This is a genomic window from Collinsella sp. AF23-2 (assembly GCF_003459245.1).
In the GTDB taxonomy this organism is placed as follows: domain Bacteria; phylum Actinomycetota; class Coriobacteriia; order Coriobacteriales; family Coriobacteriaceae; genus Collinsella.
In genome coordinates, this window is sequence record NZ_QRVG01000002.1 from 1 (window position 1) to 57,384 (window position 57,384).

At 59.9% G+C, this 57,384-nt stretch carries 54 protein-coding genes and 2 tRNA genes; 50 read left to right on the forward strand and 6 right to left on the reverse strand.

Annotated features, from left to right (window positions below):
* The first annotated feature begins 134 nt into the window (after positions 1-134).
* The 16 genes from DWY03_RS01570 to ffh all read left to right on the forward strand — a co-directional run bounded on the left by DWY03_RS01570 (position 135) and on the right by ffh (position 15,406).
* Positions 135-209 (forward strand) — tRNA-Asn (locus tag DWY03_RS01570).
* Between the two features lie 34 nt (positions 210-243).
* A tRNA-Asn gene (locus DWY03_RS01575) sits at positions 244-318 on the forward strand.
* A 161-nt stretch (positions 319-479) separates the two neighbouring features.
* Positions 480-869: an Asp23/Gls24 family envelope stress response protein gene (locus DWY03_RS01580; protein ID WP_187361832.1), complete on the forward strand. Its 390-nt coding sequence runs from the start codon at positions 480-482 to the stop codon at positions 867-869.
* 27 nt (positions 870-896) lie between these two features.
* The gene (locus DWY03_RS01585) at positions 897-2,558 is read left to right on the forward strand and encodes a DAK2 domain-containing protein (protein ID WP_117839765.1); all 1,662 of its coding nucleotides are present in this window, start codon (positions 897-899) and stop codon (positions 2,556-2,558) included.
* Between the two features lie 10 nt (positions 2,559-2,568).
* Positions 2,569-4,746, forward strand: coding sequence for an ATP-dependent DNA helicase RecG (recG, locus tag DWY03_RS01590; protein ID WP_117839766.1), 2,178 nt, complete (start codon positions 2,569-2,571; stop codon positions 4,744-4,746).
* Complete coding sequence (rsmD, locus tag DWY03_RS01595) at positions 4,743-5,399, forward strand: 16S rRNA (guanine(966)-N(2))-methyltransferase RsmD (protein ID WP_117839767.1); 657 nt, start codon at positions 4,743-4,745, stop codon at positions 5,397-5,399. The genes recG and rsmD overlap by 4 nt, the downstream gene beginning before the upstream one ends.
* Complete coding sequence (coaD, locus tag DWY03_RS01600; RefSeq protein ID WP_117564151.1) at positions 5,392-5,889, forward strand: pantetheine-phosphate adenylyltransferase; 498 nt, start codon at positions 5,392-5,394, stop codon at positions 5,887-5,889. Before rsmD ends, coaD begins: the two co-directional genes overlap by 8 nt.
* Before the next feature lie 68 nt (positions 5,890-5,957).
* On the forward strand, positions 5,958-6,455 hold the full coding sequence (locus DWY03_RS01605) for an ATPase (protein WP_040358176.1): 498 nt from the start codon (positions 5,958-5,960) through the stop codon (positions 6,453-6,455).
* Positions 6,455-7,009, forward strand: a complete 555-nt coding sequence (locus DWY03_RS01610) for a DUF177 domain-containing protein (protein ID WP_055309521.1) — start codon at positions 6,455-6,457, stop codon at positions 7,007-7,009. The genes DWY03_RS01605 and DWY03_RS01610 overlap by 1 nt, the downstream gene beginning before the upstream one ends.
* 64 nt (positions 7,010-7,073) lie before the next feature.
* Complete coding sequence (rpmF, locus tag DWY03_RS01615; RefSeq protein ID WP_022094017.1) at positions 7,074-7,253, forward strand: 50S ribosomal protein L32; 180 nt, start codon at positions 7,074-7,076, stop codon at positions 7,251-7,253.
* An 87-nt stretch (positions 7,254-7,340) separates the two neighbouring features.
* Positions 7,341-8,360 (forward strand): phosphate acyltransferase PlsX, encoded by a 1,020-nt coding sequence (gene plsX, locus DWY03_RS01620; protein WP_117820275.1) that lies wholly within the window; start codon positions 7,341-7,343, stop codon positions 8,358-8,360.
* Between the two features lie 124 nt (positions 8,361-8,484).
* The gene (locus DWY03_RS01625; protein ID WP_055309519.1) at positions 8,485-8,727 is read left to right on the forward strand and encodes an acyl carrier protein; all 243 of its coding nucleotides are present in this window, start codon (positions 8,485-8,487) and stop codon (positions 8,725-8,727) included.
* A gap of 3 nt (positions 8,728-8,730) precedes the next feature.
* Entirely contained in the window at positions 8,731-9,456 is a 726-nt protein-coding gene (gene rnc, locus DWY03_RS01630; RefSeq protein WP_117820274.1) for a ribonuclease III, read from the forward strand.
* Between the two features lie 10 nt (positions 9,457-9,466).
* On the forward strand, positions 9,467-13,003 hold the full coding sequence (smc, locus tag DWY03_RS01635) for a chromosome segregation protein SMC (RefSeq protein WP_117820273.1): 3,537 nt from the start codon (positions 9,467-9,469) through the stop codon (positions 13,001-13,003).
* Positions 13,003-13,920 carry a signal recognition particle-docking protein FtsY gene (ftsY, locus tag DWY03_RS01640; RefSeq protein WP_117820272.1) on the forward strand — a complete coding sequence of 306 codons (918 nt, stop codon included), beginning with the start codon at positions 13,003-13,005 and terminating at the stop codon, positions 13,918-13,920. The genes smc and ftsY overlap by 1 nt, the downstream gene beginning before the upstream one ends.
* 10 nt (positions 13,921-13,930) lie before the next feature.
* Complete coding sequence (gene ffh / locus DWY03_RS01645) at positions 13,931-15,406, forward strand: signal recognition particle protein (RefSeq protein ID WP_117629292.1); 1,476 nt, start codon at positions 13,931-13,933, stop codon at positions 15,404-15,406.
* 120 nt (positions 15,407-15,526) lie between these two features.
* Here ffh and DWY03_RS01650 read toward each other — a convergent pair whose 3' ends face one another.
* A complete protein-coding gene (locus DWY03_RS01650; protein ID WP_117820271.1) occupies positions 15,527-16,291 on the reverse strand; it encodes a NifB/NifX family molybdenum-iron cluster-binding protein in 765 nt (254 codons plus the stop codon).
* A gap of 166 nt (positions 16,292-16,457) precedes the next feature.
* Here DWY03_RS01650 and thyA point away from each other — a divergent pair, with 166 nt between their 5' ends.
* The 5 genes from thyA (at position 16,458) to DWY03_RS01675 (ending at position 21,413) form a co-directional block, all read left to right on the forward strand.
* Entirely contained in the window at positions 16,458-17,306 is an 849-nt protein-coding gene (gene thyA / locus DWY03_RS01655; protein ID WP_117629294.1) for a thymidylate synthase, read from the forward strand.
* Between the two features lie 9 nt (positions 17,307-17,315).
* Positions 17,316-17,834, forward strand: coding sequence for a dihydrofolate reductase (locus DWY03_RS01660; protein WP_117820270.1), 519 nt, complete (start codon positions 17,316-17,318; stop codon positions 17,832-17,834).
* Between the two features lie 109 nt (positions 17,835-17,943).
* Positions 17,944-18,858, forward strand: coding sequence for an RNA methyltransferase (locus DWY03_RS01665; RefSeq protein ID WP_117798127.1), 915 nt, complete (start codon positions 17,944-17,946; stop codon positions 18,856-18,858).
* Between the two features lie 125 nt (positions 18,859-18,983).
* A complete protein-coding gene (locus DWY03_RS01670) occupies positions 18,984-20,333 on the forward strand; it encodes an MATE family efflux transporter (RefSeq protein ID WP_117820269.1) in 1,350 nt (449 codons plus the stop codon).
* A gap of 309 nt (positions 20,334-20,642) precedes the next feature.
* A complete protein-coding gene (locus tag DWY03_RS01675; protein WP_117820268.1) occupies positions 20,643-21,413 on the forward strand; it encodes a transposase in 771 nt (256 codons plus the stop codon).
* A 71-nt stretch (positions 21,414-21,484) separates the two neighbouring features.
* Here the strand turns inward: DWY03_RS01675 and DWY03_RS01680 are convergent, their stop codons facing one another.
* A complete protein-coding gene (locus DWY03_RS01680) occupies positions 21,485-21,970 on the reverse strand; it encodes a cob(I)yrinic acid a,c-diamide adenosyltransferase (RefSeq protein WP_117757590.1) in 486 nt (161 codons plus the stop codon).
* A gap of 92 nt (positions 21,971-22,062) precedes the next feature.
* On the opposite strand from DWY03_RS01680, the gene ftsH reads away from it, so the two are divergent.
* The 3 genes from ftsH to DWY03_RS01700 all read left to right on the forward strand — a co-directional run bounded on the left by ftsH (position 22,063) and on the right by DWY03_RS01700 (position 24,927).
* Complete coding sequence (ftsH, locus tag DWY03_RS01685; protein ID WP_187361833.1) at positions 22,063-23,955, forward strand: ATP-dependent zinc metalloprotease FtsH; 1,893 nt, start codon at positions 22,063-22,065, stop codon at positions 23,953-23,955.
* Positions 23,956-24,031: 76 nt separating this feature from the next.
* A complete protein-coding gene (locus DWY03_RS01690; RefSeq protein WP_117820267.1) occupies positions 24,032-24,493 on the forward strand; it encodes a DUF523 domain-containing protein in 462 nt (153 codons plus the stop codon).
* A gap of 245 nt (positions 24,494-24,738) precedes the next feature.
* The gene (locus DWY03_RS01700; protein ID WP_099431656.1) at positions 24,739-24,927 is read left to right on the forward strand and encodes an IS3 family transposase; all 189 of its coding nucleotides are present in this window, start codon (positions 24,739-24,741) and stop codon (positions 24,925-24,927) included.
* Between the two features lie 115 nt (positions 24,928-25,042).
* Here DWY03_RS01700 and DWY03_RS01705 read toward each other — a convergent pair whose 3' ends face one another.
* Positions 25,043-25,645, reverse strand: coding sequence for a Type 1 glutamine amidotransferase-like domain-containing protein (locus DWY03_RS01705; protein ID WP_117820266.1), 603 nt, complete (start codon positions 25,643-25,645; stop codon positions 25,043-25,045).
* 512 nt (positions 25,646-26,157) lie between these two features.
* A complete protein-coding gene (locus DWY03_RS01710) occupies positions 26,158-27,240 on the reverse strand; it encodes an iron-containing alcohol dehydrogenase family protein (RefSeq protein ID WP_117820265.1) in 1,083 nt (360 codons plus the stop codon).
* A gap of 511 nt (positions 27,241-27,751) precedes the next feature.
* On the opposite strand from DWY03_RS01710, the gene ileS reads away from it, so the two are divergent.
* The 11 genes from ileS (at position 27,752) to DWY03_RS01765 (ending at position 40,187) form a co-directional block, all read left to right on the forward strand.
* Complete coding sequence (gene ileS, locus DWY03_RS01715) at positions 27,752-30,529, forward strand: isoleucine--tRNA ligase (RefSeq protein ID WP_370446051.1); 2,778 nt, start codon at positions 27,752-27,754, stop codon at positions 30,527-30,529.
* A gap of 237 nt (positions 30,530-30,766) precedes the next feature.
* Complete coding sequence (gene lspA, locus DWY03_RS01720; protein ID WP_117820397.1) at positions 30,767-31,348, forward strand: signal peptidase II; 582 nt, start codon at positions 30,767-30,769, stop codon at positions 31,346-31,348.
* The gene (locus tag DWY03_RS01725; RefSeq protein WP_117820263.1) at positions 31,348-32,361 is read left to right on the forward strand and encodes an RluA family pseudouridine synthase; all 1,014 of its coding nucleotides are present in this window, start codon (positions 31,348-31,350) and stop codon (positions 32,359-32,361) included. The genes lspA and DWY03_RS01725 overlap by 1 nt, the downstream gene beginning before the upstream one ends.
* An 82-nt stretch (positions 32,362-32,443) precedes the next feature.
* On the forward strand, positions 32,444-33,739 hold the full coding sequence (locus DWY03_RS01730; protein ID WP_117820262.1) for a glycosyltransferase family 2 protein: 1,296 nt from the start codon (positions 32,444-32,446) through the stop codon (positions 33,737-33,739).
* Between the two features lie 81 nt (positions 33,740-33,820).
* On the forward strand, positions 33,821-34,243 hold the full coding sequence (locus tag DWY03_RS01735) for a prepilin peptidase (RefSeq protein WP_117820261.1): 423 nt from the start codon (positions 33,821-33,823) through the stop codon (positions 34,241-34,243).
* A gap of 31 nt (positions 34,244-34,274) precedes the next feature.
* Positions 34,275-35,522, forward strand: coding sequence for a deoxyguanosinetriphosphate triphosphohydrolase family protein (locus DWY03_RS01740; RefSeq protein WP_117820260.1), 1,248 nt, complete (start codon positions 34,275-34,277; stop codon positions 35,520-35,522).
* 60 nt (positions 35,523-35,582) lie between these two features.
* Positions 35,583-36,932, forward strand: a complete 1,350-nt coding sequence (locus DWY03_RS01745; RefSeq protein WP_197032814.1) for a replication-associated recombination protein A — start codon at positions 35,583-35,585, stop codon at positions 36,930-36,932.
* A gap of 95 nt (positions 36,933-37,027) precedes the next feature.
* The gene (locus DWY03_RS01750) at positions 37,028-37,615 is read left to right on the forward strand and encodes a hypothetical protein (RefSeq protein ID WP_117820258.1); all 588 of its coding nucleotides are present in this window, start codon (positions 37,028-37,030) and stop codon (positions 37,613-37,615) included.
* Entirely contained in the window at positions 37,608-37,985 is a 378-nt protein-coding gene (locus tag DWY03_RS01755) for an ATP-binding protein (RefSeq protein WP_089571730.1), read from the forward strand. Before DWY03_RS01750 ends, DWY03_RS01755 begins: the two co-directional genes overlap by 8 nt.
* A 1-nt stretch (position 37,986) precedes the next feature.
* The gene (locus DWY03_RS01760) at positions 37,987-38,778 is read left to right on the forward strand and encodes an RNA polymerase sigma factor SigF (protein ID WP_022094589.1); all 792 of its coding nucleotides are present in this window, start codon (positions 37,987-37,989) and stop codon (positions 38,776-38,778) included.
* Positions 38,775-40,187 carry an AI-2E family transporter gene (locus DWY03_RS01765; protein ID WP_117820257.1) on the forward strand — a complete coding sequence of 471 codons (1,413 nt, stop codon included), beginning with the start codon at positions 38,775-38,777 and terminating at the stop codon, positions 40,185-40,187. The genes DWY03_RS01760 and DWY03_RS01765 overlap by 4 nt, the downstream gene beginning before the upstream one ends.
* 6 nt (positions 40,188-40,193) lie before the next feature.
* On the opposite strand, the gene DWY03_RS01770 is transcribed toward DWY03_RS01765, so the two are convergent.
* Positions 40,194-40,433, reverse strand: a complete 240-nt coding sequence (locus tag DWY03_RS01770; protein ID WP_117736302.1) for a hypothetical protein — start codon at positions 40,431-40,433, stop codon at positions 40,194-40,196.
* Between the two features lie 194 nt (positions 40,434-40,627).
* Here DWY03_RS01770 and alaS point away from each other — a divergent pair, with 194 nt between their 5' ends.
* The 14 genes from alaS (at position 40,628) to DWY03_RS01840 (ending at position 53,819) form a co-directional block, all read left to right on the forward strand.
* Positions 40,628-43,285, forward strand: coding sequence for an alanine--tRNA ligase (gene alaS / locus DWY03_RS01775; protein ID WP_117820256.1), 2,658 nt, complete (start codon positions 40,628-40,630; stop codon positions 43,283-43,285).
* Between the two features lie 17 nt (positions 43,286-43,302).
* Positions 43,303-43,731: a Holliday junction resolvase RuvX gene (gene ruvX / locus DWY03_RS01780; protein ID WP_035138185.1), complete on the forward strand. Its 429-nt coding sequence runs from the start codon at positions 43,303-43,305 to the stop codon at positions 43,729-43,731.
* The gene (mltG, locus tag DWY03_RS01785) at positions 43,724-45,157 is read left to right on the forward strand and encodes an endolytic transglycosylase MltG (protein ID WP_231500808.1); all 1,434 of its coding nucleotides are present in this window, start codon (positions 43,724-43,726) and stop codon (positions 45,155-45,157) included. The genes ruvX and mltG overlap by 8 nt, the downstream gene beginning before the upstream one ends.
* A gap of 1 nt (position 45,158) precedes the next feature.
* Positions 45,159-45,656 carry a YqeG family HAD IIIA-type phosphatase gene (locus DWY03_RS01790; protein ID WP_099431674.1) on the forward strand — a complete coding sequence of 166 codons (498 nt, stop codon included), beginning with the start codon at positions 45,159-45,161 and terminating at the stop codon, positions 45,654-45,656.
* 8 nt (positions 45,657-45,664) lie between these two features.
* Positions 45,665-46,198 (forward strand): shikimate kinase, encoded by a 534-nt coding sequence (locus tag DWY03_RS01795; RefSeq protein ID WP_117736305.1) that lies wholly within the window; start codon positions 45,665-45,667, stop codon positions 46,196-46,198.
* Complete coding sequence (locus DWY03_RS01800; protein ID WP_117820255.1) at positions 46,195-47,304, forward strand: 3-dehydroquinate synthase; 1,110 nt, start codon at positions 46,195-46,197, stop codon at positions 47,302-47,304. Before DWY03_RS01795 ends, DWY03_RS01800 begins: the two co-directional genes overlap by 4 nt.
* Positions 47,305-47,435: 131 nt before the next feature.
* Positions 47,436-48,566 (forward strand): Xaa-Pro peptidase family protein, encoded by a 1,131-nt coding sequence (locus tag DWY03_RS01805; protein WP_117820254.1) that lies wholly within the window; start codon positions 47,436-47,438, stop codon positions 48,564-48,566.
* 159 nt (positions 48,567-48,725) lie between these two features.
* Positions 48,726-49,289: an elongation factor P gene (gene efp / locus DWY03_RS01810; protein WP_006233983.1), complete on the forward strand. Its 564-nt coding sequence runs from the start codon at positions 48,726-48,728 to the stop codon at positions 49,287-49,289.
* 24 nt (positions 49,290-49,313) lie between these two features.
* Positions 49,314-49,676 carry an Asp23/Gls24 family envelope stress response protein gene (locus DWY03_RS01815; protein ID WP_006233982.1) on the forward strand — a complete coding sequence of 121 codons (363 nt, stop codon included), beginning with the start codon at positions 49,314-49,316 and terminating at the stop codon, positions 49,674-49,676.
* Between the two features lie 3 nt (positions 49,677-49,679).
* Positions 49,680-50,264, forward strand: coding sequence for a transcription antitermination factor NusB (nusB, locus tag DWY03_RS01820; protein WP_117820253.1), 585 nt, complete (start codon positions 49,680-49,682; stop codon positions 50,262-50,264).
* Positions 50,265-50,266: 2 nt separating this feature from the next.
* The gene (locus tag DWY03_RS01825; protein ID WP_117820252.1) at positions 50,267-50,506 is read left to right on the forward strand and encodes an exodeoxyribonuclease VII small subunit; all 240 of its coding nucleotides are present in this window, start codon (positions 50,267-50,269) and stop codon (positions 50,504-50,506) included.
* A gap of 34 nt (positions 50,507-50,540) precedes the next feature.
* Complete coding sequence (locus DWY03_RS01830) at positions 50,541-51,344, forward strand: TlyA family RNA methyltransferase (protein ID WP_117820396.1); 804 nt, start codon at positions 50,541-50,543, stop codon at positions 51,342-51,344.
* Positions 51,341-52,201 carry an NAD(+)/NADH kinase gene (locus tag DWY03_RS01835; RefSeq protein WP_117820251.1) on the forward strand — a complete coding sequence of 287 codons (861 nt, stop codon included), beginning with the start codon at positions 51,341-51,343 and terminating at the stop codon, positions 52,199-52,201. Before DWY03_RS01830 ends, DWY03_RS01835 begins: the two co-directional genes overlap by 4 nt.
* A complete protein-coding gene (locus DWY03_RS01840; protein WP_117820250.1) occupies positions 52,191-53,819 on the forward strand; it encodes a DNA repair protein RecN in 1,629 nt (542 codons plus the stop codon). The genes DWY03_RS01835 and DWY03_RS01840 overlap by 11 nt, the downstream gene beginning before the upstream one ends.
* Positions 53,820-54,152: 333 nt before the next feature.
* Here DWY03_RS01840 and DWY03_RS01845 read toward each other — a convergent pair whose 3' ends face one another.
* Positions 54,153-55,010, reverse strand: a complete 858-nt coding sequence (locus tag DWY03_RS01845; protein WP_231500809.1) for a MurR/RpiR family transcriptional regulator — start codon at positions 55,008-55,010, stop codon at positions 54,153-54,155.
* Between the two features lie 272 nt (positions 55,011-55,282).
* On the opposite strand from DWY03_RS01845, the gene DWY03_RS01850 reads away from it, so the two are divergent.
* A complete protein-coding gene (locus tag DWY03_RS01850) occupies positions 55,283-57,286 on the forward strand; it encodes a fructose-specific PTS transporter subunit EIIC (RefSeq protein ID WP_117837197.1) in 2,004 nt (667 codons plus the stop codon).
* The last annotated feature ends 98 nt before the right edge of the window (positions 57,287-57,384 follow it).

Below are 57,384 nucleotides of genomic sequence, written 5' to 3' on the forward strand. Positions count from 1 at the left end.
ATGAATGTGGGAGGTGTTCGAATGAAGTCGATAATCAAGGCCAATGACTAGGTCGGAAAAATTCTTAAAAAAGTTCTTGCCCTGAGCTGATTCGTCCGTATAATAAACTTCGTTGCTTGAGAGCACGCACCTATTCCTCGGTAGCTCAATGGTAGAGCACGCGGCTGTTAACCGCGCTGTTGTAGGTTCGAGTCCTACCCGGGGAGCCAGAATTTCTCAGCCCATTCCGCTGGGCTTTTAAATTCCTCGGTAGCTCAATGGTAGAGCACGCGGCTGTTAACCGCGCTGTTGTAGGTTCGAGTCCTACCCGGGGAGCCAGGTTGTAAAACCCGTCGCTTATGCGGCGGGTTTTTTCATGCCGCGACCACTTGACTCGAACGTTGCCATATCAACATTTCGTGTCGAGGATGTAATCCCGCGACCCACCACCTCAACATGGCGCGGTCGTTGTAGAATATTGCAATGATTGCTCCCACGACATGGTGCCGCGAGCACCAGATAAGGAGATTCTTGTGTCTGAGACCATTAACGGCAGCCTGAGCGTCTCGAACGACGTTATTGCCGATATTGCCGGTTATGCCGCGATGACGTGCTATGGCGTCGTCGGTATGGCTGAGCAGCTCCAAGGCGCCGAGAGCGTGCGCCTGCTTGCCGGTCAGCGCCTCCGCAAGGGCGTGCTTGTCTCCGCCGACGAGAACGGCCTTACGGTCGATCTTCACGTCGTGCTCGAGAACGGCGTCAACATGAAGTCCGTCTGCCACAACCTTTCGAGCTCCGTTGCCTTTACCCTGCAGGAGATTGCCCAAATCGATCCCGCCAGCCTTAAGATCGGCATCCATATCGACGCGCTCAAGAGCCGTCTGAACTAGCATCCGAAAACGGAGATTCAAATACCCATGATTGCAAAGACCATTCGCACCTGTTTTCCGATCGCTGCGGCTGCCGTTTCTGACAAGGCCGAGGAGATCAATAAGCTCAACGTCTTCCCCGTACCCGACGGCGACACCGGCACCAACATGTCGCTCACGCTCGCCTCGGTGACCAAGGAGCTCTCCGCCCTTCCCGCCGATGCCGACATGAAGGCCATTGCCGGCGCCATCACCCACGGCTCCCTGATGGGCGCCCGCGGTAACTCCGGCGTCATTACCTCGCAGATCCTGCGCGGTGTGGCCGAGGGCCTTGTCTCCGCCGACGAGCCCATTACGTCCGCCAACATCGCCTTCGCCTTCCGCCGCGCCGTCAAGGTCGCCTTCCAGGCCGTCCGTAAGCCCATCGAGGGCACGATTCTCACGGTGCTGCGCGATGTCTCGACCAAGGCCGACGAGTGCGAAAAGAAGAAGTTCTCGGCCGAGGACGCGCTCGATGCCATCGTCGTCGAGGCCTACCAGTCCGTCGCTCGCACGCCCGACCTGCTGCCCGTCCTCAAAGAGAACGGCGTGGTCGACTCCGGCGCCTTCGGCTTTGCCATCTTCTTGGAGAACTTTGTGGCTGCAGCACTTGGTCGCAGCACCGTTGTCGAGGATTTCTCCGCTACGTTCGATTCCGCTGGCTCTGCACGCGATGCCGCTCTTGGCCGCGTTGAGATCGAGGCCAACGACGATTGGGAGGGCTCGGAGTTCCGCTACTGCAACGAGTTCCTCTTTAAGGCCGACGCCCCGTTTGACGAGGACGAGTGCCTTAAGTTCCTGGGTTCCATGGGCGACTGTGAGCTGCTCGTGGGCGCATATCCCGACTACAAGATCCACGTGCACTCCAACACCCCGAACCTGGTGCTCGAGCACATGCTGCAGCTTGGCCAGATCTACGAGGTCTTTATCCACAACATGGAGATGGAGGCCCACGACCGTACCGCCAAGATCCACGAGGACCAGGAGAAGGCCGCCGAGCCCGCGAAGGCCCTGGGCTTTGTCGCCGTTGCCGCCGGTTCCGGCGAGGCAGACATCCTCAAGTCCCTCGGCGTTGACGTGATCGTGTCCGGTGGCCAGACCATGAATCCCTCGACTGCAGACCTGCTGGGCGCCGTCGACCAGGTCAACGCGACCTCGGTCATCATTCTGCCCAACAACGGCAACATCCGCATGGCCGCCGAGGCCGCTGCCTCTGCCTGCACCGACAAGAAGGTCGCCGTCGTTCCCACCAAGACCGTTCCGCAGGCCTTCTCCGCGCTGTTCGCGGTCCTGCCCGATTCCGAGCTCGAGGATGCCGTCGCCGCTATGGTCGACGCCATCAGCGAGGTCCGCGATGGCGAGGTCACCCGCGCCGTGCGCGACTCCAGTGCCTCCGACGGTTCGCCAATTCACTCCGGTGACGTCATGGGCATCATTGCCGGCTCCATCGACGTGGTCGGCTCCGACGTGAAGCAGGTCACGCTCGATTGCATCAACCGTATGCAGGAGGAAGAGGAGGGCGACGCGCTGACGATTCTGGCCGGCGAGGAACTGTCCGATGAGGCCTTCCAGGAGATCGTCGACGCTATCGAGGAGGCTCAGCCCGATCTGGAGATCGACGCCCATCGTGGCGAGCAGCCGCTCTATCCCGTGATCTTCTCGATCGAGTAGGCAACTGCCCATGTCCGAACTGTGCTCCGTGCCGCGCGTCTCGGAGCGCTTTGCCCAGAGCAATGCGCTCGACGAGGATATCGCGCGACTCAAATATGTTTCGGGTAAACGTGAGGAGGCCCTTCGCCGTCTGGGAATTCGGACGGTGGGGGACCTCCTTCTCCATATCCCTCATCGATACCTGGACTTTACGCGCTCCTGGTCCATCGAGATGGCGCCCATCGGTACCGTGTGTACCATCATCGCCACGGTCGATCGTATCGTCCAAAAGCAGCCGCGTCCGCGCATGCAGGTGACCGAGGTCTCACTCGTTGACGAGACGGGCGTGCTGCAGGTCGCCTTTTTCCGCCAGCCCTGGATTGCCCAGCAGCTTAAGCAGGGCGACCGCCTAGCCGTAATGGGTAAGGTCGAGTTTGCCTACGGCTTTAAGCAGATGGCCTCGCCGCACTTTGAAAAGCTTGAGGAAGGGCGCGCCGCGGGCACTATCCTGCCGGTCCATTACGTGAGTGACGGCGTGAGTCAGGCATGGATGCGCCGTATCGTAAGTGGCGCGCTCGAGGCCGTCGGCAATCCCTTTGATCCCATTCCGGCACGCTTACGCGTTAAACGTCGCCTGATGAGCCATGCCCGTGCCCTTCGATCGATCCACTTTCCCTCGAGCATGGCTGAGCGCGAAATCGCGCGCGCACGGCTTGCCTACGAGGAGTGCCTCTACCTGCAGCTGGCGCTGCGCCTGCGCAACGACGGTGTCTTGGTCGAAGTCGCTCCCTACGCCCACGCCGCGGGCGAGCACCTGGCCGCGCTCAAGCAGGCCCTGCCGTTTTCGCTGAGCGACGAGCAGGAGGCCGCGTTCCAAGACATCCTGCGCGATATGTGCGATGGCGGGCGCGTGATGAACCGCCTGCTGCTGGGCGATGTCGGTACCGGTAAGACCGCCGTTGCCGCCTGCGCGCTGGCTGTGGCTGCCGATAGCGGCACACAGGCCTGCGTTATGGCGCCCACGGGCGTGCTGGCGCGTCAATATGCCGATAAGACCGGCCCTCTGCTCTCGCAGGCCGGCATGTCTTGGGCGCTTCTGACGGGTGCCACGCCGGCCGCAGAGCGCGAGCGCATCCATGCACAGCTGGAATCGGGAGAGCTCGACGTCCTCTTTGGAACCCACGCGGTCCTTTCGGATAACGTGGCGTTTAAGTATTTGTCGCTCGTAGTCATCGATGAGCAGCACCGGTTTGGCGTCGGCCAACGCAATGCCTTGCGCGCGAAGGGCCCCGGTGCCGATCTGCTCGTTATGACGGCAACGCCCATCCCACGTACGCTGGCGCTTTCGGTCTACGGCGATCTGGACACGAGCATCATCCGCCATCGGCCCGTCCCTGGCGCTGGCGTGACGACACGCGTGCTTACCGAGTCGAGCCGCGACCTTGCCTATGGCGCCATCCGCGAGGCGCATGAAAAGGGTCAGCAGGCCTACGTGATTTGCCCGCTCGTGGAGCCGAGCGACTCGGCCGATGAGCTGGAGGACGTGCCCGGTATCGCCCGCGACGGCGAGGGCCGCGTGACGGTCCCCGTGCCGCTGCACGATACGGCGACCGAGCTCGATCGCCTGCGTCTGGCGTTGCCGGGTCTTGCCATCGAGCGCCTTCACGGCCGCATGCCAGCGGGGGAGAAGGACCAGGTTATCGATGCCTTCAAGCGCGGCGAGATTGACGTGCTCGTCTCGACTACGGTGGTCGAGGTGGGCGTCGACGTGCCCAACGCCACCGTCATGGTCATCGAGAACGGTGAGCGCTTTGGCTTGGCGGCCCTGCACCAGCTGCGCGGCCGCGTGGGCCGCGGCAGCGTGTCGGGCACCTGCCTGGTCATGACGCACTCCAAGGGCAACGGCGGCGCTTCGGCGGCGCAAGACCGTCTCCAGTCGCTCGAAAAGACCTCGGACGGCTTTACGCTCGCCCAGATGGACCTTCGTCTGCGCCACGAGGGCGAAATCCTGGGGTACCGCCAGCATGGCGGTGTGACTCTGCGCTTTGTCGACCTGGATGCCGACGAGGAGCTGATCGAGTGGGCCCATTTGGACGCGGTCGAGCTCTTGCGGTATGCTTGCAACCTTGACTCCGTGGCGACGCGCCCCCTGCGCGATGCGGTCGCCATGCGATATCGACACATTTTTAAGGAGGTCAGCGGAGGATGAGAATCATCGGCGGCGAATGGCGCGGTCGTAAGATCGAGGAGCCCCGTGGTCGCGATGTCACCCGCCCCACGACCGATCGCGTGCGCGAGGCATGCGCATCTATGGTCATGTCGGCATTCGACTTCGATCTGGACGAGGTCCGCGTGCTGGACGCCTTTGGCGGCTCCGGTGCCTTAGGGTTAGAGATGCTCTCACGTGGTGCCCGCTCACTCACGACGTTCGAGATCGATCGGGATGCCGCGCGGCTCATTACCAAGAATATCGAGTCGCTCTGTCGTGACCGTGCGCGTTGGCGCGTGGTCTCGGGCGATATGCTGGTGAGTGCCTCGCGCGGTCGTGTGCCGGGCGGCCCCTTTGATCTGGTCCTGCTCGACCCGCCCTATGCTTTTGGCGCCGAGCCGGTCGAGGTGCTGCTGCAGAACCTGGCTCAGCAGGGTCTGCTTGCACCTGGCGCTTATGCCCTGTTTGAGCATGCCGCCGCCGATGCGGGCGCGCATTCGGCAGGCTTTGAGATCGTGCGCGAGAAACGCTACGGCATTACCTCGGTCGACCTGCTTCGTTGGGTCGGCGATGACGATGGTGAGGAAGATTGCGCTGGCACCGATGCTCACAACAACGATGCCACGACGTTTCAGGAGGACGACCATGAATGACACCATCAACCGCGTGATCGTCCCGGGCACCTTCGATCCCATCACGTTTGGCCATATCGACGTCATCCGCCGCGCCCGCCGCATCTTTCCCAGTGTGATCGTCGCTGTTGCCGAGTCGCAGGGTAAAAACGGTGTGGGTACCACGTTTATGCTCGATGAGCGCGTGGCGCTGGCTCGCGAGGCGCTCGGTGATATCGACGGCGTCGAGGTCCTGCCCTTTACCGGCCTCTTGGTCGACTTCGCTCGCGAGCAGGGGGCGGGGGCCGTTGTCAAGGGCCTGCGCGCCATGACCGACTTTGAGTACGAGCTGCAGCAGGCAGACCTCAACTACCGCTTGGATAACGAGCTGGAGTCCATCTTTGTCATGAGTGCGCCGCAGTACGGCTATATCTCGAGCTCGGTCGTTCGCCAGATCGCCTCGCTCGGCAGCGATGTATCGACGTTTGTTCCGCCCAACGTGGTCGAAGCGCTCAGACATCGCTTTTCGTGACGTTTTTTATTGCCTGGTGGCATGTGGTAAACTAGCACGATGATATGTTACCTATGAAAGGAGACCGGATGCCGGGCGAGAATTTTCCTGGCGATAGGATCGTCAGCTTGGTCGATGAGCTCGAAGGGCTGATCGAGGAAGCCAAGCCGCCTTTCGGCAAGAACGCTCAGTTCAAGGTCATCGACGCCGACGTGTTCTTCAACATCCTCGACGAGATCCGCATGAGCTATCCCGAGGAGTGGCAGAAGTCCCGCCGTATCCTTAAGGAGCGCGAGGAGCTTATGGCTTCCGCCGCCGCCCAGGCCGATTCCATCATCGCCGACGCTCAGCAGCAGGCCCTCACCATTGCCGGTGAGCAGGAGATCGTCCGCTTAGCGCAGCAGCAGGCCGACGACATCCGCGATCGTGCCCAGCAGTACGAGCGCGAGACGCGTTATGCTGCCGAGGACTACGCAGAGCAGGTCTTTACGCACCTGGAGGAGAACCTCAAGAGCCTGACCGGCACCGTTACCCGTTGCCGTCAGCAGCTCAACGAGGGTGCCGCCCAGCAGAATGGTCAGTGGTAATGGCTGAGTTCCCGAGCGTTACCGTCGATCTTTCTGAGCAGCTCGAGTTTCCTGGAGATTCGTATCCGCTGACCGGTAAGGTCGATGTCGCCACCTACACGGTGGGCGAGAAGGAGTACCAGCTGCAGGACGGCATCGACTACGACGTTGTCTTTACCAATGCCGGTACCGGTGTCTTGCTCACGGGCATGGTCCGCGCGCACGCCACCGGCGAGTGCGACCGTTGCTTGGAGCCCGCCTCGTTTGATATCGCCGGCGAGATCGAGGAGTTCTACCTCTTTGAGGAGCCCGAGGATCCCGAGGCCTACGAGGACGGCTACGAGCTCCTGGGTGAGGACCGCATCGTCGATCTGGGTGAGCCCATCAACGACGCGGTCGTCATGGACACGCCGTTTGTGGTGCTCTGCAAGCCTGATTGCCGCGGTCTGTGTCCCACTTGCGGTTGCAATCTCAACGTCGAGCAATGCGATTGTGCCGCTCAGGCAGAGGCAGAATGGGCCGCTGCCACGGAAAATCCATTTGCAGCATTGAAGAATCTCAAGCTCGATGAGTAAAACTGTGGTAGTATCGCTACTTGCGCGTAATCGCCACACTGGATAGTTCATAAGGAAGGTCACTATGCCCGTACCTAAACAAAAGCAGGGTCGTATCCGCACTCACACCCGTCGTTCCGCCAACATGAAGATCTCGGCTGCGGCTCAGTCCACGTGCCCCCGTTGCGGCGCTGTCAAGCTTCCGCACCACGTGTGCCCCAGCTGCGGTTTCTACAAGGACCGCGAGGTTATCGTTACCGAGTAACGCTATACTCTGGATGCGATGCCGTTCCAAATGGAACCACAATGGCCGGCTCAATGAGTCGGCCATTTTTGTATAAGGAGCATGTATATGAGTAACGTTCGCGTTTGTGTAGACGTTGTGGGCGGAGACGAGAAACCTCAGGTTGTTCTCGATGGTATCGAGGCTGCGCTTGCCGCCGATCCCGATATCGAGGTCTTGGCAGCTGGCCCCGCTGAAATCGTTAATCCCTTTGCTGCTTCCCATGCACGTGTTGAGGCCCTTGAGGCACCCGACGTTATCGCCATGGATGACGATCCCATTCGCGCCGTGATGACCAAGCGTAAGTCCTCGATCGTGCTTGCCTGCCGCGCCATCAAGAAGGGAAATGCGGACGCGTTCTTCTCTGCCGGCTCGACCGGTGCCATGACTGCTGCTGCCACCGCCTATGTGACGCCGTTTAGGTATCAGGCCGAAGGCAAGAAGCAGCCGGTACGTCCCTGTCTGACCAATGCGCTACCCAATCGCGCCGGCGGTCTGACGGTGCTGTGCGATATGGGCGCCAACCCCGATGTTGAGGTGGACGATATGGTGCGCTTTGCGCAGATGGGCAGCGCCTATGCCCGCGTCGTCTTGGGCGTTGACCATCCTCGCGTAGGTCTGCTCGCCAATGGCACCGAGGACGAGAAGGGCTCCAACTTTACCAAGGCCTGCTTCCCGGCCATGAAAGCCGCCGTTCCCGGCTTTGTGGGTAACTGCGAAGGCACCGATCTTACGTCGGGCAATTTTGACGTCGTGGTCGCCGACGGCATGTCGGGCAATATTGCGCTCAAGGCCACCGAGGGCGCTGCCAAGTTTTTGCTGCAGGAGCTCAAGGGCGCCTTTATGGCCTCGCTCGGCACCAAGATCGCCGCGCTGCTCATCAAAAAGCAGATGCGCGGGATTAAGGCCAAGCTCTCTGGTGATGCCAAGGGCGGCGCGATTCTTTTGGGCCTGCGTGGCGTGGTCCTAATCGGCCATGGCGCCACCTCGGTCGAGGCTGTTAAAAACGGTACGCTCGCGGCGGCCGAAGCCGTGCGCGCGGGGCTGGTCGAGAACGTCGCCAACTCCATGGACGGCATCGTTTTGTAAGAGCGAGTTAGAGCGCTGTTATGTGCCTCGCGGCCTGCTTCGTGGGGTAGAATCAGAACCGTGTCTTGGTACCGCCCGGGCGGTACCATTCTTTTGGTATTCATGCACTATGAGAGGAAGCGCTATGGACCGCTCCGAAATCTTCGACAAGATCGCCGAGGTCGCTGCTGACGTTCTGGGCGTCGATGTTGCCGAAATTAGCGATGAGACCACCTTTGACGACCTCGATGCCAACTCGCTCGAGCGCCTGCAACTGGTTACGGCTATCGAGGACGAGTTCAATCTCGAGATCGATGACGAGACCCTGCTCTCGCTCAACTCTGTCGCCGACGCCGTCGACGCGATCGAAAACGCCAGGGAGGCTTAGGTCTTGGCTTTATCCGAACGACTTACGCGCGCCCAGGAGATTCTGGGCCACGAGTTCAATGACAAGGTGCTGCTGCGCGCGGCCCTTACGCATCCTTCGGCCGTCGAAGGCCAGCCAGTCTCGGCAAGCTACGAGCGCCTTGAGTTCTTGGGTGATTCCATTTTGGGCGCCGTTGTCGCACGCTCCCTGTTTGTGTCCTATCCGGAGTTTGACGAGGGCAAGCTCACGCGCCTGAAGGTGTCCCTTGTCTCGGGCGCCACGCTGTCCGAGGTGTCGCACGAGCTGGGTATCGATGACATCATCATCTTTGGTGCCTCCGAGACCGGTACCGGCGCGCGCGGCCTGCACTCGGCGCTCGAGAACGTCTACGAGTCGCTCGTGGGCGCGCTGTATCTGGACGCCGGCTGGGATGCCGCGGCGGAGTTTATCCACCGTACGCTCAAGCCGCATTTGGCTTCCGAGCGTGCCGAGCATCCTGCAAACCCCAAGTCGTTTTTGCAGGAGTGCGTGCAGGCCGACGGCCACGAGCCTCCCGCGTACAAGCTGGTCGGCTCCAAGGGCCCTGCGCATGCGCCCACCTTTACCGCCGTGGTGTTGATCGATGGTATTCGCCAGGGTCGCGGCTCCGGCTCCTCAAAGAAGGAAGCCGAGGGAGCCGCTGCACTCGAGGCACTTGACCGCATGGGCTACACCACCAACGGCGTGATTCTCAACAAGAAGCCTGTTTAAGCGAGGAACCGTGTATCTCAAGTCCCTCACGCTCAAAGGGTTCAAGTCGTTTGCCGACCGCGCCCATATGACGTTTGAGCCGGGCCTGACCGTCATCGTCGGTCCCAACGGCTCGGGAAAATCGAACATCTCTGACTCGATTCTGTGGGTCCTGGGCGAGCAGAGCGCCAAGCAGCTGCGCGGCCAGGCCATGGAGGATGTCATCTTCTCGGGCTCGTCAGCGCGCAAGCCGGTGGGTGTCGCCGAGGTCACGCTGGTGCTCGATAACTCGGACCATATGCTGCCCGTCGACTTTGACGAGGTCGCCATCACCCGTCGTATGTATCGCTCGGGCGAAAGCGAGTACCTCATCAACTCGAGTCCGTGCCGCCTGATGGACATTCAGGACATCCTGCACGATTCGGGTCTGGGTAAGGATACGCATTCCATCATCAGCCAGGGCAAGCTCGACGCCATTTTGCAGAGCCGCCCCGAGGAGCGCCGTGCCCTCATCGAGGAGGCTGCCGGCATCTCCAAGCACAAGCGCCGCAAGGAGCGTGCGCTCAAAAAGATTAAGTCGATGGACGAGCACTTGACGCGTGCCCGCGACATCAATAAGGAAATCGCCCGTCAGCTGCGACCCCTGGAGCGTCAGGTCGATCGCGCGCGCAAGTACAAAGAGCTTTCCTCGCGCGCGAACGAGCTTACGCAGATGCTAGCCGTCGACGAGCTGCGTTCGCTGCAGTCGCAGTGGAACGACCTGGAGAGCCGCTCCAAGGAAGGTGCCGCCGAGCTGGAGCTTGCGCAGTACCGCTTGGGCGAAAAGGAACGCGAGCTCGAGAAGCTCCAGGTCATGCTCGAGGAAAAGGGCCTGTTTGTGGGCGATCTGGGCGAGCAGCGCCGCCATATGCAAGACGTGGTCGGCCGCATTAACTCCGATATGCGCCTGCTCGAGGAAAAGGGCCACAACATGGTGTCGCGCCTGTCCGACATGCGCGGCCAGATCTCGAGCTCCGAGCATCAGCGTCGTCGCGTGGTAGAGGAGCTCGAGGACGCGCGTGCGCAGCTTGAGGAAGTGACCGGCGCGCACATGCAGGCCCAGGAGGACGTTGACGCCGCTGGTCCTGCCGCCGCTCAGCTCCACGAGCGGCGCGTGGCGCTCGACAATCAGATTTCGCAGCTTACGCGTGAGCAACGCGATGTGCAGCGTGTGGCCGATAACGCGGCGCTCGAACTCGCCAAGGTGAAGGACTCGCTGAGCAACGCCGAGGTCGAGGACAACATGTACGCCTCACGCCTGGAGCAGATCGACGAGCAGCTCGAGGAAGTCACGGCCTCACTCGAGAGCCGTCGCGACCGCGCTGAGGAGCTCGACAGTGCACTTGATCAGGCCCGTCAAGCCCAGATTGATGCTCGCGAGGCTACCGAGGTCGCCCGTGCAGCCCTTAAGGACCTGCGTGCCCGCGAGAGCGAGGCGCGCAACAAACTGTCCGAGGTGCGCTCGGAGCTTGCCAGCCAAAAGAAGCTCGATGCCCGCATGGCTGACAGCTCGCCGCTGGTGAGCCGTCTGATGGGTGCGCTGGGCGACGATGTCTCGGGTCGTCTGGGCGACGTGCTCGAGGCCCCGCGTGAGCTTGAGGGCCTGGTTGAGCAATTGCTCGCCGGCGATATCGATGCGCTGCTGTTCGACGATGCGTCCGCGCTTGAGCGTGCCGGTCGTGCCGCTCTGGACCAGAAGAAGGCCTCGGGCGAGGCGCTGCTGGTCGCGCGCGGTGTGAGCGCCTCTGCTGCCGCTAAGGGCGCTGCCGGTTCCCGCCTGGTCGATCGCCTGTCCGTACGCGCCGGCTATGGCCCGGTTGTCGAGGCGCTGCTCGGCGGTTATTACGTCGTGGACGATCTTGCTGCCGCGCTGTCGGCGCCGGTCGTTGACGGCGTGATTTACGTGACCCCCGATGGTGCCCGCGTCGCCTGCGGCGGCCTGGTGCGTGTGGGGCTCGACGCCGGCGAGGCTTCGGGTGCTTTGGAGCGCAAGCGTCGCATTCGCGAGCTGGAGGGCCTGGAACCCGATCTGGCTGCTGTGTTTGAGCATGTTTCGGATCAGGTCGTCGAGGCCAATGCGGCCGTCGAAGAGGCGCGTGCCGCTGAGGGCGATGCCGCCGGCGAGATCGCCCGTCTTGAGGGCGAGCGCCGCTCGCTGCTCTCCGAGATTGGCCGCCTGGAGCAAAGCGCCAACAACGCCGAGGTCGAGCGCGTGCGCATCTCCAAGCGCCGCGAGCAGGCCGCCGAGGCCGTTCGCGCTGCGCGCCCGCGCGTGGACGAGCTCACCCGCTCGCGTGACGAGGCCCGAGCGCAGGCAAGCGATCTTGGCCTTCAGATTGCCGAAGCCAACGACGAACTCGACCGCGTTCGCCGTGACGATTCCGAGGCCGCCGGTAAGCTTGCTGATGCCAAGGTCCGCCTGGCCCAGACGAGCGAGCGCCTTCGTTCTCTGAAGGGCCGAGTACCCGATCTGGAGCATCGCCTGGAGGGCATCGACCGCCGTATCCGCGGAACACGCCAGGCCTCGCGCTCACTCGAGCTGCTGCGCCTGCGCGTCGATCCCATGCACGAGCGCTATTCGGCCCTGCTGGAGCGCGCGTCGGATTGGGCAGCGCGTCTGCGCGACCAGGCCTCTCTGGAGGAGGCGGACTCCGCTTCGCTCAAGAAGACCATCGAGGATGCCAAGGCAGAGGTTGCCCGCGCTAAGGAGAAGGTCGATACTGCCACCGCCACGCAAAACGAGTTTAAGGTCGCGCGTGGCAAGCTCGAGGTGCAGGTAGAGGCCGCCATTAAGGCCATTACCGCCGATGGCAACACGGTACTCGAGGAAGCGCTCATGCTTCCCGCGCCCACGGACCGCGATGCCGCCGAGCGCGAGCTCAACCAGCTTGTGCGCCAGATCAACAACCTTGGTCCCGTGAACCAAGTTGCCATGGAGGAGTACGAGCAGCTCAAGCGCCGCGCCGATTACATCGAGGGGCAGCTGGCCGATCTGGAGAGCGCGCGTAAGGCGCTCACCAAGATCGCGGTGGCTATTGATCGCAAGATGCGCAAGGCGTTCCTTGTGACGTTTGAGAAGGTCGACGCGAACTTCCGCGAGATCTTCGCTATGCTGTTCCCGGGTGGCCAGGCTCATCTGGAGATGACCGATCCTGAGCATCCGGCCGAGACGGGTATCGAGGTCGTGGCGCAGCCGCGCGGCAAGCGCATCACCAAGATGATGCTCATGTCTGGCGGCGAGAAGAGTCTGACGGCACTCGCCCTGCTCTTTGCCGTGTACCGCACGCGCACGGTGCCGTTCTATGTGCTGGACGAGGTCGAGGCGGCACTTGACGACGCCAACCTGTCCAAGCTCATCGGCGCGCTCGACGTGTTGCGTTCCGATACGCAGCTCTTGGTCATTTCGCATCAGCGCCGTACTATGGAGGATGCTGACGTTCTCTACGGTGTCTCGATGCAAGCCGACGGCGTCAGTCGCGTCGTCTCGCAAAAACTCGATCGCGAAACCGGAAAGGTCGTGAATGCATAATGGGATTCTTTGACGCTCTCTCGCGCGGACTTGAGCGCAGCCGCGAGGCCCTCAACGAGGTCTTCTACTTTGGCGGCGAGGTCGACGAGGACTTTTGGGAGGACCTTGAGGACACCCTCGTTATGGGTGACATGGGTGCCGAGGTCGCCATTCAGGTCTCCGATGACCTGCGCGAGACGGCCGCCAAGAAGAACCTCAAGACCGCCCCGCAGCTCCGTCGTGCCCTGGCTGAGCAGCTCGAGCAGCATTTTGTGCCCGCCGAGCGCGATCCGTTCTCCGACACGCCGAGCTGCGTGCTGTTTGTAGGCATTAACGGCGCCGGCAAGACCACGACGGTCGGCAAGATCGCGAGCGCCATGGCCGCCCGCGGCAAGAATGTCGTGATCGGTTCTGCCGATACCTTCCGCGCCGCCGCCATCGAGCAGCTCGATGTGTGGGGTCAGCGCGCCGGCGTCCCCGTCATCAAGCGCGATCGCGGCTCTGACCCGGCGAGCGTTTGTTACGACGTGCTCGACGAGGCCGACAGGCGCGGCAGCGACCTGGTGCTGATCGACACCGCCGGCCGCCTGCACACGAGCCCCGAGCTCATGCGCGAGCTTGCCAAGGTGGTTAACGTGACGCGTAAGCGCGCCGCCAATATGGCCGCCGGCCCCATGCCCGTCTCGGTCGTGCTCGTGATCGATGCCGCCACCGGCCAGAACGGTCTGAACCAGGCGCTCGAGTTTAACGAGGCGCTGGGTCTGGACGGTATCATCATGACGAAGCTCGACGGTACGGCAAAGGGCGGCATCGCCATGGCCGTGGCCGAGAAGCTCAAGCTCCCGATTCTGCGCGTGGGCGTGGGCGAGCAGGTCGATGACCTACAGGAGTTCAATGCCAAAGATTTCTGCCGCGCCCTGGTGGGCGAGTCCAATTAAGGAGTGACTAGTGTTTGATTCTCTGAGCGATCGCCTCAATGACACATTTGACCGCCTGCGCGGCAAGGGTAAGCTGACCGAGGCCGACATCACCTCGGCCATGCGCGACATTCGCATGGCGCTGCTCGAGGCCGACGTCAACTTTAAGGTTGTCAAGGAGTTCGTCGCCAAGACCAAGGAGCGCTGCATGACCGCCGAGGTCATGGAGTCGCTGTCGCCGGCGCAAAACGTCGTCAAGATCGTGCTCGACGAGCTTACCGAGATGCTCGGCTCCACCGAGAGTAAGCTCGTTTTTAGTAACCGCATTCCTAATGTCATCATGCTCGTGGGCCTGCAGGGCTCCGGTAAGACCACGGCGGCCGTAAAGCTGGCCTACCTGCTCAAGAAGCAGGGCCGCTCGCCGCTGCTCGCCGCGTGCGACGTCTACCGTCCCGCCGCAGCCGACCAGCTAGCCACGCTTGGCGGAGAGATCGGCGTGCCGGTCTTCCGCGGCGACGGTGCACACCCGGTCGACATCGCCAAGGGCGCTATTCAGGAGGCCGTCGACCACCTGCGTGACGTGGTCATCGTCGATACCGCCGGTCGTTTGCAGATCGACGAGCAGATGATGCAGGAAGCCGTGGACATCAAGAAGGCCGTCAAGCCCGATCAGGTGCTGATGGTCGTCGATGCCATGACCGGCCAGGATATCGTCAACGTCGTCTCGACCTTCGCCGAGCGCACCGACTTTGACGGCGTGATCATCTCCAAGCTCGACGGCGATGCCCGTGGTGGCGGCGCGCTTTCCGTGCGCCAGGTGACCGGCAAGCCCATCAAGTTCGTGAGCATGGGCGAGAAGCCCGATTCGCTGGAGCCGTTCTACCCCGACCGTATGGCCAAGCGAATCTTGGGCATGGGCGACGTCGTCGGCATCATCGAGAAGGCCCAGGAGGCCGCCGATGCCGAGCAGCTCGAGGCCGCCGAGCGCATGCTGCGCGAGGGCTTTACCATGAACGACATGCTCGACCAGATGAAAGCCGTTAAGAAGATGGGCGGCATGAAGGGCATTCTCGGCATGCTCCCCGGTGGCCAGCGCGCGCTCAACCAGATGGGCGGCAACTTGGACGAGGGCATCTTCGACAAGAACGAGGCCATCATTATGTCGATGACCAAGGAGGAACGCCTGCGCCCCTCCATCATCAACGGCCAGCGTCGCGCCCGCATTGCCAAGGGCGCCGGCGTGACCCCCACCGAGGTCAACAGCCTTATGAAGCAGTGGGGCGAGATGAACAAGATGATGGGACGCATGCGCACGATGGCCAATCAGGCGCAGGCCGGCGGCAAGAAGGGCAAAAAGGGCAAGAAGGGCAAGAAGATGCGCATGCCCAATATCCCTGGCCTGGACGCTATGGGTCTGGGCAGCATGGGCGGCCTGGGTACGGGCGGTCCCAAGTCCGATATGGAGCTGCTGCGCCAGATGGAAGCGCAGATGCGTAATAAGAAATAGAGCTGTAATTCCAGCTTGATATGGCAAAGGCCACTCGGAAGCTACCGGGTGGCCTTTGTTGTTGGCTTTGATAGTTGGGCTGCGTTCAGTATCGCGCCCCGAGCTCGCGGTGCCGTGCCGTTAGTGGCAGCCGCAGCCCTCGTGGCCCTCGTGCTCGTGATGGCCGTGGCAGCTGCAGGAATCGCCATGCTCGTGAGTGTGGTCGTGGCCGTGGCCATGGCAGTCGCAGGTGGCCTCGCCGGTCTGCGCGAGCGTGCCGGCAATGAGGGCCTCGACGCAAGCGTCGCAGCTGCCCTGGGCACCTGCGTATACTGTGATGCCGGCTTGGGCAAGCGCGTTGATAGCGCCACCGCCGATGCCGCCGCAGATGAGCGTGTCCACGCCGCCGTTGGCGAGCAGGCCCGCAAGGGCACCGTGGCCGGTGCCGCCGGTGTCCACGACCTGCTCGTTGAGCACCTTGCCGTCCTGGATGTCATAGATCTTGAACTGCTCGCTGCGGCCAAAGTGCATAAAGATGTTGCCGTTGTCGTACGTCGTTGCCACCCTCATGGTGCCGACCTCCTTTGCTGGCCATGCGGCCGTCGTCGTGGTGATGGGGGAGTATGCGATATTGCCGCCTTCGATGACGATCGACCGTCCATTGACCAGCGCGTTTGCCACCTTGCGATGTGCGCGGCTGCAGATTGCCGCCACAGTGGCGCGGGCAATGCCCATGCACTGGGCGACTTCCTCCTGATTGAGGCCTTCCAGGTCGCATAGGCGCAGGACCTCGAGCTCGTCGACCGTCATGTCGATGGCATCTCCGCTGGCAAGGCCGTCGGGGGTAAAACCGCGATATTCGGGGATGATCCCTACGCGGCGTAGTTTCTCGCGTCTTCCTGCCATACACCCTCCAAATCTGACATATGTCAACAATAAGATAACGCGCGAGCGGAACCGTGCAAGGCATTTTTGGCATATGTCAGAAAATGAGGGCTTATGTTTTGGCTGTGGGGTCGCGTGCGCCTGGGCTACAATGAATTTCGCTTATAGGCGACTGACAGGAGGGTCAATGAGCAAGGCTGATCAACAGTTTGTAACCATGTGCCGCGATATCTTGGACCATGGCACCACCACCGAGGGCCAAAAGGTCCGACCGGTGTGGGAGGACGGCACCCCTGCCTATACCATTAAAAACTTTGGCGTTACGGCTCGCTACGACCTGCGTGAGGAGTTTCCCGCGCTCACCCTGCGTCGCACGGCGCTTAAGTCTGCCATGGACGAGATTCTGTGGATCTATCAAAAGAAGTCAAATAACGTCCACGACCTCAACAGCCATATTTGGGATGAGTGGGCCGACGAGACTGGCTCCATCGGCAAGGCCTACGGGTACCAGATTGGGCAGAAAAGCCATTATGCCGAGGGTGACTTTGACCAGATGGACCGCGTGCTGTACGACCTTAAGAACACGCCGTACAGCCGCCGCATCATGACCAACACCTACGTGTTTAGCGACCTGTCCGAGATGCACCTGTATCCGTGCGCCTACAGCGTGACCTATAACGTGACGCAGCGCCCGCAGGACGATAAGCCCACACTCAACATGATTCTCAACCAGCGCAGCCAGGACATTTTGGCCGCGAACAACTGGAATGTGTGCCAGTACGCCATCTTGCTGATGATGGTCGCGCAATCGGTCGATATGATTCCCGGCGAGCTGCTACATGTGATTGCCGATGCCCACATTTACGATCGTCATGTCGATATCGTCCGCGAACTTATCGAGCGTCCGCAGTTTGCGGCGCCTAAGGTAACGCTTAACCCCGACGTGCACGATTTCTATGCGTTTACGACCGATGACCTGATCGTGGAGGGCTACGAGCACGGCCCGCAGGTCAAGAACATTCCCATTGCGGTGTAGGTGGTGCTCATGACGTGTAAGCTATCTGCCATCGTCGCCGTGTGTGACGATTGGGGCATTGGGTGCGAGGGCGACATGGTGGTGTCCAATCGCGCCGACATGCGCCATTTTGTGGCGTGCACCAAAGGGTGCCCGGTTATTATGGGACGCAAGACCCTGCTGAGTTTTCCCGGTGGGCGTCCGCTCAAGAACCGCCGCAATATCGTGCTCACGCGTGACGAGAGCTTTGCTGCCGAGGGCGTCGACGTGGTGCATAGCGTCGACGAAGCGCTCGCCGTGGTTGCCGATGAGCCCGTTGCGTGGGTGATCGGCGGTGGCGAGGTGTATCGTCAGTTTTTGCCGTACTGCGTGGAGGCCGAGGTCACGCATGACCACTGCGTCCATCCCGTGGACACGTACTTTCCCGACTTGGACGCCGATCCCGCGTGGGAGATTGCGCGGCGTGGCGGGGTTGCCACGATTGCCTCGGGCGAGGGTGACGAGGGTGTCGATTATGAGTTCGTGACGTATCGTCGCGTTGAGGCATAAATCGCCTGGCGTGAACGGTATCATCGGGTTGATTGAGTGCATGGGGCGGCGCTTAGCGTCGCCTCGTTTGGTATAGATGTGCTGTAAAGAAGGGTGCGGGCTGGCTGCTATGACTGATGCCGTTGAGGTGCTGCGAATCGATTCGCTCGAGGACGAGCGGCTCGATGCCTACGTGCGACTGACCGAGCGTGAGCTTCGCTGCGTGCTGGAGCCGCAGAAGGGCATTTTTATCGCCGAGAGCGCCAAGGTCATCGAGCGTGCGGTTCGCGCCGGATACGAGCCGGTGAGCTTTCTTTTGGGCGAACGCTGGCTCGATCAGATGATGCCGCTGTTTGAGCGCCTGGTTGTGCGCGAGGGCGCGGGTCCGGTTCCTGTGTTCGTTGCCTCCATGGAGCTCATGGAGCAGCTGACGGGTTTTAACGTGACGCGCGGTGCGCTCGCGGCATTCCGTCGTCCACGCCAGATTCCGGTAGCCGAGTTCTTGAGTGGCGTCGTCGAGGCGGCGGGTGAGCGCCCGGTGCGCGTGTGCGTGCTCGAGGGCATTGTCGACCACACCAATGTCGGCGCGATTTTCCGCTCGGCGGCTGCGCTGAACGTCGATGGCATTTTGGTGAGCCCCACTTGCTGTGACCCGCTGTACCGTCGCTCGGCCCGCGTGAGCATGGGCACGGTGTTCCAGGTGCCCTGGACGCGCATTGGCAGCGAGGCGCGCGTATGGCCGCATGATGGGCTGGCGGCGCTGCACGATGCCGGCTTTTCGTGTGCCGCCATGGCGTTGACGGATGATTCGGTGTCGCTGGACGATCCCGTGCTGCAGGAGATTGACCGCCTAGCGATCTTTATGGGTACCGAGGGTGCCGGCTTGGGCACCAAGACCATTGCCGGCTGCGACCGAGCCGCGCGCATTCCGATGGCGCACGGGGTCGATTCACTCAACGTTGCCGCTGCGAGTGCCGTCGCCTTTTGGCAACTGTGCCCGCATGTGAGCAACGAGTACCACTACCAGCCGGGGCTGTATCACTAGGCAGATATTTCGCACCGGGCTCTGGTTCGGGACGTTTCGGCCGACGTCGGTCGGTGCTAAGCTGGTTTTGGCTTTCGTTTTAAAGTGCCGTTTTGTTGTTTGACGTACGCTGGTGGGGAGGGCGTGTGGCTAAGAAATCTACGGCTATCGATGTAACGCAGGGCGTTATTTGGCAGCAGCTGCTGTCGCTGTGCGTCCCCATCTTCTTTAGTTCGTTCTTTCAGCAGGCATACACGCTTATCGGTACCTATATCGTCGGTCAGTTTGGCGGCAAGCTCGCGCTGGGTGGCATTCAGGCCACGATGGTGCTTACGGAGCTCTGCATTGGTTTTTGCGTCGGTGTTGGTGCTGGATGTGCCGTTATTACCGGCCAGTTTTTTGGTCAGCACGATGACGAGCGCTTGAGCCGATCGGTCCATACGGCCATGACGCTCGCGCTGGTGGGCGGCATTGTCATTTCCATTCTGGGCATGGTGTTTGTCGAGCCGATGCTTGTGCTGATGAATACACCGCATGAGCTGCTGGCCGAGGGTGTGGCGTATGCCCGTTGCTACTTTGCCGCCATGTTTGCGGCGCTGCTGCTCAATATGGGCACCGCGCTGCTGCGCGCCGTGGGTGATACGCGTGGCCCTGCCGTGATCATTGCCTCCGGCTGCCTCGTGAACGTGGTACTGGATATCATTTTTGTCGCCGTGCTGCATATGGAGGCCCTGGGCTGCGGTATCGCTGTGGCGCTGACCATTTGCTCCAATGCCACGATGATTGTGATTCGCATGATGCGCGCTCCGGGCGCGTGGCGCCTGTCGCTCTCTAAGCTCGGCATCGATCGCGGCATTTGCAAGAGCATGCTTTCGTGCGGTTTGCCGCTTGGTTTTCAATCGGCGGCGTATTCGATCTCCAACGTCTTGATTCAGGTGTCGGTCAACTCGTTTGGAGCCGATGTCACGACCGCTTGGGGTCTTTCCGGTCGCCTGGACGGCATTATCTGGATGGTGACCGAGGCGCTTGGTGTGTCGATTACTACGTTCTCGGCGCAGAACTTTGGTGCGCGCAATTACGATCGCATGCGAAAGGGATACCACACGTCGCTCGTGCTTTCATTTGTGCTTATCGGTGGCCTGTCTGCCGTGCTGCTGGTATTCTCGGGCCCGCTTTCGCGTCTGTTTATCGACGATGCCGCAATTTCGGCCTACACCACGACGATTCTTCATTTCATCGCGCCGTTCTACGCGATCTTCTCGATTATCGAAAACGCGTCCGGCTCCATCCGCGGCGCTGGCGTGAGCTTCCAGCCTATGATGCTCACGATATTCGGCACGGTCGTGCTCCGCGTGGCGTGGGTGTTCGCGATTATGCCGCTCGACCCCTCGCTCGAGCATCTGCTGCTGGTCTACCCCGTAACCTGGGTAATAACCGCCACGATGTTCACCATCTACCACCACAGCGGCAACTGGCTAGGCCGCGCCACTGCCTAGCCGGCACTTGGGAACTGGCTAGGCCGCGCCACTGCCTAGCCGGCACTTGGGAACTGGCTAGGCCGCGCCACCGCCTAGCCGGCACTTGGGGACGTTCCTTTTCTGCCGGCACATAGGGACGTTCCTTTTCTGCCGGCACATAGGGACGTTCCTTTTCTGCCGGCACTTTGGGACACTCCTTGGGAAGTAATTTCGCCTTTTTCGGAGACTCTGTTTGTCGTGCCCTGTAAACTGTCAAAACGGGCTTAGCAAATTAGATCGTCCGCGCCTATCAGATGTTGCCCGGTGGGTTTGTGATGGGAGGGCGATATGCCAAGAACGGGTAGAGTCGTTTCGTTAACAGGCTATAACCACATAATCGCACGCGGTAATGGCGGCATCTGCATCTTCGAAGACGATGAAGATCGCTATCGGATGCTTACGCTGTTCGAGGATAAACTTGTCGGTAATGGCGTTGGCGTTACAGCATGGTGTCTCATGTCGAATCATTTCCATCTTATGGTCGACGATCATCATGAGAAGATATCTTCGTGCATGAGCGGCGTTCTTACCTCGTATGCGATGTATTTCAATCGCAAAACAGATCGAGTTGGGCACTTGTTCCAAGATAGATTTACTAATATTCCGGTCGAGAATGATGTACAAGCAATTTCGCTTGCCGACTATATTCATATGAATCCGGTCAAGGCAGGCATTTCCGCCGTTGATACATATCGTTGGTCCAGTTACCGAGCGTATGCTTACGGTTATGATGGATTTGGATTCTGTGACCCCGGGATTGTTCTAGATCTCGTGGGTGGATCTCTTGAGTATCGTCACTATCTTGCCGATCGAATTGACCAAGCGCCCTACGATGCTGAGCCTCGACCACGCATCCTGGATGATGAGGCTCTTGAGGTCGCCAAAAGCGTTGCCGCCCCTATATCACTTCCCGAGCTTGCTTCCATGAAACCATCTGAGCGGAAGCCCATTCTCTGCAAATTGAGAAGAGCGGGTCTCACGATTAATCAAATAGTGAGGGTCGTTGGCATTGGTCGTACGTCTGTTGTTTCTGGTACGGCAGGTTGGAAGAAGATTTAGGTTACTGGATAGGTGACGGCGCAGGAGTGTCCCCAACTGCCGGCAAAAAAGAAACGTCCCCAAGTGCCGGATTAGTATTCGATGCCTTGGCGGGCTAGGAGGCCTTCGTCGAAGTAGTGTTTGATGGGACGCATTTCGGTTACTAGGTCGGCAAGGTCGGCGAGGGGCAGCAAGCCGCGGCCGGTGAGCACGAGCTCTGTGGTGGTCGGTTTCATTGCGATCAACGCTTCGACATCTTCGCGCGTCACAAAGCCTCGGCGCATGGCTTCTCCCAGCTCATCCAAGATCAGCATGTCTACCTGGCTAATCTGCTCGCGTGCGAGCTCCATGATCTGCGCGGCGCAAGCCTCGGGCGTGTCGCGATCGGCCTGCACAATGCGCAGTCCCAGGCGCGGCGCGGCATCGTGTTCGGCGCAGTGCAGCTTCTTGGCAAACTGCAGCATGAGTACGTTGAGACCATAACCTGTGGCACGCAAAGCCAGCCCCAAGGCGGCCGTGGTTTTGCCCTTTCCGTCGCCCGTGTAGATCTGAACCTTGCCGACTTCCAGTGATGCCATCTCTGTCCTTTCGTGCCCGGCGTCGGTTTATCGTCGCTCGGGTTGGGTATTCTAGAAACCATTATCAACCCCAGTAGATGGAGTTCAAGCAGATGGAGATGGATGACAACAAACGTAGACGGAATATGATCCTCTACGTGCTCATCGCCTTCGTCGTCTACCTCGTGCTCTCGACCGTTCTGTTCCCCAACATCGGTCACACGCAGCAGATTACGAAGACCGATTACTCGACGTTTGTCAAAGCGCTCGATAAGAAGAGCGTCAACAAGGTCGAGTACAACACGGACGATTACACGATTTATTACACCAAGAAGGGCGAGGACGAGAACATCGCCTACAAGACGACCGGTGTGCCGAATGATGCGGGTTTTACCGATCGCGTGCTTGAATCCGGTGCGTCCCTGGAATCGGTCGTTCCCGACAAGAACTCGGGTTTGATGACCTACTACCTGCTCACCCTCATTCTTCCCATGGCGATTTTCTTCCTGATTGGCTGGTGGCTCAACCGCCGCATGAAGAAGGCCATGGGTGATGACGGTCCGTCGATGAACTTTGGCGGCGGTGGTTTTGGCGGCGGTGGACTGGGCAAGTCCGGCGCGCGCGTGATCGCCTCCAAGGACGTGGGCGTGACCTTTAAGGATGTCGCCGGCCAGGAAGAGGCCAAGGAGTCCCTCAAGGAGGTCGTCGACTTTCTGGAGAAGCCGCAGCGCTACGAGGAGATCGGCGCCAAACTGCCACGCGGTGCTCTCCTTGTCGGCCCTCCGGGTACCGGTAAAACCCTGCTCGCCAAGGCTGTGGCCGGCGAGGCGGGCGTGCCGTTCTTTAGTATTTCTGGTTCTGAGTTTGTTGAGATGTTCGTTGGCCGCGGCGCCGCTAAGGTTCGCGATCTGTTTAAGCAGGCCAAGGAAAAGGCCCCGTGCATCGTGTTTATCGACGAGATCGATACCATCGGTAAGAAGCGCGATGGCGGCGGCTTTAGTGGCAACGACGAGCGCGAACAGACGCTCAACCAGCTGTTGACCGAGATGGACGGCTTCGATAACCACAAGGGTATCGTCGTTCTTGCTGCTACCAACCGTCCCGACAGCCTTGACCCGGCCCTGCTGCGCCCCGGTCGTTTTGACCGTCGCATCCCCGTTGAGCTGCCCGACCTGACCGGACGTAAGAACATCCTCGAGCTGCATGCAAAGAGCGTGAAGACGGAGCCGCCGATCGACCTGACCGCGATTGCCCGCGCCACGCCCGGTGCCTCGGGCGCCGACCTGGCCAACATCATCAACGAGGGCGCGCTGCGTGCCGTCCGCGAGGGTCGCAAGCGCGCGACTCAGGATGACTTTGAGGAGTCGGTGGAGGTCGTCATCGCCGGCCAGCAGCGTAAGTCCACGGTTCTGTCCGACCACGAGAAACAGGTCGTGTCCTATCACGAGATCGGCCATGCCATCGTTGCCGCCCGCCAGAAGGGTTCTGCGCCGGTTACCAAGATCACCATCGTGCCGCGTACGAGCGGTGCTCTGGGCTACACCATGCAGGTCGAGGAGGATGAGCGCTTCCTGACCACGCGCCAGGAAGTCCTGGACAAGCTCGCTGTCTATTGCGGTGGCCGTGCAGCCGAGGAGCTTATCTTTGGCGAGATGACGACCGGTGCCGCCAACGATATCGAGCAGGCCACCAAGCTCGCCCGCAACATGGTGACGCGCTTTGGCATGTCCGATGAGTTTGGCATGATGGCGCTTGGTACCGTTCAGAATGCGTACCTCAACCAGGATACGTCGCTCACCTGCGCCCCCGGTACGGCCGAACGCGTGGACGCGATAGTCGCCAAGCTGATCGAGGATGCGCACGACCGCGCTCTGCAGATCCTCAAGGAGAACAAGTTTAAGCTCCATGAGCTGGCTCGTTATCTGTACAAGAAGGAGACGATCACGGGCGAGGAGTTCATGAATCTCCTCACGCGCGAGAATCCGCTGATGCCAAAGCAGCAGTAATACTGGTTGCGCAGTGTCTATCGCCCCATTTGAGTGTCCATCTCAAATGGGGCGTTTTGCGTGGGGAGAGTTGAATATGAAAATCGTGGTAAGTGCCTGCTTGATGGGCGAGAGCTGCAAGTATAACGGGCTCGATAACTACCATCGCGAGCTGGTCGAAGCGTGCGAATGCACGGGGACCGAGGTACTCTTGGTGTGCCCTGAGGTCTTTGGCGGCCTGCCCACGCCGCGCAAGCCGTCCGAGATTGTGAACGGCGAGGTCCGTACCTGCGAGGGCGTCTCGATCGATCGCGAGTTTCGCCTGGGCGCAGAGCGCGCACTCGATATGTGCGAGCAGGCGGGCGGCCCGTCCGAAATCGCTGCGTGCATCCTTCAAGATCGTAGTCCCTCGTGCGGTGCGGGTCGCATCTACGACGGAACGTTCAGCGGTACGCTCACTGCGGGCAACGGTGTTTTTGTCGACCTACTGCTGCACCACGGGTATCGTGTGATTCCCGCAAGTGAGTTCGACCCCAGCATACTGGAACATTGTCCATAGCACTCGAACCCAACACTTCCTCACGGGTGACCGTTTTGGCATCATCCGTGAAGTTTATATTGAGTACGACCCGGTCATCAAAGACGTAGACCGAGTTGACAGGCACGTACCCAGGCAGCCCCTCCCCGCGGCTCTCGCGCAGGAACGCGTACACGGCCCTCCCGTCTCTTGCGCCCCTCCTGGAATTGTCCACATCAGTGTAGCCAATTCAGTCCGCCAAGGGCTGAAGCCCGGACAACGCGGCGATGGAGGGCTTCTTCGGCCTGCTCAAGAAGGAGTTCTGGCACGGCAGGGACTGGTCGGACTGGACCCCCGCCCGCTTCATCGAGGAGCTCGGGGGCTGGATCGGTCGATACAATACGGAGAGGCGCAGCGATGCGCTCGGTGGCCGCACGCCGGCCGAGTTCCGCTCCGCGCTGGGAAGGGCCGCGTAACGGTCCAAGAAATCGTCCGCAGTCCCCATTCTTGCCCCTTTGGGACAGCTTCTTGTTGGGGCGTGCCTGCCCCTAACCCTGCTAGGAACGAGTACAGCAAACTGGAATTTTCAAATTAGTCTTTGCAAATTACCTTTGAACCTTCACCATCAATTACAATTCCCTGACGGTTGTTAATTGGGCATAGATTCAAATCCGAAAACTCAGTCATTATTTTCTCGGTAACTTTCTTAAATGGTGCTGTAAGAAAATGCGGAAGAACATAGAAATCAATCAAATTAAGCCCTGAATCATCTTCTTGTGAGTAGTCCTCCGGCTTTTCATCCATTTGCTCGATATATTGGATGCTTGGAGCGCATACAATCGCACCTGCCGATTCACCAATCATCAGTTTTCCCTTTTCCAATTCTTTCTTCAACAGCTCATCCGTTCCCGTTTTACGGAGCTGGTCTATAAGGAAAAAAGAATTTCTGCCGGTAAAATAGATCACATCTGAATCTTCAAAAAGAGACTGTATCGTTGAATAAGCCTCCGTTGAAATATCAATTTCAGTTACGATTGCTCCCAACTTTTTGAATAATTTTCGAGCCGAGCCGACATAACCGGTGTAGCCTTCACGCAGCGAAGCTGTTGGAATAAATGCGACTTTTTTATTTTCAATTTCTTCCTTTACCAGACTTCCTACACTTGAAAAGTGAGAACATAAAAACAGTTTCATCAATATTCTCCTATATATAAATTCTTATTTGTTGAACTAAGCCGTGTATACCATACTCTCCAATGAAAGAACGCCCTGATATAGCGAAATTTTGCCGTTTTCCTGCGTACGTGCGTACACACTCCACAGGAATTCTAAGGGGCCTGCCCCCTTAGCACACGGACTTTGGAACAAAGTCTAGTGTGTTACGCCTTGCCAGAGGTGTACGGGCTCCCGGTATGCACGTACGCAGCAATTGCCATCAATGCGCCATATAAGTGGCGATCAAGTTCGCATAAAGCGACCTTGATCCCGCAAAACAAAAGGCAGGATACCATCACCACGATGATACCCTGCCTCTGTTCGTTCCTGTTTACCGTTCCGAGTAGTCCTTCCGCAGAATTTCCGATAAACAAAAAACGTACCCGAACCCTTTCTCGTAAAGAATCGGGTTCGAGTACGAACTGAATGCTGGAGCAATAAAAAACCACCAGAAAGGTGCCTGTCCCCTTTGTGGTGGTTTTGGGCCAGTCCTAGAGCGTGTGGCCGTAGGTGTTGGCAGCCTTGATGGCGGCGGCGAACTTTTCGTCGGTGAAGGGCTCGGGGTTTCCCTGCTTCCACTCGTTGGTGGCGTGCGCATACTCGCACAGGGCGGGGATATCGGACTCGGAAAGCCCGACCTGCTCAAGCGTTACGGGCAGCCCCATCTCCTTGTTAAAGGCTGCGTAGCGCTCAAGGTTCTCGGTGTCGCCCGTGTAGGCAAACAGCACCAGCACGCCCAGGCTCACGACCTCGCCATGCAGGTAGGTGCCCTCGCGCGGAATGCTGCAGGTGGCGTTGTAGAACGCATGCGCCACGCTCGAGTTGTAGTAGTAATCGTTTTGGTTGGTCAGGTTGGAGACATAGCCCGTGTTGACCACGATATCGAGCGCGATCTGCTTGACGGCCTCGGTCGACAGGTTCTGGCGAACGTCCTCAAGACCCTGCACGCCATAGGTAAACAGCGGCTCGGAGCAGGTGTGCGCGAGCGCCAGGCCAAGACCGGCGGTGTGCTCCAGGTTGCCGGCGCTCGTGGCGTATTCGACCTCGGGCTGCTTGGACAGGGCGTCGCCTACGCCGGCCCAGAAGTACTCCGCCGGAGCCTCGGCAATGATCTTGGGGTTGATGAAGATGTGTGCGGGGCGGTTGGGGTACGAATAGCCCTCGAGCGAGCCGTCGTCGTTGTAGACAACGGCAATGGCGGTCGCGGCCGAGCAGTTGGAACAGATCGTCGGCACCGTAAAGACGATCTTCTTGAGTTCGATGGCCGCCGTCTTGACGGTATCGAGCGCCTTGCCGCCGCCGCACGCGATAAGTACGTCGGCCTCTTGGCAGGCGGGGGAGTTCACAACCTTGGCGATATTGGCGCGCGTGCTGTTGGTGCCGTAGACACGCGTCTCCAGAATCTCGACGTCGGTTCCCGCCAGCGCGGTTTCGATTCCGGGAAGCGCCGCGGCCAGCGCTCGTTTGCCACCGATGATTGCGACCTTGGTCGCTCCGTACTCGGCCAGCGCGCCGGGCAGCTCGTCAAAGCAATCCTCGCCGACGGTATAGTCGCTCATTCCAATCGTGCGCATAGCAGCCTTCTTTCGTTAGATAAAGTGCTTTCAGGTATTTTGCTCCAAGAGAAGGCTAGTGACCGTGAGAAATTTCTAAAGTATGAAACCGATGTTGAGGGTTTTTCGCCAGCGTTGACCGTGCTACCATACAGCGCAGAAGCGTTGATGGGGACGAGTAGTCGGCCGTCCGCATGCTACAGAGAGCGGGGAGCGCTGAGAGCCCGTGCATGCGACCGATGAAAATCACCCCGGAGCTGCGATCCCAACGGACGCGCCGTGCAGGCACGTCTTAGTAGACATCGCCGAGATGGTCGTCGATACAGGCCAGCCGAGTAACGGATGCGAGCGCGCGATAACGCGAGCGAGGGCATCTAAGCTGGGTGGTTAAGCGAAGAGCTTTTGCGGGCACGCTGCCCGTTTTGTGGCGCTTCGTCCCAGCTTGTAAGGGACGGGCGCTTTTTTGGTGCCCAACGGGCGTGCGCGCCCACGACATGAAAGGGGTACCGTGGCAAACGAGTACAAGCAGACGATGAATCTGCCCAAAACCGGTTTTCCCATGCGTGCCGGTCTTTCCAAGTCCGAGCCCAAGCGACTCAAGGACTGGCAGGACAACAAGGTCTACGAGCAGGTTTTGAAGAAGAACGAGGGTCACAAGAAGTTCGTGCTGCACGACGGCCCTCCGTACGCCAACGGCCCGATCCACATCGGCCACGCCATGAACAAGATCTCCAAGGACATGATCAACCGCTACTGGATGATGCAGGGCTATGAGGTTCCCTACGTCCCCGGTTGGGACTGCCATGGCCAGCCGATCGAGCACAAGGTCGAGGAGAAGCTCGGCACCGAGAAGTTCAACCAGACCTCCACGGCTAAGATCCGCGAGCTCTGCAACGAGTTTGCTGTCGAGAACATCGAGCTGCAGAAGGCTGGCTTCCGTCGTCTGGGCGTGCTCGGCGACTGGGACAACCCCTACCTGACGCTCTACCACCAGCATGATGCTGCCGACATCGAGGTCTTTAAGGCCATGTTCGATAAGGGCATGATCTATCGCGGCCACAAGCCGGTTCACTGGTGCAAGCACTGCCACACCGCTCTGGCCGAGGCTGAGATCGAGTACTCCGACGAGACGAGCCCGTCCGTCTTCGTCCGCTTTGAGATGACTTCCAAGCCCGCTGGCCTCGAGAGCTTCGACGGCCCGGTCGACTTTATCATCTGGACGACCACGCCGTGGACCATCCCCTCCGACCAGGCAGTTTCTCTCAAGCCCGGCGCCGCCTACGTCGCCGTTGAGCATGATGGCCGCGCCGAGGTCATGCTCGAGGACCTGGCCCCCAAGTGCTGCGAGGAGTTTGGCTGGGAGTACACCCCGGTCATGGTCGACGGCAAGCCCTATGTGGTTCCCGCCGAGACCTTCCACCACATCCACTATAAGCAGCCGATCTTTGACGGTGTCGAGGGCGTGGCCCTGCTGGCCGATTACGTCGGTGTCGATGACGGTACCGGTATCGTCCACAACTCGCCCGGCCACGGCGTCGACGACTACTTCGCCTGCCTCAAGGAGGGCATCACCGACATCTGCATGCCGGTCGATGACGACGGCAAATTCTACACCGGTGAGGAGTTTGGCACCGGCGGCCCCTTCAGCGGCATGGATACCGACGAGGCCAACCCGCACATCATCGAGTTCCTGCGCGAGCGCGGTACCCTGGTCCTCGAGAAGAAGATCACGCACAGCTATCCGCACTGCTGGCGCTGCAAGCATCCGGTGCTCTTCCGTGCCACCGACCAGTGGTTCGTCTCGATGGACAAGACGGGTCTGCGTGAGCAGGCTGGCAAAGAGGTTCGCGAGAACGTCAAGTGGTATCCGGCTCACGCCGCCAACCGCATTGGCGCCATGGTCGAGCAGCGTCCCGACTGGTGCATCAGCCGTCAGCGCAACTGGGGCGTGCCTATTCCCAGCTACACCTGCGCCGACTGCGGCGAGAAGGTCATGAACGACGACACGCTCGATGCCGTCATCAAGCTCTTCCACGAGAAGGGCTCCGACGCCTGGTTCACCGACGCTCCCGAGAGCTACCTGGGCGAGGCCTGCGTCTGCCCCAAGTGCGGCGGTCATCACCTTAAGGCCGATAAGGACATCCTCGACGTGTGGTGGGACTCTGGCGTGTCCTGGAAGGCCGTCTGTGAGTACCGTCCCGAGCTGGAGTACCCGGCGGACGTCTACCTCGAGGGCTCAGACCAGCACCGTGGTTGGTTCCAGAGCTCGCTGCTTACCTCGGTGGGCGCCAACGGCCACGCTCCGTACAAGGCGGTCGTCTCGCAGGGCTTCACCCTCGACGGTCAGGGCCGCAAGATGTCCAAGTCACTCGGCAACGTCATCGACCCCAATAAGGTCTGTGACGAGATGGGCGCCGACATCATCCGCCTGTGGGTTGCCTCCGTCGACACCAGCTCCGACGTTTCCATCGACCACGAGATTCTCGCCCGTACGTCCGATGCCTACCGTCGTTTCCGCAACACGCTGCGCTTCCTGCTCTCCGAGCTCGAGGGTCAGTTTGAGCCCGAGACCGACGGCGTCGCCTTTGCCGATCTGCTGCCGCTCGACAAGCTCATGGTTGCTCGTCTGACCCAGGTCCAGGCCGAGGTCGACGACGCTTACTCTTGCTACGAGTTCCCGCGCGCCTACCGTGCGCTCTACGACTTCGTGGTTACCGAGCTTTCCAACGTGTACCTCGACGCCCTGAAGGACCGTCTGTACTGCGAAAAGCCCGGCTCGCTCGAGCGCCGCAGCGCCCAGACCGTGCTCGCCGAGCTCTTCTCGATGCTCATGCGCGATCTGCAGCCGATTCTGTCCTACACCGTCGATGAGGCCATGGCCTATGCGCCCGCCGGCTGCGTCGATCATCAGAAGTACGCCGCGCTGCTCGATTGGTACAAGTCGCCCATCACGATCGACGAGGCCAATGAGTTTGAGGGCGTGCTCGAGGCTTCGCTCGAGCTCCGTGGCGCCGTGACCAAGGCCCTTGAGGATGCCCGCTCCGTCGGCACCTTCACCAAGAGCCAGCAGGTCCGTGTCAAGGCGGTCGTTCCCGCCGAGATGTATGCGCTGCTGACCGGCGACAAGGCCGTCGACCTCGCCGAGTTCTACATCGTCTCCGCTGTTGAGCTCACCCAGGGCGAGGAGCTCTCCGTTGCCATCGACGCTGCCGAGGGCGAGTGCTGCGACCGTTGCTGGAACTACCGCACCACCGTCGGCGAGTACAACGGCCACGCTCACATCTGCGAGAGGTGTGCGAACGCCCTTTAAGGCACGGTAACTCGGCATTTTAGTTATAGGGAGAATCTGGGCGCCTTCGGCCCATTTGCTCTGTTGAATAAAAGCGGCATTCTGTTTTCAGAATGCCGCTTTCGTTTTTAGCTGGTTATTTCGCTTGTGTTGGTGGATATGTCGTGCGCTCTGCGTGTGGCAATATAAGATGGTTACTTGCACTTAACGTTATTTGAGCTTTGAGGGTAGGGGATTTCTTTGGGTCGTGGTGCGGATATGACGCCGCCTTTGCGTTGGCGCCTGGGCGTTGCTGGTGGGGTGGCGCTCGTTGTGCTGCTTGTTGACCAGCTGACCAAGCTTGCGGTTCGTGCCGTTGGCGATGCTCTGCATGTGACTGTTATCCCCGGTGTGATCGATTTCGTGTTTGTTCGCAATATCGGAGCCGCCTTTAGCATGGGTGAGGGCCATGGTATGGCTTTTGCCGTGCTGGCGCTAGCGGTCATTGTCGCCATTGCCGTGTACCTGGTTCGTGCGCCTCAGCTCGCTCAGCTGGAGGTCGTGGGCATGGCTATGGTTGCGGGCGGCGCCATCGGTAACGCGATCGATCGCCTTGTCTTTGGCTTCGTGACCGATTTTTTCGCCACCACCTTCATCGACTTTCCCGTCTTTAATGTGGCCGATATCGGCATTACGGTCGGTGTGGTGCTGGCGCTCTTCGGTTACATGTTCTTGAGCCCCGCGGCTCGTGAGGTCGATGCGACCGCCGAGCTTAACGCCCGTGACGAGGCCCGTGCCAAGCGCAAGGCTAAACAACGTGGGGAGCGTGCCCGCAAGATTCGCGAAAGGACTGAGCGCTAATGGCCGACATCCATATCCTTGTTGCCGACGATGCCGCTGGTCAGCGTCTTGACGCCTATCTGGGCGCCAATGACGGCTGCCCTACGCGCTCTGCCTGCGCACATCTGATTGAGGGTGGGGTCGTAGTGGTCAATGGCGAGACCTGCCTGTCCAAAAAGTACGCCGTGCGAGCCGGTGACCGTATTTCGGTTGATTTGCCCGAACCGCACGATCCCACCGACGTGATTCCCGAGGCCATCCCGCTCGACATTCGCTATGAGGACGACTACCTCATCGTGCTCTCCAAGCAGCGCGGCCTGGTGTGCCATCCTGCGCATGGTCATGAGAGCGGTACGCTCGCGAATGCGCTGGTCTATCACTGCGGTATCGACCATCTGGGCACCGTGCAGGGCGAGGACCGCCCCGGTATCGTACATCGTTTGGATCGCGATACCTCGGGTCTTATGCTTGCGGCAAAGGACGACGATACCCAGCGCGCGCTCCAAAATCTTATCCGTACGCGCACGCTCGACCGCCGCTACATTACGCTCGTTCACGGTCATATCGCCATGGATGAGGGCACCATTAACACCGGCATTGCCCGTTCTACACGTGACCGTGTCAAGATGGCGGTTTCCGATGATCCTTTTGCACGCCAGGCCATCACGACCTTTAAGGTCCTTGAGCGCTTTGATTCCACGCGCTTTGATGACGGCTACACACTCGTTGAGTGTCACCTGTTTACCGGTCGCACGCATCAGATTCGCGTGCACATGCGCCATATCAACCACGCCTGCGTGGGCGATCCGCTCTACGGTAAGTGCGATGCGCGTGCCGATCAGGGTCTGACCAGGCAATTCCTCCATTCCTGGCGCGTGGCGTTCGATCATCCCGTGACGGGAGAGCGCATTGAGTGCCGCGACGAGCTGCCGTGGGATCTCGCCGCCGTCCTCGACGACTTAGCCCCGCGTTCGCTTGGCCGCACTGCTGCCGGCGACGAAATCGTACCGCAGCTCGGCCTGCTCGAAGCCTAGCCAGTATTAGGTGGTTTCTTGAACTCGGTAAGCCTGCGGTAAGATATACGGTTGTTTACGTAACACGTTCCTGGGAGCCTGCATGCTCGCCTTTTTACAAACCAACACACCCATCGTGATCTTCAACCAGATTGTCGTCACGCTGCTCACGGTCTGCTTCTTGTACCAGGTGGTCTTCTTTGTCATCGGTGCTCTCCGCGGCGAGGTTGCGCCTCCCAAGGCCAAAAAACTCCACCGGTATGCCTTCTTTATCGCGGCGCATAACGAGGAGGCCGTGATCGCCAACCTCGTTCGCTCCATCAAGGACCAGGATTATCCGTCCGAGCTCATCGAGGTCTTTGTCGTCGCCGATGCCTGCACCGATAACACCGCGCAGCTCGCGCGCGAGGCGGGCGCTGTCGTGTACGAGCGAAACGACCTGGCCCGTAAAGGCAAGAGCTGGGTCATGGACTTTGGTTTTGACCGCATTCTTAACGAGTATCCCGATACCTTTGAGGGCTACTTTATCTTCGATGCCGACAACGTTATCTCCCGCGATTACGTCTCCAAGATGAATGACGCCTTTGACCAGGGCTTCCATGTGGTCACAAGCTACCGCAACTCCAAGAACTTTGGCAGCTCGTGGATCTCGGCAGCGAATGCCACTTGGTATCTGCGCGAGGCGCGTTTTCTCAACAACGCGCGCAACATCTGCAAGACGTCCTGCGCCGTATCGGGTTCGGGCTACCTTATCTCGGCTAGCGTTATTGAGGGCATGCACGGCTGGCAGTTCCATACGCTGACCGAGGATATTCAGTTCACCACGTTCTGCGCTATTCACGGCATTCGTATTGGCTATGCGCCGGCGGAGTTCTTTGACGAGCAGCCTGTGACGTTTAAGGCGTCCTGGAAGCAGCGTATGCGCTGGACCAAGGGCTTCTACCAGGTGTTCTTTACCTACGGTAAGCATCTGGTCAAGTCGACCTTCCGCTATCATCGTTTTGCCGCCTACGACATGTTTATGACGATTGCCCCTGGTATGCTGTTATCGCTGATTTCGATGCTCGCCAACGCCACGTTCCTGATCGTCGGTGGTCTTTCGCATGGCTTTTTGGCTACCGAGGTTGAGATGCAGGCTTGTGCCGCCTCGCTCATTATGACCTTCGCGATGATGTATCAGACCTTCTTTATCCTGGCGCTACTTACGACCATCTTCGAGTACAAGCACATTCATTGTGCGCAAAAGTGGCGCCTGGTGACCAACCTGTTTACCTTCCCGATCTTTATGTTCAGCTATATCCCCATCACGGTGGCTGCGTTGTTCCTGAAGGTCGACTGGGTCCCGACGCAGCATGCCGTCAGCGTTACCCTCGACGAGGTCATGCAGGGCGCTAAATAACCACCACCAAAACCACCACGAAGGGGACAGGCACCTCTGTGGTGGTTTTTGCTTTTGAGAGACTGCCCCGGGAGGTGTTCAATGGTCTATATTCCCTTTTGGATCTGCGCCTTTGCCGGTGCGGTGATTGATGTCCGTGAACGGCGGTTTCCCAACGCGCTTGCCGCCGCATGCGCCGTGGCGGCGTTTGCAGGCGTTTGGCTGGACAGGGGCTTGAACACGGCGCTTGACCACGCCGGTCCTGCCGTTATCGTGTACCTTTCCCTTGTGCTCACTGAGTCGCTCTGGCGTCGTGCTCGCCAAGCCTCCGGCATCGGCATGGGGGATGCCAAGGCGCTCTTCGCGCTTTGCACGTTCGACCCTCTGGGGGGCATCGTGGCATTTGCCGTCGCGCTCCTGGTCCTGGCCCTCTCCTGCCTCTTCACAAAATCGCGCTCCCTGCCATTGCTCCCGTTTTTGGTGCCGATATTTGCCATAATCGAGGTCGTGGGCTGCACATTGTAACCGATTGCGCATCCTTTTTAAGGAGCATGCCATGGCAACTAATCAAGAAACGGCCGTCATTAAGGCGCGCATGGACCGCATTCCCGCGGCGTTGTCGCCCGAGCTGGTCGAGCGTATCGCCGCCGACCGCGCCTCGGGTGTCGTTAATCCTTATCGATGCTGCGACGACCAGGTCATTCGTCGTATAGATCGCGCTGCCGACAAAGGCACGCTTATGCGTCCGGCGTTTATGCGCGATACCGAAAAGATTCTTCATCTTCCTGCGTACACGCGTTATGCAGGCAAAACGCAGGTCTTTAGCTTTCGCAGCAACGACGACCTGTCGCGGCGCGGCCTTCATGTGCAGCTCGTCTCGCGCATTGCCCGCGATATCGGCCGTGCCCTGGGCCTCAACTGCGATTTGATCGAGGCGATTGGCCTGGGCCACGATTTGGGCCACACGCCCTTTGGCCATGCCGGCGAGCGTTTCCTCAACGATATCTATCACGAGCGTACGGGTCGTTATTTTTTCCATAACGTGCAGTCCGTCCGCGTGCTCGACGCGTTGTACGGCCGCAACGTGTCGCTCCAGACGCTCGACGGCGTGCTGTGCCATAACGGCGAGTACGAGCAGCGTGTCTTTGAACTCTCGGACATGGCGTCGTTTGACCAGTTCGACCGTACCGTCGAGGACTGCATTGCCAAGGGCTATGGCGCGATCGAGCACCTGCGCCCCATGACCCTCGAGGGCTGTGTGGTGCGTATCTCGGATATCCTCGCCTACGTCGGTCGTGATCGTCAGGACGCCATTGCGGCGGGCCTGCTGTCGCCCGACGCTTTTGACGATGGTCGGGGCGGCGCCTATAACAGCTGGATTCTCACGCACGCTTCCATCGATATCGTTGAGCATAGCTATGGTAAACCGCGTATCGAGATGAGCGAGGACCTGTTTGAGGAGATCCGCCGGGCGAAGCGCGAGAACTACGAGAAGATCTATAGCAAGGGCGGTATCGAAGGCGATTCTGAGGCAGAGTTGCGTGAGGCCTTCGAAAAGCTCTACGACCGTTGCCTGCAGGATCTAAATAAAGGCGACGAGTCCTCTTACATCTTTAAGCATCACGTTTCGCGCATTGAGCAGCAGCTTTCCTACTACGATCGCACCTATGCCTGGCAGGACGACAAGGATCAGGCCGTCGTCGATTACATCGCAAGCATGACGGATGGTTATTTCTGCGAGCTGACGAGCAAATTGTTCCCAGGTCTAAAGTTTCCGCACCGCACCTATATTAACGAACGGTAGTTCGTATCCTTTCGGTATACTGTTGGTCAACAACGATTTTGATTAATGCACGGGATGGCTATGGACGACCTTTTTTCTGCTTCGACGCGCGAGCGCTCCTTTAAAAATGCGCCGCTTGCGGTGCGTATGCGCCCCAATTCGCTCGACGAGTATGTGGGCCAGCAAAAGGCCGTCGGTAAGGGCTCGTGGCTGCGCGCCGCGATTGAGCATGACGTGCTGTCGAGCGTGATTCTGTACGGCCCGGCTGGCACGGGCAAGACGACGCTGGCCCACATTATCGCCAACCATACCAAGAGCGAGTTTGTCGAGGTCAGCGCCGTGACGGGCACTGTGAAGGACCTGCGCCGCGTAATCGATGAGGCTAAGACCCGTCTGAACACCTACGACCGCCGCACCATTCTGTTTATCGATGAGATCCATCGCTTTTCGAAGTCGCAGCAAGATGCCCTGCTGCATGCGGTCGAGAACCGCACCGTCATTATGATTGGCGCTACGACGGAAAACCCGTACTTTGAGGTCAACTCGGCATTGCTCTCGCGTGGGCGTGTGGTAGAGCTTGAGCACCTGAAGGACGAGGATATCGCCACGCTCATTGAGCGTGCGCTCGAGGCGCCGCAGGGTTTAAACGGTAAGTTCTCGGCCGATGAGGATACGGTTAAGACCATCTGCACGCTGGCCGCGGGCGATGCTCGCTCAGCGCTCACGACGCTCGAGCTTGCGAGCGAGATTGCCGTTACGCGTCCCGATACCGAGGGGACGCCAGCGCCGGCGGCGGGGGAGCGCTATCCCATCACTGTTGACGATGTGAAGATCGCCAATCCACGTCGTGGGTTTTCGTATGACAAAAACGGTGACATGCACTACGACATTATCAGTGCGTTTATTAAATCTATGCGCGGCAGCGACCCCGATGCCACGATCTATTGGCTCGCGCGCATGATCGATGCAGGGGAGGATCCCAAGTTTATCGCTCGCCGCATCATGATTCAGGCTTCCGAGGATGTTGGCAACGCCGACCCGCAGGCGCTTTTGGTGGCGCATGCCGCATTTAAATCTGCCGAGGTCATTGGCTATCCCGAGTGTCGCATCAACCTGGCTCAGGCTGCGCTCTATGTGTGTCTGGCGCCTAAGTCCAACGCGTGCGAGGCCTCGATCGATGCGGCGCTGGCCGATATCCACAGCAGTGGTCTTCGCGAGGTGCCCAGCTACCTGCGCGATCGTCACCGTCCCGGCAGCGACGAGTATGGTGTATACAAGTACCCGCACGATTATCCCGAAGGCTGGGTCGATCAGCGCTATTTGCCCGAGGGGTTGGAGCGCGGCGCGTTCTGGCAGCCTGCCGGCCGCGGTTGGGAAGAGTGGCGTGTGGAGCAAAGCGAGCGCGACCGTACCGGCAACGCTCCCAAGTAGGCCATTGGCGCCTCGCACATTCCCTTTGGGTATCTTTGCCCTTCTTTGGGGTACCATGAAAAACGTCTGTATTTCGATTCCTTCGGGAGGCTTGTATGAGTCCCATTCAAATTGCCCTGCTGGTGCTCGCCGTTGCCGGCGTGTGGGCTGTTGTCGAGCTCGCGCTCACGCTGCGCAAGACCCGCACCGTCGTCGACTCGCTCGACAAGACGGTGAGCGACCTCAATAATACGCTCGCCGAGGCACAGCCCGTGGTGGCAAAGCTCGATGGCGCCGTTGACGAGCTTACGCCGGCACTTGCCCAGATGGAGCCGCTCCTCAAGTCGAGCAAGACTGCCGTTGACGCCCTGACGTCTAACCTCGTTGAGGTTGAGGCGGTCGTTCGCGACATTTCCGAGGTTACGGGCAGCATGGCCGAGGCCAGTAATGCCGTGTCGAGCGTGACTGATTCTGCGGCCGGCGCCGTGCAGAAGCTCTTCAATAAGGTGAAGGCTCCTGCAGCCGACGCCGATCGCAAGCTCGCCGCTGCCGCCGCCGAGGCCGAGCAGCCTACTGAGCGCGTTCTGATTGGCGATGACGATGCCGCTGCTGACGACGAAGATGTTCAGAAGCCCGCAGCCAAGCCTGCTCAGTATTACACCTATACGCCTGCCAAGACTTCCGAGGAGTCCTGCGATGAGTAGTGAAGCAACCTGCCCCATCACGCTGAGCGTTGCCGGTGATCCTCGTCTCGCGCGCTTGGTGCGCATGACGGCCGCCAACGTCGGCGCCCTGTGCTCTATGTCCGTCGATCGCATCGAGGATATCCGCATGGCTGCCGAGGAAGCCTTCATCTTTGGGTGCACCGCGGTCGACTGCGACGACATCACGATCAATTTCGATGTGGACGAATCTCACGTCGGCATGACCTTTACCTTTGGGGAACAGGCCACCGTCGACGAGGATGACCAGGCTACTGTGTATGCCGAGCTCATTCTTGCAAGCGTGTGCGATTCCTACGAAAAGACTGCGGCGCCCCTAACGCTTTCCCTCGACCTCAAGGCGGATATCTAATATGACCGAACGTTCCCGGAGCGGCAAGACCGCTTGGGACAAGGAGAAAACCCGCGAGCTGTTTCGTCGTTATAAGGAGACCGGTGATCCGGATGCCCGCGAGCAGCTCGTCATGTCCCATATGAACCTGGTAAGGTTTCTTGCCAACAAATTTAAGAATCGCGGCGAGCCGCTCGACGACCTGATGCAGGTTGGCTATTTGGGCCTGCTCAAGGCAATCGACCGCTTTGACCCTGAGCGCGGACTCGAGTTCACCACGTTTGCCACGCCCACCATCTTGGGCGAGATCAAGCGTCACTTCCGTGACAAGGGCTGGAGCGTGCGCGTGCCTCGTCGCCTGCAGGAGCTTTCTGCCAAGGTTAACCAGGCTACCGACAAGCTTACCAACGAGTTGCAGCGCTCGCCCAAGGTCGAAGAAATCGCTGAGTACCTGGACGTGACCGTCGACGAGGTCCTGGAGGCTATGGAATCGTCTTCGGCCTATACCTCGGTGCCCATTGAGGCTCCTGGTGCGTCCGATTCCGACGATGCGCCCTCGATTCTCGACCGCTACGCCGACGACGACAACGAGCTCGACTTTACCGATGACCGCCTGGTAATCGAGGAAGCCATCCGCGATTTCTCGCCGCGCGAGCGCGAGGTTATCGAGCTGCGTTTTGTGAAGGGCATGACCCAGATCGAGATTGCCAAGAAGCTTGGCATCTCGCAGGTGCAGGTCTCGCGCCTGCTGCGCCGTACCCTTAAGAAGATTCAAGATAAGATTGACCCCGACGGAGTGATGATTCGTTCATGAGTGAGCACCCCCAACAAATCGACCGCACGCTTCGCGATACCCGCATTCTGACGCTGCGCATTTGGGGCGTCGTCGGCTGCATTGTCATCGCTGCCGTCATCTTTAACCTTATGGGCATCCTGGCACCGGTCATCGAGTTTCTCGCTGTCGGTTCCATCATCGCTTTTGTGATGTCTCCGATCACCAACTGGCTCGAGCATCACGGCGTCGGACGTGGCCTCGGTTCGCTCATCGCACTCATTGTGGTTGTTGCCGTGCTCGTCGGCGTCGTCTGCATCCTATCGCCTATTTTGCTCGGTCAAATCATGGAAGTCCTGAGCCGCCTGCCCGAGCAGCTTCGTGTTGCGGGTGGCGATCTCAACGAGATGCTCTCGCACGCTAAGACGCTCAACAACACGCCGCTCAAGGAGTATCTGGACGACAATCTTTCTTCGTTGGTTACCGTAGCGTCCAAGTACGTCTCGCAAATCGCTGCTGAGCTCGGCCGCGGTGTGTTTCCGCTCATTACCAACACGGCCTCGCAGCTGTTCGTCATCTTCCTGGGTCTGGTGCTTGCCTACTGGCTTGCCTGCGATTATCCTCGCATGCACCACGAGGTCTGCACCATCATCGGGCAGGAAAAGGAGACCTCGTACCGCTTTATGGTGGCCATCCTTTCGCGTTCGGTCGGCGGCTACATGCGTGGCATGGTCATCACATCGATCTGTGGCGGTTTTCTTGCCTTTATTGGTTTTACGATCATCGGCCATCCGTATGCAGCACTCATGGCTATCTTTACCGGCATTATGCACCTGGTTCCGGTTGTCGGTCCCTGGGTGAGTGCGGCGATCGCCACGGTGCTCGGCTTTATGTTCAGCCCCATGCTGGCGTTGTGGACGCTTGTCGTGACCATGGTGGCTCAAAACGTCACCGATAATGTCATTTCGCCTAAGGTCATGCAGAGCTCGGTGCAGGTGCATCCCGTTATGAGCCTGACGGCTCTCGTTATCGGTTCGGCACTCATGGGTCCCATCGGCATGGTTATCGCCATTCCGCTGTGCGCGGCCCTCAAGGGCATTTTCGTCTACTACTTTGAGAACGAGACCGGCCGCCAGCTTGTGGCCTATGACGGCGCCGTGTTTAAGGGCACGCCGTACCGCGATGCCGATGGCAACCCGGTCGCCGCCTACGACGCGCTCGGCGACGACACCTTCATCTACGAGTCCGAGCTCATCGGCAACGAGACCGCGCCCGAGGCCAAGGCTATGCCCAAGCCCGAGCTCGATAATCCCTGGATCAAGCTCTCGGGTCTTCAGCCCGATGCCACGGGTTTCTTCAAGAATCCCTTCGCCAAGGATGACGATTCCAACTCTGATGACGATACCAAAACCGGCATCGACGGGTCCATGGACGATTCGGATTCTAAATAGGCCCCATTAACGTTTCTTGAAGTTGTAAATGACAAGAAACGCGAGCAAAGCGATTGATAAGGGACCGGCAACATAGAAAAAGAGAATGTCAATTGCGCGTAAAGTGTAATAAGCCTTATCGCCGGACATTACTGCATACAACACGTAGCCAAATGCTGGTTGGTTTGCGTACCAGCAGGAGAAAGCCAATAGCGTTAAAAGTGCCGCTAACAGAAGTGCATTGAGGAAAAATCGTTTGCTTTTCATCGATCGCTCCTTCCGGGTGACTCTTATATGTAATTCTACAGCAGTCCTTTTTCAAAGGATCGCACAGTACTAAATAACGTGCACTTTCGCTGGAGGGTCGCTGTTTGGCGGCCCTCTTTTTTGCACAGGCGCGGTGGGATGGTAATATCTTTACGTTTGAACTGTTTCGATGTGAAACCGAGGAGATTCCCTCTATGAGTGCTGACTACCCGTCAATGACTACGGCCGAGATTCGCTCTAAGTTCCTCAACTTCTTTGAGGAGCGCGGTCTTAAGCTCTATCCTTCTTCGTCCCTCGTCCCCGACGATCCTTCGCTGTTGCTTGCCAACGCCGGCATGAATCAGTTTAAGGAGTACTACCAGGGCAAGAAGACCATGAAGGAGATCGGCGCGATCTCCTGCCAGAAGTGCGTCCGCACCAACGACATCGATTGCATCGGCGAGGACGGCCGTCACCTGTCCTTCTTTGAGATGCTCGGCGACTTCTCCTTTGGCGGCGTCTCCAAGCAGCAGGCCTGCGCTTGGGCCTTTGAGCTCATCACCAAGGAGTTCAAGCTGCCGCTCGATCGCCTGTACTTCACCGTCTTTACCGAGGACGACGAGACCCATGACGTATGGCGCTCCCTGGGCGTTGCCGAGGATCACATCTCCCGCTTGGGCGAGGACGACAACTTCTGGGCCGCTGGCCCCACCGGTCCCTGCGGTCCGTGCTCTGAGATCTACTTTGACATGGGCGAGGAGGTCGGTTGCGGCAGCCCCGACTGCAAGCCTGGCTGCGACTGCGATCGCTTCCTTGAGTTCTGGAACCTCGTGTTTACCCAGTACGACCGCCAGGAGGACGGCTCCATGCCGGAGCTGCCGCACCGCAACCTCGATACGGGTATGGGTCTGGAGCGCATGGCCGCTATCATGCAGCACAAGACCGCTAACTACGACGGCGATCTGATGCAGCACCTCATCAAGCTCGGTGAGAAGATCAGCGGCAAGACCTATGACGCCGACGATTACTCCGGCGCCAGCCGCTCCCTGCGCATCATCGCCGACCACTCCCGTGCCGTCGACTTTATGATCTCTGACGGCATCCTGCCCGGTAACGAGGGTCGCGAGTACGTCCTTCGCCGCCTGCTCCGCCGTGCCGTGTTCCACGGTCGTCTGCTGGGCATCGAGGGCGCCTTCCTGACCAAGTTCATCGACGAGGTCAACGCTCAGATGGGCGAGGCCTATCCCGAGTTGCTCAAGAACGTCGCGCTCGTTAAGGGCATCGTCGCCTCCGAGGAGGAGCGTTTCTCCACGACGCTCGACAACGGCCGCTTCTACCTGGATGAGGCTCTGGCCGCGCTTGCCGAGGGTGCTGTCCTTCCGGGCGACGTCGCCTTTAAGCTGCATGACACCTTTGGTTTCCCCATTGACCTGACCGTCGAGATTGCCGGCGTCGCTGGCCACGACGTCGACATGGACGGCTTTACCGCCTGCATGGAGGACCAGAAGGCCCGCGCTCGCGCCAATGCCAAGGGCGACGCCTGGGGCAGCTTCAACGACGTGTGGGTCGAGCTTTCGGACAAGGTCGCTGCGACCGAGTTCGACGGCTATGACAACGATGTGATCGAGGATGCCAAAGTTGTCGCTATCGTTCGCAACGGTGAGTCCGTCGAGTCCGCCGCTGCGGGCGAGGATGTCGAGGTTGTTCTCGACTGCACCCCGTTCTACGCCGAGATGGGCGGCCAGCAGGGTGACGCCGGCGAGCTTTCCGCCGAGGGCGTTGCGCTGACCGTTTCCGATACCAAGAACCACAACGGCCTGTATGCTCACGTCGCCCACGTCACCGAGGGTACGCTGACCGTCGGTACTACCGTGACCGCCGCGCTCGACGCCGAGCGCCGTGGTTTCCTGCGCCGCAACCACACCGCCACCCACCTGCTCGACGCTGCGCTTAAGCAGGTCCTGGGCGAGCATGTCTCCCAGGCTGGCTCGCTGGTGACGCCCGAGCACCTGCGCTTTGACTTCACGCACTTCGAGGCCCTGTCCTCCGAGCAGCTCAAGGCTGTCGAGGACCTGGTCAACCAGCAGATCTTCGCCTCCAAGCCGGTCGTGACCCGCGTCATGGGCATCGACGAGGCCAAGGCCGCCGGTGCTGTCGCCCTGTTTGGCGAGAAGTATGGCGACGTCGTCCGCGTTGTCTCCGTGGGCGCCGAGGACCAGCCGTTCTCCCGTGAGCTCTGCGGTGGCACCCATGCCGCCAACACCGCCGAGATCGGCCTGTTCAAGATCATTTCCGAGTCCTCTACGGGCTCCAACGTCCGCCGTATTGAGGCCGTGACATCTAAGGGTGCTCTCGACTACATGGCCGACCGTCTGGCGCTCGTCGACGCCGCCGCTGCTGCGCTCAAGTGCCGCGTGGATGAGGTTCCCGCCCGCGTGGAGAACCTGCAGGCCGAGCTGCGCGAGACTTCCAACAAGCTCAAGAAGGCGCTGACCGGTGGCTCCTCCGACGCTATCTCCAGCGCCATCGAGGGCGCCGTCGAGCTCGACGGCTACAAGCTCGTCGTCGCTGAGCTCCAGGGCCTTGAGGCTGCCGACCTGCGCAACGTCTGGGATACCGTGCACCAGAAGGTCGCCGGTCCTGTCGCCTGCGTCGTCGCCAGCGTGACCGAGAAGGGCACCCCGGCCCTGCTCGCCGCCGGCTCCGATGACGCCGTCAAGGCCGGTTTCCACGCCGGTAACGTGATCAAGCAGATCGCGGGCCTGGTCGACGGTCGCGGTGGCGGCCGTCCCAACATGGCCCAGGCCGGTGGCAAGAACGCCGCCGGCATCGCCGATGCCCTCGCGGCCGCTAAGACCGCGCTCGGCGCCTAAGAATCTAGGTAGTCGCTGTGGTCGCGCTTGCGCTGGACATAGGGGAGACCAGGATCGGCATCGCCGTCTCGAGCCGTGATGGCAAGATGGCGATGCCTGTCAAGGTGCTCCCGGCTGCAGAGGTCACCGGTATGGCCAAGACGTTCCGCTACCTGGTTGAGGACTATGAGCCCGATATCCTGGTAAGTGGGCGTCCCCTGACCATGGCCGGTGAGCCCGGTCCCCAGGCCGAGCGCGTTGCCGCTGTTGCGCAAAAGATTGCCGACGAGCTCGATCTTCCGTTGGAGTTTGAGGACGAGCGCCTGTCCTCGCAAGAGGCAAAGCGTATCCTGCGCGAGCAGGGCCTCAACGAAAAGCAGATGAGGGGCAAGATTGACATGATTGCCGCCAGCCTGTTTTTGCAGACGTGGCTTGATCGTAAAAACGAGGAGGTTTCGCATGCCTAGCGCTTCCGATCCGCGCCAGCCGAATTGTACACGTCAGTCGGCGTCGCGCCCTGCCCAGCCTGGCCAGCGTCCGGCACAGCCGACCCAGCGCGCAGCTCAGTCTGCCGCGCGCCCGGTGCAGTCCTCCTCTCGTTCGGCCCAACCTGTTCAACGGACGGGTCAGCAGCCTTCTGCTCGTTCGGTTCAGTATCCGGCTTCTCACGCGGCTCAGCAGCCCACTGCTCGTTCGGCTCAGCCTGCAGGCGGTGCTCGCTTTAAGCAACAGGCACCTACCCAGCGAACGCAGGCCCCCCAATCGCATTCGCATCACGCTCGCGGGTCGCATGGCGTTGCTCCGGCGACTCGCTCGAGCTACAACACGCATGCTCGTCGCGGTGCTCAAAAGAAGAGTTCTCCGGTTCCTATGATCATCGGCGTTGTGGTGGCCGTAATCGCGCTTGCTACTATCGCTTTCTTTGTCGTACCTGCCGTTAAGGGCTTCTTTGCCGGTGAGGATGCGAAAGTCGCTGCTGGCCAGCAAGTTACGGTGACCATTCCCGACGGTGCTTCGGGCGATACGATCGCCTCGATTCTCTCCGAGAACCATATCGTCGAAAATCCCAAGGATTACTACGCGGCGGTGAAAAAGCTTAACGCCGATATGTCGCTTAAGCCTGGCACCTACTCGTTCACCACACTCATGGATGCGACCAAGGTTGTTCAGCAGCTCATGGAAGGCCCCAACGCGGGCTCCAATGCGCTGACTATCCCTGAGGGTCTGACAGTCGATCAAGTCGCCGATCGCGTGGCCCAGGCCTACGACAGCATCTCTAAGGAAGACTTCCTCAACCAGGCCAAGGCCTCCAACTACGTGGACGACTATAGCTTCCTTAAGGGCGCCGCCAACGACTCGCTCGAGGGTTTCTTGTTCCCCAAGACCTATTCGTTGGGTGATTCGCCGACGGCCGATGACGTGATTCGCGCCATGCTCGATCAGTTTAAGACCGAGTACAAGTCGCTTGACTTTGCGAGCTGCGAAGCCAAGATCAAGGAGCGCTACGGTGTGGAGATGTCCGACTACGACATCGTCAACTTGGCCTCTATCGTTGAGCGCGAGGGCCTCAACGCCGATCAACGTGCACACGTGGCCTCGGTCTTCTACAACCGCCTTGCCGGCAAGCTCGACGGTCTGCGCTATCTCAACAGCGATGCGACCATGATGTATGTCACCGGTGGCGAGGTTACCGCCGACGACCTGCAGAGCGATAGCCCGTATAACACCTATAAGCACGAGGGCCTGCCACCCACGCCCATCTGCTCTCCGTCGCTCGAGGCACTCAAGGCCACGCTTGAGCCAACCGACTCCGATGACCTGTATTTCTACATTACGCAGGACGAGGAGTACTTCTCGCAAACCTACGAAGAGCATCAACTGTCTTGGAATTAGCATGAGGATTTTTAGCCCCAAACGATACGTTGCCTCGGTCGATCGCATCGACCTTGATACCCTGTGGGCCGACGGCAAACGCGCCATTCTGCTCGATCGCGATAACACTCTGGTTCCGCGCGACACCGAGCAGGTTCCCGCCGCGGTTTCCGCTTGGCTCGATACCGCCCGCGCCAAAGGCTTTAAGCTGTGCATGGTGTCCAACAACTGGCATCGCGATCAGGTCATGAGCTCTGCACGCGAGCTGGGACTCGAGGCCATCAGCCACGCCATGAAGCCCGCCCCGTTTGCCTTGAAGGCGGGTCTTAAGCGCCTTGGCGCCACGGCAGACGAGGCGGTGCTGATCGGCGATCAGCTGTACACGGACGTGTGGAGCGGTAACTTTGCCGGCGTTGACACTATTCTGGTCAAGCCGCAGGCAACCCAGGACCTGTGGTACACGCAGATCTTCCGTATCTTTGAGCGCCGGGCCCTGCGCGACCTTCCCTGCGAGGAATAGGTTTCGCCATGTCTCAGCACATCAAACACGGCTGCGACCATATCTTCTTTATCGGCTTTTTGGGCGCGGGCAAATCGACGCTCGCGCGCAACGTCGGCACTATGTTCAAGCGGCGTTTTATCGATACCGATCGTTTGGTTGTGCGTCGATGTGGCAAGTCGGTGACCGAGATATTTGAGACCGAGGGCGAGGATCGTTTTCGCGAGCTTGAGACCTCGGCACTCCGTTCGCTTCAAAGCGAGCGCAGCCTGCTGGTGTCGTGCGGGGGTGGCATCGTCGAGACGCCGGTGAACATTGAGCTGATGCATGAGATGGGTATATGCGTGTACCTCGAAGGCGACTTTGAGGACTCGTTGCGCCAGATTCGCCGCTCCGATACCCGGCCCGATTTCCGCTCGCCCGAGCACGCTGCGCGCCTGTTTGAGCATCGCCGTCCGCTGTATCGCCAGGCCGCCGATATTACCCTTGATATTCGCAACAAGTCCTTCGAGGACGTTTCCTACCTTTGTGCCGAGATGCTTTTGGAGCGTGGACTGCTATGATTCGCCGTCAACTTATCAATTTCCAAAACCGCAGTGTCGATGTCCGCGTTGGATTGGGCGCGTTCGAGGAGCTGTCGCGCATGTTTGCCTCGGCTGTGGGCAAGCCTAAGCGCGCGATGGTGGTTTGGAACGACGCTACATCCGAGCGTTTTGGCGAGGTCGTCGAGCATGCGCTGGTCGACGCCGGTTTTGCCGTGTCGCTGCTCGTCCTCGAGGTTTCTCCTGCCGGTGCTACGCTGGCCGATGCCGATACCGTCTTTGGCGCCCTGTCGGCTAACGGCATTACCTGCGACGATCTCGTTGTCGCTGTCGGTGACACGGCGACCTGCTCGGTCGTTTGTTGGTGTGCCAATCAGTGGTGCGGTCGCACCGAGTGCGCCTTGCTGCCGACGACGTTCGACGCCATGCTCACGGTTGCGACGACCATGAAGCCGCTTGTCGCCTCGTCCGCGCATGCGCTTCCCGCTATCGCGTTCTGTCCCGAGCCGGGCTTGGTCGTGTGTGACCTCGACCTTGTTCGCGAGGCGGCCCCCGAGGACCTCAAGCTCGGCTATGCGGTACTTGTTGGCACCATGCTTTCGAGTAGTAAGTCCCGCTGGAATCAGTTTACCGAGACCGTTCCCGAGATTCTCGCGGGCGAGGAGGTCGCGCTCGTCAATGCCGTTCAGTGGTCTCAGACTGCCCGCAAGGACGTGCTGATGGCTACGAACCCGAGCGCCCGCCATGCGCTCGATTTTGGCAAGACGGGGGAGCGTACCCTGCGCGCCTGCTTGGGCGATGCCGCTTCGCAGGTGCCTGCCTACCAGCTGTTGTCCGAGGGCATGCGCTTTGAGGCGCGCCTAGCACACGATGCCTGCGACTTCGATATCGATTACGTCTTTGAGGTCGATGACTGCCTGGAGGACTTTGGTATCGAGGAGCTCGCCTTCGATCTGGAGCCTGCCGCATATATCGAGGAGTTCCGCAGGCAGCAGTTTGTCCGCTCGAACCGTAGTATGTTGCCGCTGCCCGTGGCACTCGGCGCCATTCGTCTAACGAGCGTTGAGGACGAGGTCCTCGACCGCCATGCTCACGCCTACTTGGCTTCTCGCAAAGAACTTCTCTAGGATTTATTGACATACATCGTCTTTCGTATCATGTTGAGGGGCGGGTTTCCAATCGGTTGCGAATCGCGCGCGATTCCGTACGCTGATTGAGCCCGTCCCGTCTTTATGAAGACAACAAGAAAGGAATCTGCATGTCAGAGTTTGCTGCCGGTCCTGCCGGTCGTATTGAGCGTGTCCGTGCCCTGATGGCTGAGCGCGGCTACGACGCTATCGTGGTGCGCGACGAGGCCAACCTTCGTTGGCTTACGGGCGTGAAGGGCGTCTTCGATTACACCTTCGAGTTCCCGCACGCTGCGTTTATTACAGCCGACCAGTGCCTGTTCCATACCGACTCGCGCTATCTCAACAGTTTTGAGGAGAACACGCCCGCCGGCAGCCCCTGGGTTTACGACATGGACGAGGGCGCCATCCCCGGTTGGGTCGCCGGCAAGATCGCGGCCAACAAGTGCCGCGTCTGCGCTGTCGAGGACGACATGCAGATCAATTTCTACCAGGGTATTCAGCGTGGCCTGGAGGACCGCTCCGTTGCCTGCATGCTGCCGCTGATGCATGACGACATCCGTAAGATGCGCGCCATCAAGGACGCCGAGGAGATCGAGCTCATGCGCCACGCGCAGTCGATCACCGACGCCGCCTTCCAGCACATGCTCGGCTATATTAAGCCCGGTATGACCGAGAAGCAGGTCCGCAACGAGCTCGAGAACTTTATGTTCGCTAACGGTGCCGACAGCCTGGCCTTTGGCTCCATCGTCGCGAGCGGTCCCAACACCGCCAATCCGCATGCCGTCCCGAGCGACCGTGTGATCGAGAAGGGCGACTTCGTTCTCATGGATTATGGCGCGGGCTACTGCGACTATCGCTCCGATATGACGCGTACCGTCGTGATGGGCGAGCCCACGCAAGAACAGCTCGACCTGTACGCGCTCGTGCGCCGTACGCACGAGGAGTGCGTCGCCGCCATCCATCCGGGCGTCGAGGGCAATGACATTTTCAAGCTTTCCAAGAAGATCATTGGCGATGCCGGCTATGGCGATTACTACAACCATGGTCTGGGCCACGGCGTGGGCATTGACATCCATGAGCTGCCCAACTTCAACCGCAGCAAGAATATCATCGAGGTCGGCTCGGTTATCACCATGGAGCCCGGCGTCTACCTGCCCGGCGTGGGCGGCGTGCGTCTGGAGGACTACGGCGTGGTCACCGAGAACGGCTACGAGCCCTTCACCAAGACGCCGCATGACCTTCACGTCATCGATTGCTAGCTCATTTCGATAGATTTTTGGGGCGGGACGTCCGGATCGATTCGGACGCCCCGCGTTCTCTTTTTATGCGCTCGCTGCAGGCGCCGTCTGCAAGTGTATAATTTCGGTCGTATGTAATTTGGACGCTTGTGCGTTCTGCCCATAACAAGAAAGGTCACTATGCCTACCATTTCTACCGCCGACTTCAAGAACGGCCTCGGTCTTCGCATTAAGGACAAGGTCTACACCATCGTCGAGTTCCAGCATGTCAAGCCGGGCAAGGGCGGCGCGTTTGTGCGCTACAAGACCCGCGACATCAAGAGCGGCCGCGTCGTCGAGAACACCTGCAACGCCGGCACCAAGTTCGAGAGCGTCATGCTCACCACCCGTGAGTTCCAGTACCTCTACAACGATGGCACCGACTACATCTTCATGGACAACGAGTCCTATGAGCAGGTTCCCGTTCCCGAGGACATGGTGGGCGAGAACTCCAAGTGGCTGCGCGAGAACGACATCTGCCAGCTGCTCTTCGCTGACGATGAGCTCATGGGCGTGACTCCGCCGATGTTCATCGAGACCACCATCGTCCAGACCGACCCGGGCTTTAAGGGCGACACCGTCCAGGGTTCCACCAAGCCGGCCACGATTGACACCGGCGCTGTCATCCAGGTCCCCATGTACCTCAACGAGGGCGAGGTCATCAAGGTTGACACCCGCGACGGCAAGTTCGTCTCCCGCGTCTAGCAACCAACTCTTCTAGGAGGACTCATGCCCCAGGAAATCAAGATTGACGGCATCGGCATTTCACCCGATGTTCTGACCGCCATCGTCTCGCGCGCCGTGTCGGATGTCGAGGGCATCGCCTCCGTTGGCGTCAAGGACCTTGCCACCAACCTTGTCTCCATGATGCTCTCGTCCAAGGCCCCGGCTTCCGAGCCGGCGGTCGAGGCCGAGGTCGTCGGCGACAAGCTCGCACTCACCGTGCGTGTCGTGGTGTTCTTTGGCTATCCGTTCAAGAAACTCGCCGAGGCCGTTCGCGCTGCCGTGGTCGCTGCCATCGATGCCCAGGTGGGCGTTGAGGTCGAGCGCGTTGACGTTTGCATCGACGGCCTCGTTTTCCCCAAGGAGTAACCTTTGAGCCTTAAGGTTTATCGCGGGCGTACGCTTGCCCGCAGTCAGGCGCTGCAGCTGCTGTTTCAGGCCGAGGCCACGGACAGCCCGCTCGAGCGCGTCCTCGAGGGCGATTTCCTGATCTCGAAGGGCCCCCTCGACCCCTATGCGCTGGAGCTGTGCCGCGGTGCCTACGAGCATATCGATCGCATCGACTGTGCCTTGCGCGCCGTCGCCAAGAACTGGGATCTTATGCGCATGCCCGGCGCCGACCGCAATCTGCTGCGTATCGCCGTCTACGAGATGCGCTTCCCTACCGACGAAGAGGTCTCGGACGCCATCGTGATCAACGAGGCCGTTGAGCTTGCCAAGGCCTATGGGACCGACCAGTCCGCGTCGTTCGTCAACGGCGTGCTGGGCAAGATCGCTCGCAGCGAGGAGCTGCCGGGTGAGGACCTGTACCAGGAGCTGCTGGCCGAGGATCGCGCTCGCGAGGAGGCCCAGGCTGCCGAGGCTGCCGCTAAAGTTGCGGTTGCTCAGGCTGAGGCTGGTGTGCTGGCCGAGGACGCGGACGCCTCCGAGGTTGTCGTCGACTCCGTCGAGGAGTAGTCATGCCAGAGGGTTCTGTCCGCAACTTTGACGAGATCTCGGACCGTCTAGACCAGATTATCGCTACCGTTCGCTCCAAGGATACCTCCTTGGAGCGTTCGCTCGATCTGTTTGACGAGGCGATTGAGCTGGGCTCCCGCGCGGTCGATATGGTCGACAAGTTTGAGCTGACGCCGCGTGAGGCCGATAAGCTCGAACAGGAATACGATGAGGATGCGGCAAACGAATCCCGCGATAGCTAGCCGCATCTCCGGATACGAATGGTTGATGGCATTCATGAAACGCGTGCGTCTTGATGACGAACTGATTTCACAGGGCATCTGCGCCGATCGCGCGGATGCCCTTCGCACTCTTATGGCCGGCTTGGTCTCGAGTGGCGGCGAGCGCTTGACTTCGCCGGGCCTTAAGGTGACCCCGGGCCTGCCGCTGCACGTGAAGGGGCGCATTCCCTATGTTGGCCGCGGCGGTCTTAAGCTCGAAGGCGCGCTTGATGCGTTTGGCATCAATCCGACGGGCCTTGCCTGTCTGGATGTGGGCTGCTCTACCGGCGGCTTTACTGATTGCCTGCTCAAGCGCGGAGCTGCGACCGTTGTCTCGGTGGACGTGGGTCGCGCCCAGTTCGATTGGTCGTTGCGTCAGGACGATCGCGTGACGCTGCATGAGCGCACCAACGTGACGCAGCTGCCTGAGCTTGGCTATGCGAGTGCCATCGACCTGGCTGTATGTGATGTCTCGTTTACCGGCATCGCGAACATTATCGATGCGGTGCTGTTGTGCCTGACGTCTACGGGCGCATTCTGCACGCTCGTAAAGCCGCAGTTTGAGGCTCCGGCGGCGCTGGTGGGTGAGGGCGGCATTGTGACCGATCCTGCCGTGCGCCGCGATACACTCGTGGCGGCGGTTGAACTCTTTGCTGCCAAGGGTCTGTTCCCGGTCGATGTGTGCGTGTCACCCATTCATGGTGCCAAGGGCAACGTTGAGTTTTTCCTGTACGGCACGAGGTTTGCTCCTGGTGAACGCACCGACGATGAGCTGCAATCCCAGGTATCGGCTTTGAGCGAGAAAGCGGCAACGCTATGAAGGTCTTTCTGGTTCCCAATTACTACAAGCAAGAGGCGGTCGAGAGCGGCCTGATACTCGAGCTTTGGCTTTCACGCCAGGGCTACGAGGTGGCATGGGCTGCCGATCAGCGCTCCAAGATCCAGAGCGCGCCCGATGTTGACGATGCCGACCTGGTCATTACGCTCGGCGGCGACGGCACGCTGCTGCGTGCGGCCCGTATCCTCAACTACCGCGAGATTCCTATCCTTGGTCTTTCCTATGGTCATCTGGGCTTTTTAACTGCTGCGAGTCCCGAGGAGCGCGACATTCTGCAGGTCGTGAGCGACGCCCTGTCCGGCGAGCTGCACGTGAGCCGTCGCGCCACGATCGCCGCGGATATCGTGTCCGTGCGCGACGAGGGCACGAAGGATGTCGTGCGCACGTTCGCTCTCAACGACATGGCGCTTACGCGCGGCCCCCTGTCCGATATGGTCGAGTTCGACATCACGGTGTCGGGCCACCATATCGATCGACTGCGTGGCGACGGCGTGGTCGTGTCCACGGCGACTGGTTCTACGGGGTACGCGCTGAGTGCCGGTGGCCCCATCGTGAGCCCCGATTACACGGGCATGGTCTGCGTACCCATTGCGCCGCACACCATTCAGGCTCGTGCCTTTTTGACTTCGCCGAGTGATGTCGTCGAAATCTTTATGTCTGACGACCGCCCGAGCGTTCCGGCGATCGCTATCGATGGACAGTTTATTACTTGCGATGGCACCGTCGAGAGTGTGGCGGTGCGCCGCGGGCCCGGAGATGTGCTGCTGCTCGATTACGGCCCCGAGAGCTTTTATAACTCGGTGAGCCGCGTATTCTACGGAGTCCGTCATGATCGATGAGCTGCAGGTTTCTAACATTGCACTCATTCGCGAGGCGACGTTGGTTCCGAGTTCGGGCCTAACGGTTTTGACTGGCGAGACTGGCGCCGGCAAGACCGCGCTGCTCTCGGCCCTCAAGCTTATTTTGGGTGAGCGCGCGGATTCGTCGACGGTGCGCGAGGGCGAGGCGCTGGCGAGTGTCGAGGCGCGCTTGTTCGACGGCCCGCACGACACGGAAGGCTTCACGGTCCAGCGCAGCCTTTCCGCTGAGGGCCGCAGCCGCGTGAAGATTGACGGCCGTATCGCCAGTGTGCGCGAGCTTTCGGAGCGCGTCGGCGTGATGATGGATCTGTGTGGCCAGCACGAGCACCAGCGCTTGCTCGATCCGGCGCATCATGTTGCCATGGTCGATGCCTGGGCAGGGCGCCCGGCACTCGAGACGCTGGATGCGTACCGCGCCTGCTTTAAGGCATCGCGCGCGGCTGCCAAGGAAGTCCGTCGCGTCGAAGAGGCCTCGCGTGCGCAGGGGAGCCGCGTCGAGGAGGCGCGCTTTGCCCTCGAGCGCATCGGCGAGGTCGATCCCAAGCCGGGCGAGTATGAGGAACTCGAGGAACTGCTGCCGCGCTCCGAACATGCCGAGGTACTCGTTGCCACAGCTAACGATGTCCATGCATCGCTTGCCGCTGAAGGGGGAGCGCTCGATGTCGTGAACAACGCCGTGGCAGAGCTTTCCCGTATGGCTACCGTCGATCGCAAACTGGGTGACATTGCCGATACGCTTTCGGATGCCTGTATCTCCCTTGAGGATTGCGCGAACGAGCTTCGTGCCTATCGTGATGGCATCGCCTTCGACCCGCGTGAGCTCGCTCGCATGCGTGAGCGGTATTCCGACCTCAAGGGCCTGTTGCGTCAGTGGGGTCCAACCATGGACGATGTGTTTGCCATGCGCGATCGCTCGCAAGAGCTGCTGTCCCTGGTCGATGATGGCGATGAACAGATCAAAAAGGCGCGTGAGGCGCTCGGGATCGCCGAGCGCGAGTTGTTTGCCGCCGCCAAGGCACTTAAGCGTGCGCGCAATACGGCAGCCCCGCGTTTTTGTCACGAGGTGGGTCGTCAGATGGCACGCCTGGAGATGGGTAGTGCCGAGCTCGTCTGGGAGTCACGTGATCTTCCCCGTGCTGAGTGGACGCCCGTTGGTCCTTCGAGCTACGAGCTGCTATACCGCAGCGGTGCCGGTTTGACGCCGCGCCCCCTGCGCCGAATTGCGTCGGGCGGCGAGCTCAGCCGCGTCATGCTGGCAAGCAAGGTTGTCCTCGGTAACGCGGACGGTGTCGATACGCTCGTGTTTGACGAGGTCGATGCTGGTGTCGGTGGCTCCACGGCGCGTGCGCTTGCGGGCGTGCTGGCAGATCTCGCCGCTACGCATCAGGTGATTGTCGTAACCCACTTGGCACAGGTCGCCGTCATGGCCGACAAGCATTATGTTGTCAGCAAGGAATCGGGCGATGTTCCCCAGACGCATTTGGACGAGGTAACCGGTGATGCGCGTACCGCCGAGATCGCCCGCATGCTCAGCGGCGATCAGTCCGAGGCAAGCTTGGCCCACGCCAAGCAGATGCTGGAAGAAGCTCGAGGCTAGGCCGTATCAGCGGTGTTGGTGGGACAAAAATATCAGTAGTTCTTGTCCCATGTGTGAAAGCCGCATCGTGCTTGTTACCGCGGGCGACCCTGGGACAAAACTACTGATATTTTTGTCCCACCACGTGCTTGCGTGGCCCATGTGTCACAAAACTATGCCGGTTTACTACGATGAATTGGCGTAGCTCGAGCATGGCTAAAATTGTAAAAAGAAAACCGCAGGTAGAACGCCTGCGGTTTTCTTTTAAAACGCGATGTGTTCGCATATTCCGAATTCATCGTAGTAAACCGGCATAGTTTTGTGGGAACGGTACATAACGACCCTTACTAAAACCTACTCCACGACCTTATCCGGCTGGATGAGCTCCTCGTAGTAGCTGATATGCTCGCGCGCGTCCTCGATTTCGGGCAGCAGGAAGTTGTAGATAACCTCGATGATCATCGTGGCGCTGATCTTGGAGAACGCAAAGTCGCCCGTCGTCAGCAGTGCTTCGTGGTTGACGGTATTAAAGGTGTAGTCTGCCAGGCGCGCGAGCGGGGATTTGCTGTCGCTGCTGATGACGACTATTGTTGCGCCGCAGTCGCGAGCCGCTTTTGCCATGCGATTCAGTCGACGCGATTTGCCGGAGTTTGAGATGAGCACGATGACATCACCTGGACGCAACGTGAGCGCAAAGCCGATTGATGTCTCGCTAATGGTGCTCGCCATGCAGCGCAGGCCCAGCTGCGAAAACTTAAACGTCGCATCGAGCGCGACCGCGTTCGTATTGCCCACAGCTGCAAACTCAATAACCCCTGCATGCTTAAGGGCATGCACAACAGCCGCCAGCGTATCGTGGTCGATCCCGTCGATGGTCGCATTAAGCTCGCTCACCTTGGCAGCCAGAATGTTCTTGAGGCTCTGCTCCATATTGTCGAGCGAGACCTCGTCAGTCAGGCCCTCGTTGCGCTGGCTTTCCAAATCCCTTGCCAACGAAAACTGAAAGCTGCGGAAGCTACCAAAGCCAAGCTTGCGGCAGAAGCGCGAAACGGTCGCCTCGGACGTGGCGGCGGCGCGCGAGAGCTGAGCCGCCGTGAGGCGTGGCGCCTCGGACTGGTGCTCCAGTATATAGTCGACAATGCGCTGCTCGGACTCGCTGTATCCCTGATGGGTACTAATGAGGGAAAGTGCGCTCTTGCTACTATCGGACATGGATGGCTCCTGGTTGGCATGAAAATCGGACTCGCTTTGTAATGTCATAGTATAGGGGGATTTTCAATTACAAGATACACCTTGCCGTTTCAAGAGTTGATGGTAAACTTTCACCTACCGTTTACGGTTATGAAAGAACCTTTCACCGGAGAATTGCGCCCTGTCTCTTCTCACGCGGACGGTAGGTTGGTATCTTTCAGTTGTGGAAAAGCGCGCAAGGACGCGCGTGTAGGGGAGCGCCTGCGGGCGCAAAACTTAAAAAGGAGGGACACATGGCTAAGTTTGACATCATCGCCGCGACCGGTTGCCCGACCGGCATTGCGCACACCTTCATGGCGAAGGAGGCGCTGGAGAAGGCAGCTGCCGAGCGCGGTCTGACCATTAAGGTCGAGACTCATGGCCAGGTCGGTGTCGAGAACGAGCTCACCAAGAGCGAGATCGCCGGTGCCAAGGCCGTCGTCGTCGCAGCCGATAAGGATGTCCAGGCTGAGCGTTTCGCCGGCAAGCCCATGGTTTCCGTTGGTGTTTCCAAGGCCCTGTCCGTTGAGGCCGCCGGTAAGCTGATTGACCGCGCACTTGCCGCCAAGGGCGACAGCACGGTTGCGGCCGCTGCCGATGTCGAGGACGAGGTCGAGGAGAAGGAGTCCATCGGCCACGTCATCTATAAGCACCTCATGAACGGCGTCAGCCACATGCTGGTCTTCGTCGTTGCCGGTGGTGTTCTGACCGCCGTTTCGTTCCTGTGGGGCATCACGTCCTTCGATTCGACGGCTGCCGACTACAACAGCTTCGCCGCTATGCTCAAGATCATCGGCGGCATTGCCATGAACCTCATGGTTCCGGTGCTTTCCGCCTACATCGCCGAGTCCATCGGCAAGCGCCCGGCGCTCGTCCCCGGTTTTGTTGCCGGTATGATCGCCATCCAGGGCCTGCCTGTTAACGCCGAGACCGGCATGATCGACGCCGGTGGCGCCGGCGTGGGCTTCGGCTTCCTGGGCGGCATCGTCGGTGGCTTCCTCGCCGGTTATGTCATCCTGCTGCTCGAGAAGGTCTTTGCCGGTCTGCCCAAGAACCTGGACGGCCTCAAGGCAATCTTTTTGTACCCGCTGTTCTCGACGGCTATCGTCGGCCTGGTCATGCTCGGCATTTCCGGCCCCATGGCTGCCATCAACACCGCCATGATGGACTTCCTCAAGGGCCTGTCCGCCTCTGGCGCCGTTGTCCTGGGTCTTGCCATCGGCTGCATGTGTGCCTTTGACATGGGTGGCCCGGTTAACAAGGCTGCTTACGTCACCGGTACCGCTATGCTCACCGAGGCCCTGGCCGCCGGTGTTGGCACCGACACCTATAACTTCGGCACCAACTTCATGGCTGCCGTCTCCGCCGCTTGCATCGTTCCGCCGCTGATCACCACCTTCGCCGTCGTTGTCGGCAAGAAGTACTTCAGCCAGGAGGATCATGACGCCGGTATCGTCAACCTCATCCTTGGTTGCACCCACATCACCGAGGGCGCCATTCCGTTCATGACCAAGAACATCTGGCCCGTTATGCCCATCATGATGCTCGGTTCCTCTATCGCTTCGATCCTGACCATTATGTTCAACGTCCACGATCCGGCGCCTCACGGTGGCTTCCTGGTCCTGCCCGTTGTCGAGAACGGTCCCCTGTGGGTCCTCGCGATCCTCATCGGCGCCGTGGTCGGCGGCATCCTTTTCGTGGCCTTCAAGAAGTACGACTTCGAGAAGAACCAGAAGGTCGCTCCTGCAGCCAAGCCGGCCGAGGCTCCCAAGCCCGCTGCTGTCGAGGCCCCCAAGGCCGAGGCTGCCGACTTCGTGAAGGTCGAGAATGTCTTTGTCGCCGAGGACTTCGCTTCTCGTGACGAGGCCCTGAGCTTCGTTTCCAACCAGGCTGTCAAGGCCGGTATCGCCGGCGACGCCGACGCCGTGATGAACGCCTTCCTGGCCCGCGAGGCCGAGGGCACCACGGGCATGATGGAGGGCTTCGCCATCCCGCATGCCAAGTCCGACGCCATTACCGAGGCTGCCGTCATCGTCGTCAAGGACGAGTCCGGCGTGACCGGTTGGGACACCATGGACGGCGCTCCCGTCAACGTGGCCATCGCGCTGCTCATCCCGGGTGCCCAGGCTGGCACCACGCACCTCAAGATCCTGTCCAAGGTCGCCGAGGCGCTCATGGACGAGGACTTCCGTGCCACTGTCAAGGGTTCCACCGACGCCGCCGAGATCGCCAAGACGATCAACGCCCGCCTGGTCTAATTCCACGGTACGCGAATAACATCGCCCCCTGTAAAAAAGGCGGAGACCCTCTCCAGGGCCTCCGCCTTTTTTCATGCCCCCCTTAAGTTGCGGTGAAA

Bases quoted from the DNA above. Each gene is read 5' to 3' on its own strand.
- DWY03_RS01580 (WP_187361832.1), top strand. From the start codon at position 480: ATGGTGCCGCGAGCACCAGATAAGGAGATTCTTGTGTCTGAGACCATT.
- DWY03_RS01585 (WP_117839765.1), top strand. From the start codon at position 897: ATGATTGCAAAGACCATTCGCACCTGTTTTCCGATCGCTGCGGCTGCC.
- recG (WP_117839766.1), top strand. From the start codon at position 2,569: ATGTCCGAACTGTGCTCCGTGCCGCGCGTCTCGGAGCGCTTTGCCCAG.
- rsmD (WP_117839767.1), top strand. From the start codon at position 4,743: ATGAGAATCATCGGCGGCGAATGGCGCGGTCGTAAGATCGAGGAGCCC.
- coaD (WP_117564151.1), top strand. From the start codon at position 5,392: ATGAATGACACCATCAACCGCGTGATCGTCCCGGGCACCTTCGATCCC.
- DWY03_RS01605 (WP_040358176.1), top strand. From the start codon at position 5,958: ATGCCGGGCGAGAATTTTCCTGGCGATAGGATCGTCAGCTTGGTCGAT.
- DWY03_RS01610 (WP_055309521.1), top strand. From the start codon at position 6,455: ATGGCTGAGTTCCCGAGCGTTACCGTCGATCTTTCTGAGCAGCTCGAG.
- rpmF (WP_022094017.1), top strand. From the start codon at position 7,074: ATGCCCGTACCTAAACAAAAGCAGGGTCGTATCCGCACTCACACCCGT.
- plsX (WP_117820275.1), top strand. From the start codon at position 7,341: ATGAGTAACGTTCGCGTTTGTGTAGACGTTGTGGGCGGAGACGAGAAA.
- DWY03_RS01625 (WP_055309519.1), top strand. From the start codon at position 8,485: ATGGACCGCTCCGAAATCTTCGACAAGATCGCCGAGGTCGCTGCTGAC.
- ftsY (WP_117820272.1), top strand. From the start codon at position 13,003: ATGGGATTCTTTGACGCTCTCTCGCGCGGACTTGAGCGCAGCCGCGAG.
- DWY03_RS01650 (WP_117820271.1), bottom strand. From the start codon at position 16,291: ATGGCAGGAAGACGCGAGAAACTACGCCGCGTAGGGATCATCCCCGAA.
- thyA (WP_117629294.1), top strand. From the start codon at position 16,458: ATGAGCAAGGCTGATCAACAGTTTGTAACCATGTGCCGCGATATCTTG.
- DWY03_RS01660 (WP_117820270.1), top strand. From the start codon at position 17,316: ATGACGTGTAAGCTATCTGCCATCGTCGCCGTGTGTGACGATTGGGGC.
- DWY03_RS01665 (WP_117798127.1), top strand. From the start codon at position 17,944: ATGACTGATGCCGTTGAGGTGCTGCGAATCGATTCGCTCGAGGACGAG.
- DWY03_RS01675 (WP_117820268.1), top strand. From the start codon at position 20,643: ATGCCAAGAACGGGTAGAGTCGTTTCGTTAACAGGCTATAACCACATA.
- DWY03_RS01680 (WP_117757590.1), bottom strand. From the start codon at position 21,970: ATGGCATCACTGGAAGTCGGCAAGGTTCAGATCTACACGGGCGACGGA.
- ftsH (WP_187361833.1), top strand. From the start codon at position 22,063: ATGGAGATGGATGACAACAAACGTAGACGGAATATGATCCTCTACGTG.
- DWY03_RS01690 (WP_117820267.1), top strand. From the start codon at position 24,032: ATGAAAATCGTGGTAAGTGCCTGCTTGATGGGCGAGAGCTGCAAGTAT.
- DWY03_RS01700 (WP_099431656.1), top strand. From the start codon at position 24,739: ATGGAGGGCTTCTTCGGCCTGCTCAAGAAGGAGTTCTGGCACGGCAGG.
- DWY03_RS01705 (WP_117820266.1), bottom strand. From the start codon at position 25,645: ATGAAACTGTTTTTATGTTCTCACTTTTCAAGTGTAGGAAGTCTGGTA.
- DWY03_RS01710 (WP_117820265.1), bottom strand. From the start codon at position 27,240: ATGCGCACGATTGGAATGAGCGACTATACCGTCGGCGAGGATTGCTTT.
- ileS (WP_370446051.1), top strand. From the start codon at position 27,752: ATGAATCTGCCCAAAACCGGTTTTCCCATGCGTGCCGGTCTTTCCAAG.
- lspA (WP_117820397.1), top strand. From the start codon at position 30,767: ATGACGCCGCCTTTGCGTTGGCGCCTGGGCGTTGCTGGTGGGGTGGCG.
- DWY03_RS01725 (WP_117820263.1), top strand. From the start codon at position 31,348: ATGGCCGACATCCATATCCTTGTTGCCGACGATGCCGCTGGTCAGCGT.
- DWY03_RS01730 (WP_117820262.1), top strand. From the start codon at position 32,444: ATGCTCGCCTTTTTACAAACCAACACACCCATCGTGATCTTCAACCAG.
- DWY03_RS01735 (WP_117820261.1), top strand. From the start codon at position 33,821: ATGGTCTATATTCCCTTTTGGATCTGCGCCTTTGCCGGTGCGGTGATT.
- DWY03_RS01740 (WP_117820260.1), top strand. From the start codon at position 34,275: ATGGCAACTAATCAAGAAACGGCCGTCATTAAGGCGCGCATGGACCGC.
- DWY03_RS01745 (WP_197032814.1), top strand. From the start codon at position 35,583: ATGGACGACCTTTTTTCTGCTTCGACGCGCGAGCGCTCCTTTAAAAAT.
- DWY03_RS01750 (WP_117820258.1), top strand. From the start codon at position 37,028: ATGAGTCCCATTCAAATTGCCCTGCTGGTGCTCGCCGTTGCCGGCGTG.
- DWY03_RS01755 (WP_089571730.1), top strand. From the start codon at position 37,608: ATGAGTAGTGAAGCAACCTGCCCCATCACGCTGAGCGTTGCCGGTGAT.
- DWY03_RS01760 (WP_022094589.1), top strand. From the start codon at position 37,987: ATGACCGAACGTTCCCGGAGCGGCAAGACCGCTTGGGACAAGGAGAAA.
- DWY03_RS01765 (WP_117820257.1), top strand. From the start codon at position 38,775: ATGAGTGAGCACCCCCAACAAATCGACCGCACGCTTCGCGATACCCGC.
- DWY03_RS01770 (WP_117736302.1), bottom strand. From the start codon at position 40,433: ATGAAAAGCAAACGATTTTTCCTCAATGCACTTCTGTTAGCGGCACTT.
- alaS (WP_117820256.1), top strand. From the start codon at position 40,628: ATGAGTGCTGACTACCCGTCAATGACTACGGCCGAGATTCGCTCTAAG.
- mltG (WP_231500808.1), top strand. From the start codon at position 43,724: ATGCCTAGCGCTTCCGATCCGCGCCAGCCGAATTGTACACGTCAGTCG.
- DWY03_RS01790 (WP_099431674.1), top strand. From the start codon at position 45,159: ATGAGGATTTTTAGCCCCAAACGATACGTTGCCTCGGTCGATCGCATC.
- DWY03_RS01795 (WP_117736305.1), top strand. From the start codon at position 45,665: ATGTCTCAGCACATCAAACACGGCTGCGACCATATCTTCTTTATCGGC.
- DWY03_RS01800 (WP_117820255.1), top strand. From the start codon at position 46,195: ATGATTCGCCGTCAACTTATCAATTTCCAAAACCGCAGTGTCGATGTC.
- DWY03_RS01805 (WP_117820254.1), top strand. From the start codon at position 47,436: ATGTCAGAGTTTGCTGCCGGTCCTGCCGGTCGTATTGAGCGTGTCCGT.
- efp (WP_006233983.1), top strand. From the start codon at position 48,726: ATGCCTACCATTTCTACCGCCGACTTCAAGAACGGCCTCGGTCTTCGC.
- DWY03_RS01815 (WP_006233982.1), top strand. From the start codon at position 49,314: ATGCCCCAGGAAATCAAGATTGACGGCATCGGCATTTCACCCGATGTT.
- DWY03_RS01825 (WP_117820252.1), top strand. From the start codon at position 50,267: ATGCCAGAGGGTTCTGTCCGCAACTTTGACGAGATCTCGGACCGTCTA.
- DWY03_RS01830 (WP_117820396.1), top strand. From the start codon at position 50,541: ATGAAACGCGTGCGTCTTGATGACGAACTGATTTCACAGGGCATCTGC.
- DWY03_RS01835 (WP_117820251.1), top strand. From the start codon at position 51,341: ATGAAGGTCTTTCTGGTTCCCAATTACTACAAGCAAGAGGCGGTCGAG.
- DWY03_RS01840 (WP_117820250.1), top strand. From the start codon at position 52,191: ATGATCGATGAGCTGCAGGTTTCTAACATTGCACTCATTCGCGAGGCG.
- DWY03_RS01845 (WP_231500809.1), bottom strand. From the start codon at position 55,010: ATGTCCGATAGTAGCAAGAGCGCACTTTCCCTCATTAGTACCCATCAG.
- DWY03_RS01850 (WP_117837197.1), top strand. From the start codon at position 55,283: ATGGCTAAGTTTGACATCATCGCCGCGACCGGTTGCCCGACCGGCATT.